Origin of the sequence: Gilliamella sp. Nev6-6 (assembly GCF_001690605.1) — a bacterium.
Lineage (GTDB): Bacteria > Pseudomonadota > Gammaproteobacteria > Enterobacterales > Orbaceae > Gilliamella > Gilliamella apicola_C.
Map to the genome: position 1 here is coordinate 1 of NZ_LZHP01000053.1, position 57,671 is coordinate 57,671.

Consider the following 57,671-nt stretch of genomic DNA (forward strand, 5'->3'; position numbering starts at 1 on the left):
AAGAATTTGATTTTGAAAAAGCATTAAAATTATTACAAAATGGTCAACCGCTAACGGGTAAAGATGGTATTTTAACGCCATTAATCAAGCAGCTAACAGAAGCGGCGTTATCGGCGGAATTAGATTCTCATTTAGCCAACGACATTACCCCTAATCGGCGTAATGGTAAGAGTTCAAAGACAATAAAAAGCTCATCAGGCAGTTTCGAACTTGATGCACCAAGAGATAGAAACGGTTCATTTGAACCTCAACTCATCAAAAAAAATCAGACAACATTAAACGATGAAATTGAACAAAAAATTCTCAGTATGTATGCGCTGGGGATGAGTTATAAAGATATCAGCCAGCATATTGAAGAGATTTATGCTTTTCGTCTTTCTCCTGCAACTTTAACCGCCATTACAGATAAAATCATTCCTGAGCTCAGATTATGGCAACAACGACCGCTAGAATCGCTTTATCCGTTTGTTTGGATGGATGCAATTCATTATAAAGTAAAAGAAGATGGGGTTTATCACAGCAAGGCTGTTTATACTGTACTTGCACTTAATTTAGCCGGAAAAAAGGAAGTATTAGGCTTGTATTTATCTGAAAACGAAGGGGCTCATTTTTGGTTATCGGTGTTGACCGATTTACAAAACCGAGGATTAAATGACATTTTAATTGCTTGTGTCGATGGATTAGTTGGCTTTCCTGAAGCGATTAATACTATTTACCCACAAACAGAGGTTCAACTTTGTGTTATTCATCAAATCCGCCATTCAATTAAGTATGTTGCCTCTAAACATCACAAAGCATTTATGAGCGATTTGAAACTTGTTTACAAGGCGGTCTCTCGTGAAGCAGCAATTGATGCATTAGATGAACTTGAGAAAAAATGGGGCGATAAGTATCCAATCGTCATCCAATCATGGCGTCGTAAATGGGATAATTTATCAGCTTATTTCCGCTATCCTGAGCCTATTCGTAAGGTGATTTATACCACCAATGCTATTGAGTCAATTCATCGACAATTTCGTAAATTAACAAAGACAAAAAGCGGATTTCCTAATGAAAATAGCCTACTTAAGCTGCTGTATTTAGGGTTGCAAAATGCGGAGAAAAAATGGACAATGCCAATCCAAAATTGGAATTTAGCATTGTCACAATTGATGATATTTTTTCCTAATCGTCTTGATAAGGTAATCTCTTTGTGAATTAAGCTGACACAGAATTATGAACAGTCTCGCTGATAAACGTGCTTTATGTTTTGAAGCAGCGCGACGGCTTAAATATTTATTACTGTTTTTTTGCAAATGCTCTCATTTCTTTATCCTCAAGTGTTATTTTAATTATGTAATTCTAACATAATTAAACTTTGTTTATTTATATACATTCTTAAACAGTTAAATACATATTGATATAACAAAATAGAACTATATAATATTACACAACTGTGCAATATTAGTTTTAAGGAGGCGTAACATGGTAACATCATCATTTAGCAAAACGTTTGTTTTGGCTGATTCTAGCGGCATTAACACTCTTATTGAACTAGATAAAGCACCAAATAAAATTAAAACTCGCGATAGAGACGATAAAGCAGAATCCCAAAAAGCAGTAAAATTATTTTCTAAAGTTTTAACCCGAAAAAATGCTCACGGTTAATCTAGATGAACTTATTAATGAATATGATGAGGAGGAAATAAAAAGCCTCCTTTGTTGTTTCTCATGCGATAAAAATAAAGATTTAGAGAATTTTTTATGTAATTCAGCAATAGAATTTAGCAAAAGGAACGTATCAAAAACCTATCTTATTATCAACGAAGATAATCTTGATATTCTCGCCTATTTTTCTTTAGCATTTACATCAATACAATCAAGTAATTTTGAAATATCTAAAACATTAGTATCTAGTATGGATGGATTTAATAAGCACGCTACAGAAATAAAAGTTCATTTGATTGGGCAAATTGGCAAAAATTTCGCAGTTGAAAATAATCCTATAAATCTTGGGTTAATATTACAAGAAACTTTCACAATAATTAAACAAATCCGCGCTATGGCTGGCGGTAGATTTGCTATATTAGAATGTAATAATAATCCCTCATTGATAGCACTATATAAAAAATACGGATTTAAAATATTGCCCACCAAAGAAGATGGTGATCATCTTATCACTATGTGTATAAAAATTCCTGATTAGTAACCTCAATAATTTCATACCTAAAACAATTCCATGTATAAAAACACAGAACTATAATGTACCTAACTGTATATTACTGTACCTTATCTTTATTTTTTGAGATAATGTTAATTAATAATTATAGATAATTTTGTTTTTTAAGTTTATTAACTTATTAATTTAATTTTTAATTTAAAAAAATTTTTTAGATAACTAAACAATAACATTTGAGATAATTGGAGATTTAATGGGGTTGTTACCAAAATTTAATCATTTTAATTTAGAATGGCTAAATCCATCCTTTGATTCTGATTTAGTTGATGTTTTAACTGAATTAGAATTATTACGACATTCTAAATTTGAAACCGAAGTTAATCCTCTAATTTTCAAACAAATTAAAAATATATTTCATAAGTTAGAAAGTTTAGGTTCTGCAAGAATTGAAGGAAATCATACCACATTAGATGATTATGTAGATAGTAAGTTAACTGAAAACACTCAAACTGAACAATTAAAAGAAATTGACAATATTGAAAACGCACTTAAATTTATTGATGATCATTTCCATGCTGGTGAACATATAACAGAACACTTTATTAAAGAAATTCATCAATTAACAGTACATAATCTAAAGTTTGAAGGAGATAAAACACCAGGTGCTTACAGGCAGCAGCCTATTAGAATAAGTGGTTCAAGCCATCTACCTCCCGATCATATACATATACACGAGCTTATTACTTTTATCAATCAAGTCGATAAACCTAAATATGATTTGATGAAAATTGCTTTGGCACATCATCGTTTTGGTTGGATTCATCCTTTTTCAAATGGCAACGGAAGAACTGTAAGGCTTATAACCTATGCTCTACTTGTTAAATACGGTTTTAATGTAAAAGTAAGCGGACGAGTGTTAAATCCTACAGCCGTATTTTGTAATGATAGAGAATCTTACTATTCTATGCTGTCAGAAGCTGATAAAGGAACCTCTGAAGCACTAGAAAAATGGTGTTTTTATGTTCTTTCAGGAATCTTAACTGAATTAAATAAACTGGACAAATTAAGTAATCGAGACTATCTCAGAAAAGAAATACTCAAGCCTGCGTTAGATTATGTAAGCAAAATGGGGTTAATTGAATCAGATATCCAAATGAAAATATTATTACATGTTATAGATCAAGAAACGACCAAAACTGGGGATATAAAAACAATATTTCCTAACATGAAATCATCACAAATAACCTACCAGATTGGTAAATTAGTTGATAGTAAATTACTAAAACCAATAGAGGATGGAGCAAGAACCTACACTTTAAGGATAACTGATTCAGCATTATTCAAAGGTGTTATTTTATCATTACGAGATGCTGAATTAATTAAAGATTTTAACTAACAATATTATTTGCGTCTAGGCTGATCCCCGAACATTCGCAACCCTAGCGAACTGGCGCAAATATCTATTAGGGGCGTGAGGGGCGTATGAAACAAATAAAATTACCTTATAAAGAGTGGTATACAATTCAAGAGGTCGCTAATAAATTAAATTGTTCAATTGATGATTTAATTTACTGGAGCCAATATTGTATAGACTTATATTTGAATGCTGATTCATTATATGGGCAGCTTTCTATTTCTTGTGATAGAGATGCTCCTGCAATCAATAGCTATACTCGACATTACAAAAAATTAATAGGAAATTATCCAGGAATTGATAAATTTAGTTTTTCTGCTAAAGATTTAATAAACTTATTACCCTATGAGAATAATCGAAATATTCGCAAAATAATGCTTAGATGCTCAAGGCGTACATTTAATCCCTTTTTTATTGATTTGTCAACAGATGATAGATTTCGTGCTGAAATAGTTTATAAAGGAACTGGGCATTGGAGAGTAAAGAAACTTGATAAACCAGTCAGGCTATATTCCCAAAATGACGAAAGATTATATAAAATAGAAAGGTTATACCTAAATAAAGAATATTATTCTAGTTTTGAATCCAAAAAAGAATTTATTAATGGATTGGATGTTTCATTTTGTTTATATGATGAGATTTTTGTATCTCAGAGTGATTTTGTAATTAGATTTAATGATTATAACAAACTCATAAAAGGTGATGAATTAGAATATCAAGAACCCAAAAACAACTTTATTATAGGAAAGCCACCCCATTTTTATAAGAAGTTTGCCATTGATACGGCTTACTTAACCAGACAGAGAAATCCTCAAAGTAAAGTTGCTGATATAGCAAGGAAAATACACTTTACAATTATTAATAATTTTAACTCTGCAAATCCCCCCACAAAAGACACTATTTCTAACTGGCTTTATGAAATAAAATTAGGAAGACCTACAGAGAAAAATAGTAATGATTTTGAGTTAGTTATTCCTGATGAATGGTGTGATTATTCTGAATAAAATGGAAACTAATTTAGTAAAATGGGAATTATATCATTTTAATATATAGCGGTATTCAATGCCTAGTTATTGATAGTTAATCAGCTAATTTATTAGGTTTTTTCCCATTTTATTAAATGGTAAATTTTAATATTTAATGTAATGTATGTTTGTTTATACAGTTATATTCTTATAGCATCTTTTAGATATAGGAAAATATAACTAATGACAACTCAAATCCTTTCCAAACAAGAAGTAAAAACCTTACTACATTTCAAATCTGACACTAGCCTTTACACGCTAGAGAAGAAAGATAAAACTTTTCCGCAAAAAATTAGAATCGGTTTACGCCGTGTTGGCTATCGAGCTGATGAGATTTACTCTTGGCTTGAGTCTCGCAGAGTAGAGCGTCGCGAGGTAGCATAATGGTGATAAAGCAAAACCCTCTATATCGTGAAATCATCGAGGGCTTAGATTGGAATTTAGATGCTTCCAGTCATAGCCAATCTAATTATAAAAAGCTACCTAAAAAGCCGAGAGCTTACCTATTAATTGCGTGTACTGGTGACAATGGTATTACCGAAAATGAGATATTACGCACCTGTAGGCTTTCTAGCGGTAGGAATTATTGTTCAGAACTAGAAAGAAAGTTAGGCATCACATTAAAGCGCATGGATGAACCTAATACCGACGGAATAGGATCACATTATCGCTATTACCTAGCCAATAGGGAAGATGCTCAAAAGGTAGTTAATCTGATTCTTAGTTATGAAAATAGCTTATTAACTGATTCAGATATCAGCCAAATTTTAGCACTTTACCCAAGTAAAGCAGCTTAATTAATTGATTTTATAGCAAAGCTCATTTTTGAGCCGACGGTACCCCTTTGCCTAAATTTAGCTAAATGGGAAATAAATAGACAGATTAGGAATAAAACAATGACAGATTTTAATAATTTAGTGCCAGTAACAGAAACGCAATTCAACGGCAAATTACAGCAAACAGTTAGCGCAAAACAATTACATCGTTTTCTTGGTATAGGGCGTGATTTTTCTACATGGATAAAAGGGCGTATAGAACAATATGGCTTTATTGAAAATGATGATTATGTGGTTTTTGATTCCCCCGAATTGGTGATTCAAAGTATAAAAAACAAACAGCTTAATAAAAGGGAAACGGTAAGAGGAGGAGACCGTAGAAGTGTTGATTATTATCTAACTTTAAACATGGCTAAAGAATTGGCCATGATTGAAAACAACGAGAAAGGACGAGCAATAAGAAAGTACTTTATACGTTGTGAAGAACACCTTAAAGAAATCGCACCAGCAATCCAGAAGAAAGCGCTTAATCGATTAAAAGCACGTTTAAAAGTCGCAGATTATAGCCGTCCTATGTGTGACGCTTTAACAGAGCAACGTAAAGCACTGGGGAAAAGCGCAAATAACACCGTATTTACTAATGAATTCGATATGATTAACCGCATCGTATTAGGTACTACATCAAGCAAATACAAGAAAGCCAATAATCTTACTGGTAATATTCGTGACCACCTAAACGAATTTGAATTAAACCATATCGCATACCTTGAGAACGCAAATATAACATTAATCCATATTGGTTACGACTATCATCAGAGAAAAGCCGAGCTAATAAAGTTATCTCATGCTTATTTGATCCGTCATATGGCACAGGTGGCTTAATTATGATGACTACATGCTCATTTAACACCCTAGCTACCCAATCTCTAAATAATCGCTTAAATTGCTATTTTGACGGGATTAACGCCACCAAAAAGATTAAATCATTTTTCTTGATTAGCAATAATTCTAGTTTCCAGTCAAAAAACTATTTTAATGGAAGCCAGTGCAAAAATGCGCACTCAGTGCGCAGCGAAAACCGTTTTTTAATGCGTACTAATCATTACATGGGGTTGAATTTTAAAAGTAGGTTTCTTGAGTCCATAAAAAGGAGAATGGGAAAACAAATACCACCAATCAGCGGCATTAAGTTAAAAGATTATTTCTTATCTAGTTTAGCTAGTTTTTCGCGACAAGTAGCAATAACCCAAGCGGAAAAGTTAGTATTCTCTTTCTTGGATTGCTCGTCTATTCGCTCTATTAATTCATGGGGGAAGCGGATTGCTTTTCTATCCGATTTATTATTTTTGTTACCTGTAGCCATTTTTATACCTAAAAGATGCTTATTAGTGTGCAGACACTATACACGATCACTAAATAATAAAAAAGGCTTGACGTGTGCCCACACTATAAAATATAGTGAGCACACACCTGATGAATTTATTAGGTTAAAAAAACAATCCCCTGATGTGCTCGCAACACTATCAAGGGATCTAACCACAAACATTAAACGGAGTAATGCTATGGCTAATAGTAATGATACCCTACGCCCTAAAAATGGGCAACCTGACCTATCTAATTTAATTTCTGTTTTAAATCTCTATCAAGCAGATATTCCAACACACCATTTACTACAAGCTGAGAATCATTTTGAAGAACTACAGCAATCTATTCTATATGGAATAGGTGCGATTGGTAACCTGATGTTTTGGGCTAGTGAGAATGAGAGTTATTCGGAGCAGAACCTTAAAAGTGATATGCGCGATATTGGCTATTTACTAGCACAATTAAGGGATGTCGCTTGTTTCGCTTCAAATCAAATTAACCTACTTGATGCTACGCAAAACCATAAGGGAGGTAAATAGTATGTTGAAAACGAATCATCAAGAAAAGGGTAATCGTGAAACCAAACTATTTAAATTCTATGACCTATCAATGGCTCAAGTAGTCCAAATAACGGCAACAACCGAACGCCAAGCACGCAAGAGCCTAGGCAAATCATCCCTTATCTTTATTGCCAGAATTCGCTTATATCCAGTTATTGAAGACACTAAAAGCTTTGGAGGTTATCACTATGGGCAATAATAACTTTCAGATATTAAATAACATCGAAACAAAACTTATTCAAGTTCGGAGCATGGCTAAAATTGCCTTAGATAACACTAACTATAAGTGCGCAGGATATGACGAGCCTTTTATCGAACAAGCCGACATGAGTAATTTACTATGGGTTATCGTTGATTTAGTAGAGCAAGCTTTTGATGAGTTACAAGAGTACGGGTTAACAGAGGATAATAATAATGGCTAATATCTCATTGGACGCAATTAATACTATCAATACAAGACTAGGACAAGCTAACGCTATCACCACGCTTTTAATGGCTGATTGTGATTCAAACGCGCCAATTAACGAAGAATTACGCTCCTATGCCCTTGATGCTGTATCAGACTTAATTAACGATTCTAAAAAGCTGTTTAGAAGCGAAACCGAGCGCAAGGAGGCAAAGAATGAAAGAGTTTGATTTTGTCCATAACGATGACGGCACTATTACCGCATTAAGGCTCAAAAATAACCGATATATAGAGCTGATTTCTTTTGGCAAAGCTGAAATTCCTAACTTACTTGCCGATGTCACTAAGCGGCTTCCACCCGAAGTTAGGCGATACATGACACAAATTAAGGGGGTAAATCATGAATAATCAGCAAGAAGTAACAGCAATTCACCATAGTATCGTTGATTCTACCATGGTGATAATAGCAGGTTTATTTTTAATTGAGCAGATTAATAAAAGTGGCGCCAAGGTATTTATTCATGACGGTATCAAAATTGATATTGATAAAGATTTAATTGTGTTAGGGCTAAAAATGAATCTTAAAGATAGCTTAATTGAAGACTTTGGCGAAAGTGACGGCTTAAATCGCACCTATGGGCTATTAAAAGAGATGTACAGCGAAAGCAATGATAAACCTATGGCACTAACACAATTAGGGCAAGAAATGCTTGCATCGTTATTTATTGATTTAGCCGAAGATATTAAAGCTGAATCTAGCTCGACAATTCATTAAGGGGATGTAATGAAAATCAATGAAATTACAACCCAAGCTATAGGTAAATGGGATTATATCTTCCAATCATTAGGTATTAAAGTAGGTAATGGCAAGCATTGCCCTTGCCCTGTCTGTGGCGGTAAAGATAGATTTAGATTTGATAACCAAAATGGTAGAGGTACATACATCTGTAACCAGTGCGGTAGTGGTGACGGCTTAGAGCTTATTAAAAACTATTGCCAATGTGATGCTAAAGAAGCATCAAGTAGAGTAGTGGAGTGTTTAAATCTGCCTAATCAGAATAACCAAATACGGGAAAATTTCGTATTTAGGAAAATAGATTCCGAACAACTGCATAACGATAACATACCAGATAATCCCGTATGTAAAAAGGTCGAGTATTTGCTATCTAAAGCAACATTAGGGCAATCTCAATACCTGACCAAGAAAGGATTAACCTTTGACTTACCCTTGTTAGATAACGGGCGTATTTTTGTGCCTATGCTAAATCTTCATAATGAATACACAGGTGGCCAATTTATTGAAGTAGATGGTCGTAAGCACTTAATGAAAGGTTCCAATAAAAAAGGGGCATTCACCTTGGTCAGCTCAAAAATGAGCACACCTGCCGAGGTGTACGCAAATTTGCTCACACATAATGAAATTATTATCTGCGAGGGATTAGCGACTGGAATATCAATAGCAGAATTCCGCCATCAATCTATGGTTATATCCGCCATTGACGCAGGCAATCTTATTCATGTGGCCAAGGCTATTCGTGAACTAAATCCAACCGCTAAAATCATTATTGCAGGTGATAACGATATTGGTCATGATAAAAATACAGGTAAAGAAAAAGCAATAGAAGCAGCTCAAGCTGTAAATGGCTATTACTCCGTTCCTGATACAGATTATAAATGTGATTGGGATGATTATAGGCAACAATTTGGGCTTGATAAAATGTCAGTTTCATTTAATCAAATGTTGGCTCATGCTGATGATAGCGTAACCAATTTACCTAAACCGACTAATCAAAAAGATTTATCAGGCATGAATCTATCACAAATGGCATCAAGCCAGCGTGCCGAGCTACTCAATCAATATTATGACAATAACCTTGCAATTAATCTTACTACAGATGAAATCTATTACTATCAAGATAACGCATGGCAACCCATCAGCGATAAAATGCTAATGCGAACCCTAGCCGATTTATTTACTCAATCAGGCGAACCATTTAATCCCATAAGAATTAGCTCAGCGGTTGAATCGCTCAGATTGTCCCTACCGATAATGGGAAAACCTCAAAAAGATTTAATCTGCTTTAAAAATGGTGTATACGAGCTAAAAAAACAAACCTTTAAACCGCACAATAAGCAAGATTGGCTATTAGTCAGTAATGATATTGATTACTACCCTGCCAAAGAAAATGAATCTTTTGATACTCACGCGCCAAACTTCGCTAAATGGCTAAAAAGAGCATCAGGCAATCAAGATAAGGCTAAAAATATCTTAGCTGCGCTATATATGATATTGGCTAATCGTCATGACTGGCAATTATTCTTAGAGGTTACAGGCGCAGGCGGTAGCGGTAAAAGTGTTTTTGCTGAAATAGCAACGATGTTAGCAGGTAAAAACAATACCGTAATAGGCACCATGGACGCATTAGAAAAAGCAAGGGACAGGGCTTTAATTGTAGGCTACTCATTAGTCATCTTACCCGACCAACCGCGTTATATGGGCAGTGGCGCAGGGTTAAAAGCGATTACTGGTGGTGATGAAGTCGCAATAGACCCAAAACACAAGCAACCTTACTCATGTAAAATCCCTGCGGTAGTCTTGGTTATCAATAACGAGGCCATGAGGTTTAACGAACGAAATGGTGGCATATCACGACGTAGAGTTATCTTCCACTTTGGCGAGGTGATACCAGAAAAAGAAAGAGACTTAGACTTGGTCAGCAAAATAGAGCAAGAGCTACCCTCAATTGTGAGGTTGCTATTAAATGAGTTTACCAGTCCAGCAGAAGCTAAAGAAAGACTACACCAGCAACAACAATCAGACGAAGCGACGGCGATTAAACGCGAATCCGATCATTTAGTGGATTTTTGTAGTTATCTTGATGCGCTTGATTACCCCAATGGTATGTTTATTGGCAATATGGGAATAATGCCCTTTAACCCCCGAAAATATTTATACCATGCTTATATTGAATACATTCGCAATACAGGTTTAAACAATCCGCTATCACTAACGCAATTTGGCACATCGCTTAATTATGCAATGAAAGAAAACGGTAAAGACTACATGCGCAAAAGAGCAAATAAAGGGATGAGAACCAACGTAGAGCTTAATATCAATACTAGTCAAGACTGGCTACCTAAAGCCGAAGAACCAAAACTTAAAGGAGTATAAAAAGAAAATGAAATCATTGAAAGCACTTGCTGACGCTATAGCGGAAACTTATGTTAATGAAATGATAGCTAAACAAGGTAATGCCGTATTTACCTTTGTTAACGATGGTGACACTTACACAGGAACTATCACAAAAGAACAATTATCATCGGGGTTAGTTGAACTAGCGCTATTTTGTACAGAAAACGGTAGAAAATCTGACCCATTCCATTTTATCGAAGATATGATTAATTTTTATAGTAAACCTTGGCATATAACTGACTGGGGGAATCGAGCGATAAAAATATATACCGAACAATCATTACTACAAACCCCAACGCGCGTTTATCATTAGGAGATTATTATATGGCGACATACTTTCCACGCGACGAGTATTTTACTATTACTTGCAACGTAGAGCTAAAAGAGTTACTAGAAGCAACCGAAAAAGCTAAAAAAGAACTCAAGGAATTAAGTGATAGTGGATCGAAAGCATCAAAAGGTATAGATAAACTAGAATCCTCAGCAAAAAGTGCGGGTGGGGCACTTGGTAAACTTACTACTATTGCCAAAGCCGTATCTGCTGCGTTAGTTTCTAGCCAAATTATTTCATACGCACAAAGTTGGAATGAGCTAGAAGATCGAATTCAAAACACGGGTGCTACAGCATCACAAACTAAAGACATTTTAGACCAGCTATTAGCTACATCTGACCGAAACGGTCGTACAATTGAAGAATCATCAGAGCTTTACATTCGCTTATCTAACTCAATGCAAGAACTGGGTTACAGCACTCAAGGCACGCTATCTTATATTGATACGCTATCTAATCTGATGACAATCAATAAAACTAACGCAATAGGTGCAGAATCAGCTATCAACGCTTTAACTAAAGCACAAATGAAAGGCAAGCTAGCTGGAATTGAGGCAATGGCGGTTTTTAACGCAATGCCGAGCATATTAAAAACGCTAGGTAAACAGCTAAATAAAACCGAAGCCGAAGTTCGGAAAATGGCGTCTGATGGTAAGTTATCTATGTCGGACTTTACCGATGCGATGATAGCAGCACAAGATGAAACTGCGGCACTTGCTGATAATATGCGTAATACTGTAACTGATGGTATCAATCGTGTTACGAATAACCTAAAAAAATACCTCGGTGAACTCAATAATTCAACTGGCGCAACCAAAGTTTTAGTTGATTCGCTGATTTTAATGTCTCAGAATGTCGATATCTTGATGACAGGGGTTGGTGCGCTTGCTGCTATCTATGCAGGTAAATATATTACATCGTTAGCTAGTGCGACAAAGCAAAGTGTTGAGCAGACCATTGCGAATATTCGACAAGCTCAAGCTGAAAAAGCAGCAGCACAAGCAGCACTACAGCAAGCGCAAGCAGAATTGGCAAACGCAAGAGCTGCTCAGCAATCATTAGCCGCACAATTAAAATTAGCGCAAACAGAGACAACTAGAAACGCTATTAGAAAGCAGCTAAAAGCTAGCACTGAAGCATTGACCGCTGCTACAGCTAAACAAACAGCAGCACAAGCAAGACTTGATGCGGCAATGAAAGCAACTTCTTTTACGGCTAATGGTTTAAGGTCTGCTATGGCTTTGTTAGGTGGTCCTGCTGGAGCAGCTATGATAGCGGCTATGTCTTTGTATTATTTCTATGAAAAAGCAAACCGAGCGAAAGAAGGAGCGATGGGTTTAGCAGGAAAAGTGAAGGAACTTTCTGAGCAGCTTAACCATTTTACAGATGAAAGATTGGTTGTTATCAAAGATGAGGCGGTTAAAGATATAAAAAACGCACAAGAACAGCTAAAGCTATTGCGCTTTGAAATGAAATCAACACAAGAAATTTTAGACGGGAAGGTTCCATTTATAACTGAACGTCGAACAAACGAAGCTATCGCAACTAGAAACAAGCAGCGTGCGCAAGAAAGAGATATTCTCGACGGAATACTTGCGGCTCAAAAACAAATAGCAGAAGTCGAAGATATACTAGCATCCCGTATAGGGCCAAAGCTTGTAAATAATGGTAAAGAGTTGGCAAAAGTCTGGGATGACGCATCAAAATCAGAGATTGATAAAAAAGTAGCAAGTTTATCCAAAGAGCTAGAAATTGCTAAGTTGAAAGCCAAAGAAAATAGCGAAGCGGCGTTTGTTTTAGATGGGCTTTACTCGACTTTGGGCGATAGAGCCGATGAGTATAAAGAAGATTTAGCTGCTTTAGCTTTGGGTCAAGCCAACTTTACTAAGCTAACAAATGACCAAGTCGCGGCTTTACAGCCGCTGGTAGCTCAGCTAAAGGCGCTATCGATTGAAAACAATAAAATTAAGACAAGTAATAAAAAAGGCACAACTAAAAGTTACGCAGAGGAAATTAAAGAACTTAGTGACAAGCTAGAGGTCGCTAAATTAGAAGCACAAGGTCTTACTGTTGAAGCTGAATTACTTGCAATTACTCAAAAAATGGGCGGTAAAGTTACAGCAGAACAAACGGAAAAGCTTCGGAAGTTAATCGAAACGTCGCAAGCTTATAAAGCGCTAGGTACTTTGCAAAGTCCAATTGATATTGAAAAAAACAATTATAACAATTCAAAAGCTGCGTTAGATGACTGGTTTTCTAAAAATCCACAGAAGTATGCAGAATATAACTCGAAGCTTGAACAACTTGAGCGAGAGCATCAAATTAAAATGGCTAAAATCAAGTCAGATGCTGCTGTATCTAATATTGACGACGCTATCGCTCAAGTTGACCCAGTCCAAGCTTTGGCTAATGAAAATGCTAGAAAACTCGCTTTAATTCAAGAGTTCGAGAATCAAAAATGGCTGACAGAAGAAAATGCGCTTGCACTACGAGAAGCTGCTAATCATCAGTATGAGCAAAATAGGATAAATGCGCAATGGGAAATCTGGCGAAATCAGAGCGATGCTAACGAGTTTTTGGCGTCATCACTTGAGGGATTAGCAAGCAGTGCGACAAGTACAATATCTGGACTGGCATCAGGCACAATGACAGCAACACAAGCAATGCAAAATTTTGCTAACGTTATACTGAATGAAGCGATTGGCTCGCTTGTGCAAATGGGTATGCAATACGTTAAAAACGCAATTGTAGCTAAAACGACATCAGCATCAACGACGGCGGCTCAAATTTTGGAGGCTGGCACTTTAGCTGCGGCATATCAACCTGCGGCGATGTATGCATCTATTGCTACGCAAGGCGCAGCGGCAACTACAGGCGCAACATCATATGCGACGGCTATTGGTTCGATGAAAGCGCTAGGTATAGCTGGTGCGCGTAAAAATGGTGGTCCAGTAGATGCTGGCTCAATGTATCGTGTTGGCGAGGGCGGTAAGCCTGAAATATTAGTTGCTGGCGGTAAACAGTACTTAATACCGGGCGAAAACGGGCGAGTACTGAGTAATCGTCAAATTACTAACGGTAAAGGCGGTTCAAGCGTAAATCTTACTATCAACATGCCAATAAATATTGGTGACAGCGGTGGCATGTCAGAGCAAGACGGGCAACAGCTAGCTAAAAACATCGAGCAAGCTATCCGTGCGCAAATCATGAAAGAACAAAGACCTGGGGGACTGCTAAATCGACGTTGATCTAATGGGCAAAATTTCATACTATTAATTCAAATTTTAAAAAGGTTAATAGTATGAAAAAACTTGTTATTATCTGTTTAGTTAGTCTTGCTTTATTCGGTTGCGGAGAAGATAAGATTACAAAAGAGTTCCTTGTAGGTGATTGGCGGTGCAAAGATAATCAGTATCAAAGACACAATGTCGGAGCTAATGAAGACTTGGGTGATCCTGTGTCATCAATTGAGGACACTACAACATTCAGAATAATTAATAATGAACTTTATCAAATAAGCAAAAAGACAGAAAATACCCTTATTGATTTAAGTAAAATTGACTCAACTGAAGATGAAGTATCTGATACCTATAAAACTCATATTGTGAATATCATAAAAGCAATTGATAAAGATACATTTAAAACAGTACTAATAACAGAAATAAAGGATATTAACAATGACACTAACATCATTAATTTTAGAACAAAACTAGAAACAGTTTGCACAAGAATAAAATAACCTACATTAACCACTGGTGAATAAGAATGGCAATAAAAGTAAAAGGTGTTAGAGGATGTATAAAAGGTTTAGATAACACCGTAAACAACATAATCAAAAATAAAGCGGTTAAAGCCATGCATGCGTCAATCATTATAGGAGCTAATCAAGCGGCGCTTTACACCTCAATTGACACATCTAACTTAGTTAATTCGCAGTATAGAGAAGTAGTCGTAAATGGTACCCGTATAACTGGGCAAGTTGGCTATACCGCCGCTTATGCCGCATATGTCGCTGATCCAAACCATCCTATGAAGTTTAAGCGCCCTACCGCTAAAAAGGACTTTTTAAATAAAGGCTTTGAAGATGTTGAAGACCAAATAGTAAACATCTTTAAAAAAGAGCTATTCAGTTAAATTGTAGTGTGTACTTGCACAAAGATTTACTACAAAGATCCTAACTAGTGGCTCAAATTGAGCTACTAAAATATAAAATAGAGACCGCCCTAATTGGCGGTTTTTTATTGAGTGAACACCAAAAGTGTACACTTGTGAATAGTAAATCATTAAGTGTACACCGTTCAAACCCTTTTAGAATAAGGCTTCAAGCTAGTAGTGAACACCGTGTACACTTTTTTATAAAATTTTATTTTTATAGGGGGGGGAGGTATAAAAATCTAAACCATAATTAATGGACACCGATCGCCTAGGTAAATTTTCACACCGTCAAAATTAATAATCCGATTTTTTTACCCTTACAATTTGGCACGGTAAAATTATCTAATGTAGGGGGTCATTTTTTATTTTGGGGGTACAAATGGGGGTACGATTAGGTTTATTAAAAACGCAGTTTCAGTAATAACAATGATTTTCACTATGTAATTCAGTTTCCGCCCACGCACCAAATCAATAAACATCAGCATTCTTTTAAACCCTACAAAGCACATCAAACCCAGTAATAACAAGCCTTAAAGTCTATTTTATTGCCCATTAAGTATCAGTAAGGTACATTTACAACCAAAATTTTTAGGTATATGCCTAGGTATAAGAAGATAATATACCTATATATCGTATACCTAAAATAATTATGGCTAGAAAAACACATCCATTAACAGCCCCCCTAAATAAAAGCCGCCAAGCCAAGAGAGAAAGATTATTCGTTATTTGATGATGGTGGTATGTATTTCTTGGTTAAATCGAATAATTCTAAAATATGGTGTTTTAAGTATACGCGTCCGTATGCCAAAAAAGGCGCATTAATTAGCTTTGGTAGTTATCCAGAAGTTTCATTATGACGCGCTAGAAAGCAAATAGATGAATTATGCACCAGTAACATATCAATGCAAATCAGTCAAAGCCAACAAAATCTTTATATATAAACTGATTTTAGATATTTATTATTGAAACTATGCAATAAACAAGTACTATAAGAAAGCAGAAAAGAATCTAAAATACAAAAATATAAATTTAATTATAATGAATAAATCGGTAGTTAATGCGGGTGTATCATTATAAAAAATAGTATAAATAATTTACATCTATTCTATTTTCGAACAAAGTCTTTAACTTATTAAATAAAATTTATTCTGAAAGAGATTTATTCACACTATTTCAAACCAATGAACAGTGTTAGGTTTAAAACACCATCATTTATCTCTTCTGCTATCTACAGACCTTATTTACTGAATAAATAAAATAAGTTATTGTTTTAACATAAGTTGAAAGTAACAAGAATGTGTGATAACGTGCCTATTAATTAGCAAGGTTTACGATAACGGGCTTGATGCGAACCATATTTACTGAATAGGTAACACTTCTAATATCAATAAGCCAGCTGTAATATATGCTCAATTCTCTATATTTATTCAAACCCGTTTCATATTGGCTTGCTTTTATCATATCTTTACAATGAAATATAAAGAAATATTAATTATCTAAATTATAGAAATTTAATTACAACAAAGAGGCAATAATATGTTTTTCTTATTTTTTATTTTGGTCATTGCTGTTTTAGTTTGGCTATTTCTTGCATACAATAAGCTTAGGAGCTTAGCTGAAAATGTAAAACAAAAACAATCAAATATTTATGTAACGATAAAGAAAAGGCACGATATAGCGCAAAGGTTGTCTGATATCGCGTCTAGTTATGGCGATCATGAAAAGTTAACTCACTTTACCGTGACTGAGAGTAATAATATTGCTACCGCAAATAATGTTGCATCTGAAGCATCTCGAGTTATCGGTAATGTTCAAATGCTAGCAAATCGTTTTCCTGATTTAAAAGCAAACTCGACTTATCAGCAATTAATGGTGCAACTTGATGAGATTGAAAACACGATTTTAAAAAGAAGAGAAGATTATAATGCGGCAGTTCAGATCTATAATTCAACTCGTGGTAGTATTCCTCATCTATTCTATGCAAGTAAGTTGGGGTTTGTTGAAGCAACCTATTTTGAAGTCGATGAAAATGGTATAGAACAGCTTGCTTCATTTAAAACCGATGATGGAAAAATTCTTAGAGATACCATGGGAAGAATGGCCTCGGTAGCAACTGAAAATGTCAAAAAAATAAAAGCGAAAAGAGATAATAATACTGAAGAAGTCGAGCCGTAAAATTAACAAAGATCTAGTGATAACATTAGCGCTTCTTTGGTTTGGTTGAAAGAAAGTATATTTTTATCACTTATCATTAAAAATTCGCCGACAATGTCGGCGAAAAAATAAGTAAATATAATTAAAAATTATTACGCAAAACCTTTCAACCCAACCACATGGACATGTTCTTGGTTATTGATAACTTTACGCACAAGTTTATACGTTGTACCTTTTTCAGGACTGATATTTTCTGGGGCAGCTATAATTAATTGCATCTCCAAACGTTCACATAACTCAAATAATGTTGCAATGGATTTTGCATCTAATCGAGCCGCTTCATCTAAGAATAACAAACGACATGGTAAGATATCTTTATTACGTAGCCGCTTGGATTCTTCTTCCCAACTTTGAATCACCATGAGTAAAATTGACATACCAGTACCGATGGCCTCGCCCGTTGATAATGCGCCACTTTCAGCACGTAACCAACCATCAGCTCCCCGATTGACTTCAACATCCATTTCAAGATAATTTCGATAATCAAGTAGCTCTTCACCAATATTTTGAGCGGTTCGTTGTCCCATATCAATATGTGGATTTAAGCGCTGATAAAGTTTAGCTAAAGCCTCTGAGAAAGTAATACGATTGTTACTAAACAGATCTTGATGTTCATTTTTTTCATCAGCAAGTGCGGCTAAAAGTGAGGAATGCGCCTCTCGAACATTAACATTTAAGCGTACCCCATTAACTTGACCAAATGCCACTGCTTGTAATCCTTGGTTAAGTAGTCGGATACGGTTTTGCTCACGTTGAATAGTTTTACGGATAATATTTGACACACTTTTGGAACTTATCGCTAACTGCTGTTCTCGAGATGTTAATTCTTCGGTCAAACGCGATAACTCAATTTCCATTTGTTCAATAGCTTCAATTGGATCATCAGTTTTTACAATATCTTGGCGAATTCGTTCGCGTAAATGCGCATAAACTGCAATATAAAATTGAATTTTACGTTCTGGACGTTTTGGATCTTCAGATAATCTTAAGACATCCCGTAGATGTTCATTATCGTTAACCGCTAAACGTAATGATCCTAATGCTTTATCTGACATTGAACGCAGCTCATCGGCACTTAAATAAGCAAGCTCGCGACGATGTAAACGGCGTTCAACGCTATTGTCTTTAACTAGTCTTAGTACTAAACACCAACCCACTTTCGCTTGCACTACTTGTTCTCGAAGCTGTTTATAATCACGCAACGTTTGAGTTAAGCGTTTTTGCATTTGCGTCATTTCGCTTTCACACATAATCAGTTGTTTTTCAAGCGATGTACAATGCTGGCGATTACTATTTAATTTGTGATGGATTTCATCACGGCGAGCTCGTGCCCGCTCTTCAGTAATCGCATCGGCTTTTACACCGATTTGCTCAATTTCTTTATGTAGTTCATTTAGCATATCGCGCTTAGTTTCAAAAGCACTTTTTAGCGATGCAACCGTTTGATTATATTGATTGTATTTATCTTGATACTGTTGCATTTGGCTGCGTGCTGCAACTTTTTGAGCTTCAACGATTTCTAAGCGAGAACGTAATTGTTCATTTAAATCGCTATTTTCATTTAACATGCCCGCTGAATCTTCATAACTAAAATGAGCACGGCGTTGTATCACTTCAGTTAATGCAAAGACTTGTTGCCGAATGGTTTGTTGCTGTGCTTTGACTATATTGTAATGTTCTCGCAATGCTTCATTTTGCTCTGGATCGCTTTGTAATACCGTCACAATCGGTTCAAGTTCAGAAACTGTGTTACGATTACGGCTAACATATTGCACTGACTCTTGCGCTTCGGCTAATTGTTCACGCAATTCATCAACACGATCAGCTAAATCATCATCAGCAAGTAGATGCATCTGGGCAACAAGTTTATTAATAGTTGCTAATTGCTCTTTATAATTAGCAACTTGTTGTTGGTTTTGTTGATCGATACTTTCTTGAGATGCGAGTTGGCGTTCAATTTCACTACGTCTCATTGTTAATTTTTGAACTTCAGCTTCTGGATCAATATCAAAAGCTACGGCAAGATATTGACCGATAAATTGTCCAACATTTTGCTCAATGCGTTGTAACTTTTGTAAATCAAATGAAATAGTTGCATAACGTTCATGCAATTCATCTCGTTCAGCAGATAATTTTTCGAGATGAATTTCACGTGCTGCACGACCAAATAATGGTACATTAGGAAAACTTGAGAATCGCCATTGGCGCTCACCGGTTTTAACTAACACCGCTTTATTCATCTCTTCACAATCAAAAACACTATCATCAAATGATGATGGATCTCCTTCGATAAAATAAATATCTTCTGGATAATCCTCATCACTTGCGGTCAGGCTTTCTAACTGCTGTTTAACTAGCGATAAATCTGGTACAACAATCGCTTGCCTTGCTGGGCCGTAAAGCGCTGAAAAGTAAGGGGCATCATCGATGGTTACATCTTCATAAATTTCAGAGAGTAAGACACCATTAAATCGCTCTGAAAGCACAGATAGTCGACCATCATCAACGCCACTAGGTTGATTCAGTTGTTCAATTTGAACATCTAATTGATTACGTCTAAAACTAATTTGATCTCGTTCAGCAACAAGCACACGCTCTTTCTCAAGTAACTTTTGCATATGTTGTGTAACATCTTGGCTGTTACTAAAAGTTTCGCCTGTTTGTTCTTGCAAAGCAATTAGGGAATCTTGAGCTTTTAACCATAATGGTGCTTTTTGGCGATAATCAGCAATTTTCGATTGAATCTGTTCAAACTCTTGTCTAGATTCAATTCTTTTTTCACTCGATTTGTTAGCAAGCTCTGCGACTTCGTCTAATTGCATTTCAAGCTCTTGCTTTAAATCATCAAGCTCATCGTAATTAACTTGACGATTAACGCGTTTACAAAATTGTGTTAATAATGATTCCGCCTCTTTCTGCTCAAAAAAACGCTGTTCAAGTTCATCTAGTTGTAACTGTAAATGTTCGGCTTGTTCTGCTTGGTAACATTGTGATGGCCATTTTCTTAACGATTCTTTTGCCGCAGCAAACGCATCACTACGAGTCACATCACCAACTAATTTAACCACCAATTGATAAGCACGATCAAACTGATTAATTGCCGCATCAGATACACTTAATTTTTGTTCTAGCTCAAGCACTTGTTCGGTAATTTCTTTTTGCTTTTCATCAAATACAGCAAAATGATCTTCAATATTACTAATGCTTAGTTTTGGTAGTTGGCATAATGATTGCGCATTTTTTAGTGCTTGCAAGGCTTGTTGATATTGAATTGCACGTGTTTGTTGAACATCAAGTGCTTGCTGATAATCTGCTAGCTGGGTTTTGATTTCATCAACTTCTTGTTCAGTTTGTTGAACTTGATCACGATAAGTTTGATATTGTTCATTTGCTTCAAGCACCACTTCGTTTTGCTCTTCAAGCTTTAAATTTAAATCATCTAAATCAGCTTGATAACGATCGATCTTCTCTTGTTGACGCAATGCGGCTTGCGCTAAATTCAGGTGATCATTAGCAGCTTGTAAATCCGTTTCTAAATCGCTTTGCGCTACTTGATGTTCTTTAAGCTCTTTCGCCATTTCAACTTGACGATATTGATTGCTAATAAGCAAATCTTGTGTTTTAAACATATCACGGCGCAAACCAAGTACTGATTCAATATGCACTCGGCGTTCGTTAGAATGGCGCATATAATCAGCGGCGACATAATTAGTCGATTCACTAATAAGATGTTTAAATAAATCACGATCCGATTGCGTAACTCGAATAGCCTCTAAAGTCATTCGGTTTTCACGTAATGCCGCTTCCATATCTTGAAAGGCTTTACGTACACCGCTATTTTCAGGTAATAAATAGTCACGCAGTGAGCGGGTAATAGCACTTGAGATACCACCATAAAGTGAGGCTTCGATCAATCGGTAATATTTACTTCTATCTGATGGTGAACGTAATCGTTTTGGTAAAATACCAAAATCAAACATGACCGAATGATAATCAGTAATAGAGTTAAATTGTTTAAAGATAATGCCTTCCATCAATTCAACTTTTTCTTTTAACTCTGGCAACGACAAAATACGTGCCTGTTTGTCATTTAATCTTTCTGTTACTAATTCAGTTGGGCTTATATTTACCGATAAGCCTTGCAATAAAAATGGTTTGATATCAACTTTTTTGTCACGCCCTGCTACTTGCTGTAATCGTACACCACAAATAATTCGTTGGTTACGAGAGTTAATTACATCAAGCATAGAATAGCAAACGCCTGGTTTTAATTTACCATGCAATCCTTTATCTCGCGATCCTGATGTTGCCCCTGCTTCGGTTGTGTTTCTAAAATGTAATAAGGTTAAATCGGGAATTAATGCTGTAACAAATGCTGCCATCGTGGTGGATTTACCCGCGCCATTACCACCCGATAGCGTTGTGACTAATTGATCAAGCTCAAAAGTTCGCGCAAAAAAACCATTCCAGTTAATTAGCGTTAATGAGTGAAATTTACCGTGGCCAATCATGTTTATTCTGTCTCCTCATTAACGTCTTCATATTGCTCTTCATTATTATCATTATCTAAGGTAAGTGATGATTCAATTTTAATTGCTTCTCCATCCCTAATTAAGCGTAATTGGGCTTCTTGTACATCATCACCACTACGTACATCTGCCCCAAAGCGGAAAATAGCTTCGTTGATACGAAAACGATTACTATCGTTACCAACAATAAAAAAGATCATACCCAACCGGCGTAAACGATTTAACGCTGTTTTCACTTTATCAAAGAGTTTTTGGCGGTCCAAATCAGATCCTGTTGAACGTTGGTTCACTAATTTAAGTAATTTACTTTCATCAGCTAACGAAACTAACTCATCAAACAATTCTTGTAGGGTAAAAATGCCTTCATGAGCCAATCGTTCTGGGCTTAAGTATAAATAGCAAAGTACCTTGCCAACAAGCATATCAAGTTCAGAAAGAACTGAGCGAGGAATTAATGTTGTAGAACGAGGGCGTAGGTAAAAAAAGCCTTCTGGCGCTCGAATTAATTCTACATTATAACGTTGATAAAATTGTTCAAGCTCAAGTTGGAAATCCATTAGGAATGCATGATGATCAAGTTCATCAATACCAATATGGCGCCCAGATCGCAGTAAACTATCAAGCTCAGGAAAGATAGGATTAGCAATTGCTTGCGCCAATTTAACTGACATATATTTATCAATAGATGCTTGAGAACTTGTGGCTATACGCTCCTTAACTTCATCAAGATGATGTGCGGTTCGTTGTGTTTCAAAATCGTTAATATCTGTTGATGACATGTGCTTGCACCTTAGCTCCATAATCGTTAATAGGCTTCCACTCAGCAGGAATTCCAAGCAAATCATCTTCGGCAATACCTAGACGAATAGCTTGTTCAATAAATAATCTTGCAATATCAAAGTGTTGTTCGCGTGGGAACTGTTCCAAATAGCTATAAATGGCAAGACCTATATCAAGTGGTTTATGTTCTTGCTTAAAGACCAATAAATTTTGCTCAATATGAGCAATTATATGTTCTTGAATCTCTTCAATCATTTCAAATTCAAGTTCTGACGGTAATTCTCCTGTTACTTCTGCTTCATGTAAAGCTAGTTCTTCATCACGCATATCAAGTAAGCGATCAGCATTAGCAAAAGTCAGCGACCAAGGCAACTCAAAATATCCTTGTATCGATTTACGTAAACGCTGTGAAAACACACGATTTTTATCTAAGTCAATAGCAGTACGAATAAATTTATGGACATGGCGATCATAACCGATCCAAAGGTCTATCGCTTTTTGCCCCCAACCAATAATTCGATCTAGTTTACCTTGTAAATCCATAACAACATTGTTAATTTTATCAAGATCAGGATTATCAAGCGTCGCATCTTGTATTAAAAGCAAACTGGCTTGCAATTTATCCCCAGCCGCTGCTAAAGTGTCTTGTAATTCGCGCAATGTTTGCGATGTTTCGGTAAGTAAACCTTCACAACTACTAATTGCAGCTTGCCAATCTTGGCTTAATAAGGCTGAAATGTTTTGCTTCACATCTGCCTGCTGCTCATCCATAACACGTTGCGTGATATCAATACTGTCAAAAATCTCAGCAACGGAATATTTTAACGGCGCAAAAACATTGCGATGCCAATGCAGATCATCACCGCCTTCAAGCGCAGCATCGGCAGCACGTTTTAACTCTTGTGCAACAATAGAAAGTTGGAGAGATAAACGTAAGGTGGAAAACTCTCGCTGACGAATATAATAATCAGTAATACCTATTCCCAATGGCGTCAAACGATAGATAGAAAACCCATCAGTCATTTCACTGGTAAATCGAGTAATAAACCGCTGTCGGACTAAATCATTAATTGCATTATTGGCACGCACAGTAATGGTATCTTCACTTTGCTCAAAAATTTGTGAAACATGCCTAAAAGCGTCAATTAATTCCGATTCTGTCATCTCTCCATCAAAACGCTCTCTGTTTAATACAGCAATAGCTAATAAAAAAGCTAACCTTTCAACAGGCAAGACGATCGAAAAATCATTCTTTTTTGCCCAAGAGACCAGTTCTGGCACTGATTGGGAAAAATCAATCATAAAAAATCCTTAATTTAAGGAGATAAAATCGAATCATACCTCAAAGTTTTATATCTCAAGGTAGAAACAAAAATAACGCCAATTATATAACAATATAGAGTAAATTTGTAATGGAATTCGATGAAAGCTCGAAAACTATAATTATTTAACTTACATTGCCTTTTAACGGTATAATAATAAAAAATAAGATAATCTGAAAAGACCAATACTTTTATATTGGTCATAATAACATGAAGTTAATTAAGAGTTGTTGAGCTTTTGTGTTCGTATATTAATCAACAATGCATTGGCAGCCACAAAAGTATAAGTGCTAGCGATATCATGATGTTATCCTTGCGAAAGCTCGAAACAAATCGGTAAACTACCACTATCAACAGCGAGATGGATTTTAGTTGAATTGCCCCGCAGCTTTTTCTTATCTGCTGTGAATACTGAGTTGTTACAACTGAGTTATATCGATGCGCTCGCACAATAAAACCATCGAGGAAAACCCATTCAAAACAGCTATACTTAATAGTTGTTTGAAAATATACATTAATATGACTTTTCTAGGGCATAAATTAAAACATCTATAGAATGTATTTCATTAACCAAATGTAATTGGTAAATCTTGCCAAGGAATACCCGTTCTTATTCGGAACAGTATTCCTTCAAATGTCACCCTATTATTCTGGTTTATTATAAGCTTGCCCGTACTTTTCATTATTTTCATCATCGTTTCTTACTGCTTATCTGTTAACATTGTTCTTGGTATAGTGAACTAAGTTATGGTTGTTTTTTGGCAAAATTATTATAAAGTTCACTATGCTATTAAAAAAACTACCATCAGAGATAAACACACGCTAATAATATAAAAATTAATCGCCTCTGCACACCGCAATAGTACTAGGATAATTCGCACGATCTAGAGAAACGTTACCTCTAAGCCCCATTACTCGATATACTTTTCCCCCAAAAAAACCACCGTTTATTTTTTCTAACTCACTGGTCCATCTTTCACCATCTTTACTCCAAATTCCACCATATCTTTGGGTTATACCCCATTCTCCCATAAATGTCCCTACAGCCCGAATAAAATGATCCCAATTATTAGTTAGCTCATTGATATCATACAAGTATTGACGTCGAAAATTATAGTTCATTGCTTCCTCTTTTGTTGTTCTTCCTTGTCTTGAACCTCGACAAAAATCTAATGCTGGGAAACGAGTTGCAGAATTTACCATTCGATTGTTTGCAAAGACTATTTCCGAACTACCAGCTCTTGCCCATTTATTTGGGACCGGAATAGTAAAATTATCTAACCATATCCATGATTGACCATTAAAATATTCCATTGTTATCGTCGGTGTTCCATTTTGGATAAACTCCCCTTTTGTTGCCGACTCATATATTACAGAACAGTTTTGTGCAATTCCTCCTGCAGTCCATAAAGAAATCTTTCCTGCTCCATTATGAGAATAGCAACGATATCGAGTTTGATCGGCTCCTGAACCAATTAAACTAAAACCAGCTTTTTTAAATCCAGTTGTAGGAAAACCTGACCAACGACTAAAACCGTTTATTTCATTAAACACACTACTATCGTGCCCACCATAATTAGTCATCTCATTTGGTTTAAGATAACAAATACCTTGTCCATATGGCATAAAAGTATATACAACAGGAGGAGCACTACCATAAAACCGACTATTAGGAATACCATATCTGGTAGTTACACTTACATCATTTACCTCAACTTTTAAGGTATATGGACCACCACAGTTCCATAATTCCCAATTTAAACGATCGTTAGGTATCGGTATATTATTGTCATACCATGTAGCTTTCATAGTACCCGAAATTGTTCCCTCCTTTTCGTCACCATCATCATCACCGATTAATACACCAGCAACATTATGAAAATTTCCATCAGCAGGAACTAATGTCCATACATCCGAAAAATGCATGTGTTCTGGTGCACGAATAGCGACAGAGGAATCCCACGCATTTAACCATTCTATGCCACCATGGCCATCTCGTCTCGGCATATTAAAGCCTTGAAGTTGGTTTAAATTTGATAGTTTTGTAACTCGATCTGTTAATAATAAATAAGGTGCGTTACCAATAATTGCTTTTTGAGAGATCGCTGAATAGGATTTAGCAGCATGAACAGAAAAAGTTGAAAGAAATAAAAAAGAAATAACATATATAAAAATAAAACTTCTGTAGTTATTTTTTTTCATCATAATATCCTTATGTTTTTTTTAATTTATTTTTACTCTAATTAAGATCCCTTACCTATAGCGCATTAAAAAGTTTATAAATAAATTAAAATCATAAATTCATAATTTTACTTTTACCTATAAAAATTAATAAATAACATATTAATTATAATTGTTTTTTATTTTATTTTAAACAGTATAAAAATAAATTTGAATTTATTTATTCCGTACTCGCACAAACGCTTATTTATGCTAAAATCAGTATACATTCTATAAACTAACATAAGGACGTAACGAAATGCATATCGGTATACCTAAAGAACGGTTAGCCAATGAAGCTAGAGTTGCAGCAACGCCTCAAACTGTTGGACAACTGTTAAAACTTGGCTTTACAGTCTCTGTAGAACAGGGCGCTGGACATGCTGCTCATTTTGAAGACCAAGCTTTTATTGATGCTGGAGCAACCATTCAAAACACGCAAGAAATTTGGCAAAATGATCTGATTTTAAAATTTCATGCACCAACAGATGATGAAATTGCTTTAATGAAAGAGGGATTAACCCTTATCAGTTATATTTATCCAGCTCAACATAAAGAACTATTAGAAAAACTTGCCACTAAAAATGTTACTGTTATGGCAATGGACTGTGTGCCACGTATTTCACGCGCACAATCTTTGGACGCATTGAGTTCAATGTCTAATATTGCCGGTTACCGTTCAGTTATCGAAGCAGCAAATCAATTTGGTCGATTTTTTACCGGTCAAGTTACCGCTGCCGGTAAAGTGCCTCCAGCTAAAATATTAGTTATTGGAGCAGGTGTTGCAGGCCTTGCAGCAATTGGTGCCGCAGTGAGTTTGGGGGCAATTGTTCGTGCTTTTGATACCCGACCTGAAGTTGCCGAACAAATTAACAGCATGGGCGCTGACTTTTTAGAGTTAGATTTTGAAGAAGAAGCAGGTTCTGGTGACGGTTATGCTAAACAGATGTCAGCCGCCTTTATTGAAGCTGAAATGGCCCTATTTGCTGAGCAAGCGAAAGATGTTGATATTATTATCACAACAGCATTAATTCCAGGCAAACCTGCACCAAAACTCATTTCGAAAGAAATGGTTGAATCAATGAAACCTGGCAGTGTTATTGTTGATTTAGCAGCATTAACTGGCGGAAACTGTGAATTGACTAAACCAGGTGAAATTTTCGAAACGGATAACAACGTAAAGATTGTTGGTTATACTGATTTAGCTAATCGTATGCCAGCGCAAGCATCACAACTTTATGGTACGAACATTGTTAACCTATTAAAACTACTTGCTAAAGAAAAAGACGGGAATATTGATATCAATTTTGAAGATGTCGTAATCCGTGGTGTAACGGTGGTTAAAGACAAAGAAATTACTTGGCCAGCACCGCCAATTCAGGTATCAGCTCAACCTCAGAAAAAAGCAGCTGAACCAATTGCTAAACCTGAACCTAAACCAATGGATGTTCGTAAAAAATACGGTATTTTAGCTTTGGCTATTATTGCTTTCTTCTGGCTTGCTCATTCCGTTCCTGAAAGCTTTTTAGGTCACTTTACTGTGTTTGCATTATCTTGTGTTGTTGGCTACTACGTAGTATGGAATGTCACACACTCTTTACATACACCTCTGATGTCGGTAACAAATGCAATTTCCGGTATTATATTAGTCGGTGCAATATTACAAGTCAGCGATGATAATGGCTTAACAACGGCAATTGCCTTTGTAGCTATTTTGATTGCTAGTATCAATATTTTTGGTGGATTCTTTGTTACCCAAAGAATGCTGAAAATGTTCCAACGTGATAAGTAAAGGAGAGCATAAATTATGAGTAATGGAATAATTCAAGCAGCCTATGTTATTGCTGCATTACTTTTTATTTTTAGCTTACGAGGTCTTTCTAACCAAGAGTCGGCCAAATCAGGAAATATCTACGGTATGATTGGCATGGCAATCGCCCTTATCGCAGCGGTTGCTAGTATCACTGGTGGACTACACTGGATAGTTATCGCTATGGTTATTGGTGCGGCAATTGGTTTATATTTAGCTCAAAAAGTTGAAATGACACAAATGCCAGAACTGGTTGCCTTACTTCACAGCTTTGTTGGCATGGCCGCCGTGCTTGTTGGTTTCAACAGTTTCTTAGATCCTCACATCCAAGATTTTAGCGGTGGTGAACTTAGTGTTCACTTAGTTGAAATATTTGTTGGTGTCTTTATCGGTGCTGTTACTTTCTCTGGCTCTGTTGTCGCCTTTGGCAAATTAAATGGTCGCATTAGTTCTAAACCGCTATCCATTCCAAACAAACATTATTGGAACTTAGCAGCAATTGTTGTTTCTATCATTTTAATGTTTAGCTTTGTTGAACTGAAAAGTGGTGCAGGTGCAACAATTAGCTTATTAGTTATGGCAATTATCGCTTTTGCTTTTGGCTTCCATCTTGTTGCCTCAATTGGTGGTGCTGACATGCCTGTTGTTATTTCAATGCTAAACTCTTATTCGGGTTGGGCTGCCGCTGCTGCAGGCTTTATGCTAGGTAATGATCTTCTTATTGTAACTGGTGCATTAGTTGGTTCATCCGGCGCAATTCTTTCATATATTATGTGTAAAGCAATGAACCGTTCATTTATTAGCGTTATCGCAGGTGGATTTGGTAGTGATGGTAATATAGCAAATTCATCTGATGAAGAACAAGGTGAGTACCGTGAAATGCAACCCGCTGAAGTTGCACAAACATTAAAAGAAGCTCGCTCTGTTATTATTGTTCCTGGCTATGGTATGGCTGTTGCACAAGCACAAGGTGCTGTAAGTAATATTACAGAAAAACTACGAGCAATGGATATTGAAGTGAGATTTGGTATTCACCCTGTTGCAGGACGCTTGCCTGGACATATGAATGTGTTACTTGCGGAAGCCAAAGTCCCTTATGATATCGTCCTTGAAATGGATGAAATCAATGATGACTTCCCTGACACCGATGTCGTTTGGGTTATTGGTGCAAATGATACTGTTAACCCAGCAGCAGAAGAAGATCCAAATAGTCCAATTGCTGGCATGCCAGTTCTTGAGGTTTGGAAAGCAAAAACGGTAATTATTTCTAAACGATCAATGAATACCGGTTATGCAGGTGTGCAAAACCCACTCTTCTTTAAAGAAAATAGTTATATGCTATTTGGCGATGCGAAAGATAGCGTTGAGAAAGTACTACAAAACCTTTAATTAATCGCGGCAAATATTACTGTGGCGCTTGCCACAGTAATAACCGAAAAATAAGCTTTTGCCGCCTATCTACAAACTTAAATGCTAGAAATTCATACCATTAATATTAATTAAATTAAATAGTAACTAAATTAGCAAAATAATATTAACCTTTTCTGTTAGTGCCAACTAAACAAATGATTTATTTAGTTAAAATAATTTTAGAAAAATACAGGTTTCATGTATGAAATAGCCTTTCTGCTAACAGTTATCTTTTTTAATTTGTTCTTTATGATAAAGATAATACGCTCCACGGGACACCATTCGAAGCTGGAAAATAAGATCTTCAATTAGTTTTTGACGCTGAACTATGTCAAAATCAATGGCTTCAGCACCAGCATTAAATGCAATAGTGACCATCGCTTCGGCTTGCGCTTCGTTATAATGGTGAGGCATTTGGTTGGCATTATCAAGATAGTCAACAAGCTCAACAATAAAGTGCTGAATTTCGCGCGCAATAGCAGAGCGAAAAGCAGACGATGTCCCTGCCTTTTCACGAAGAAGCAATAAAAATACTTTCGGATTTCTATCAATAAATTCAATAAAAGTGGTTACTGATGTCTGTAATACACTACCACCTTTTTCGATACGCTTACGTGCTTGACGCAACAATTGACGAAGCGTTAAGCCACTTTCATCAACCATGGCTAAACCAAGCTCATCCATATCACGGAAATGCCGATAAAATGAAGTAGCGGCTATTCCTGCTTCACGCGCTACTTCTCGTAAACTTAAACTAGCAAAACCTTGCTCTGCATTAAGTTGATTAAATGCGGCTTCGATTAAAGTACGGCGAGTTCTTTCTTTCTGTTGAGCTCGAACACCACCAGTCTTGATATTTTTCATCTAATAGCTCAATTCTGATATTCCTACATCCTCAAACATTAATTTGCTGATTTTAATAATTGCTCTTTTTCAGCAAGTACTTTTGGCATATGCTCACGGATAGTCTTAGCTATTGTTTCATAGCGAGAGCGTAATGGTGAACCAGGGCGATAAATCAAAGTAATACTACGTGATGGCACTGGGTCTGTACAAGGAATATAACAGATATTATCACGAATTCGCTCATTAGGAGCAGCAAGTTCTGGAAATAAAGTGATACCACGACCGGCAGAAATCATACTCCTTAGCGTTTCAAGACTAGTCGCTTTGAACTGTTTATCTTCATCAATGCCAACTTGAAAACAATACCCCATTGCGTGATCACGCAAGCAGTGACCATCTTCTAACATTAAAAATTTATGTCCTTTTAAGCCAGATAATTTAATGGTCTTTTTATTTGCTAGCTCGTTATCAGATCGAACAGCTAAAAACATCGGTTCCTCAAATAAAGGCAATTCAATAAATTGAGATGTCTCTTTAACTTGCGCAACAATAGCGCAATCAAGCTTACCACTTTCTAACTGGGCAACAATACTAGCCGTTTGTGCTTCATGTAAGTAAAGTTCTAATTTTGGAAAAGATTCATGTAAAACGGTAATAACATGAGGTAAAAGATAAGGCGCTATAGTAGGAATTAATCCGATATGCATCGGTCCTGACATTTCTTCACCTTGACGGCTTGCCATTTCTTTTAGAATTTGAATATTACGCAAAATCTCTTTAGCCTGTTCAACTAGCATCATACCTGTTTGTGTAAATAATACTTTGCGGCTCGTACGTTCTAATAACATTACGCCTAATTCATCTTCTAATTTTCTAATTTGGCCACTAAGAGTTGGTTGACTCACATTGCAAGCATCTGCTGCTTTACGAAAATGGCGAAATTCAGCTAACGAAACAAAATATTCCAAATCACGAATATTCATAATATCCCCAATAAGTTATTAGTTAATGGTATATACTCAAATAGCTTCCATATGTAAGATTAATAGCATTAAAAATGCGCTTTATAATTTCTTAAATTATAATGCTTTATAAATAATATCCTACGAAACAAATAAACAAGAAGAAGTTCTGAGTATAGTTTTATTTCATCTTAATCAGTTAGTAAAAAAACACTAACCAATGCAAAACGAAATTTGTCGTTTTTAATTAGGTATTACTAATATTACTATATTAAGTACTATTGTTGATAATTATGTTCAAAAAATCAAATATAATATTTAAATCATTTTGGAAAAATCATTTTATTGAGAGAAAAACATCAATTTTAAGAAACATGGAAACTTATTAGCAATTACGATATAATCACACACAATAACTATTTTTAAGCCAAGATACTTTTTTGAGGTGTGCTATTTTTAAACAAGTTTCACGTTTTTATCAAAAGTTTTTCCGTCATGAAGATAAACAGAAAATGGGCTATGTGTCCATTCCACGTAATGAACATAATATATCCCGCAAAGAAATTAGTGAAAATGCATTAAAAGTCCTTCATCGATTAAATAAACAAGGGTATGAAGCTTATTTAGTAGGTGGATGTATTAGAGATCTCATTTTAGGCAAAACACCAAAAGATTTTGATATCACGACTAATGCAACGCCCGAGCAAATTCAGAAGCTTTTCCGTAACTGTCGTCTAGTGGGAAGACGATTTCGCCTCGCTCACATTATGTTTGGCAAAGAAATCATTGAAGTTGCGACTTTTCGTGGAGATCATGCGTCTCAAGAAGGACAAACTAATATATCTAAACGTTCACAATCAGGTATGCTGTTACGAGATAATGTGTACGGAACTATTGAACAAGATGCAATTCGCCGCGATTTTACCATGAATGCCCTTTATTATAGTATTAATGATTTCACTTTACGTGATTATTGCGGAGGATTGAAAGATTTACAAAAAGGTATTATTCGATTAATCGGCGATCCACAGACTCGTTATCGAGAAGATCCTGTTAGAATGTTAAGAACTGTTCGTTTTGCTGCTAAATTAAATATGGCAATTGAACCAGCTACTGCTGAACCAATTAAACACCTTGCACCTTTATTAAAAAATATTCCGTCTGCTCGGCTTTTTGATGAGTCTCTTAAACTATTACAAGCAGGCAATGGCTACAAAACTTATGAGCTACTGAGAGAATATTGTCTTTTTGAGCAATTATTTCCGATTATTGGGCGGTTTTTTACCAATAATCAAAATGGTTACCTAGAAAAAATCATTGCGCAGGCTCTAAAAAATACCGATTATCGTATTGCCAACAATAAACGGGTCAACCCTGCATTTTTATTCGCTGCATTTTTCTGGTACCCAATTATTGAGCAAACACAAGCAACCTGCGTTGAAAGTGGCTTACCATTCCATGATTCATTTTCGATGACAATTAACGAAGTGCTAAGTGAGCAATGCAAAAATATTGCCATACCTCGACGTTTTACCTCTACAATGGGAGATATTTGGCGCTTGCAGCTACGTATGAAAAAACGAGAAGGTAAACGAGCATTTGTTATATTAGAACATCCTAAATTTCGAGCAGCTTATGATCTGTTAGAAATGCGAGCCTCAATCGAAAAAGGAGAACTCTTAGAACTGGCTAAATGGTGGGATGAATTCCAATACTCTTCGGTAGAAAAAAGAATATTGATGGTAAAACAACTTAATAAAATCAATAAACGCAAAGTGAAACGTTAATTTTTAATTCGCACTTTTATAAATAATCGTTATAATGTTGAAATTAAAATAATCATAATAATTTTATAATCATTGATGAAAAAATTAACGCCTTCTCTTATTGCACTAACCATCACTATTTCTTTGTATAACAACGCTAGTTATGCTATAGATTTACCGAAAGCTGTTAGCAATAATCCTCAATGCCTTGTAGACGTACCTAGGTTTGATCGCCCTTTAGTCAATGGAAATATAAATACCTTACCAGTCAATGCTGAAGCTAATCAATTCGAAGCGATTTATCCAAATATTGCCATATATCAAGGTGAAGTATTTATTGAGCAAGGTAACCGCACTGTTCAAGCAGACAAAGTAACCATTGACACCAATGATGATAATAATCGAACTGTAACATTAGAAGGAAATATTAATTATCAAGATAATTTGATAAAAATGAAAGGCGAGAATGCATCAATGAATCTCAATAACAATGATGCCAATATGAGCCCAAGCCAATATCACCTTGTTAATCGACTTGGTCGCGGTAATGCTGATCAGATGAATTTTGAAAAGAACCGCTATGTTATTTTAAAAAATGGTAGTTTTACATCTTGTCCTGTTAATGATAGTACATGGAATATTAAGGGAACAACGGTTATTCATGACAATGAAGAACAGCTACTAGAAGTTTGGAATGCGGTATTTAGTGTTGGTAAAGTCCCTGTTCTATATTCACCTTATTTACAATTACCAACTGGCGATAAACGTCGCTCTGGATTATTGATGCCTAATTTTGGCTATGACAGTACTGATGGCATTGATTTTTCAATACCAATCTATTGGAATATTGCACCAAATTATGATGCAACTTTTACGCCGAGAATTTTACAAAAACGAGGTGTACAATTACAAACAGAATTTCGTTATTTAAATGAAATAGGTTTAGGCACACTTGCATTTTCTTGGTTGCAACATGATAGACAATATGACGCAGATAGAAAAAATCATTTTAATGGCAACAATTATGATGATAATAAACATCGTTGGTTATTCCATTGGAAAAATGAAGAATTAATTAACTATAATTGGCGTTTTTATACTGATACAACGCGTGTTAGCGACAATCAGTATCTTACCAATCTAAACTCTAAATATGCATCCCAAACTGCTGGCTACTTAACACAGTTCTATAAAATTGCTTATAATGACGAGAATTGGGATCTTACGCTAGGCTATAAGCATTTTCAGCCATTTCACTCTGAATTAAAAAATTCACTTTACCAAACCGAGCCACAATTAGATATTAGTTATTATAATAATGATTTGGGACCTTTCAAGTTTAGAGCATTTTCTCAACTATCCCGCTTCTTGACATCGGGTCAAAAGAAACCTAAAGCATGGCGAGCACATCTGGAACCAACGCTTAATTATACCTTAACCAATTCTTGGTCATCATTAGCCACTGAAGCGGGTTTTATGGCTACTCACTATAAACAAGATAATATTAAAAATTATATTGATCAATATAAATACTTAGACAAAAACGTAAATCGTTTTTTACCTAAATTTAGTATTGACGGTAAAGTCATCTTTGAACGGGATATGCCTTATCTCCATAACTATACTCAAACCTTAGAACCACGAGTAAAATACATCTATATTCCATATCGAAAACAATCAAATATTTGGGCATATGATTCCACTATATTGCAATCAGATTATATTGGCTTATTCAGAGATCAGCCTTATAGTGGCCTAGATAGAATTGCTTCAACTAATAAAATATCAACGGGTGTAACAACACGAATTTATAATCAGAACAAAGTTGAAAAATTCAACTTATCAATTGGGCAAATTACTTATTTTACCAAATCAAAAACAAGTGAACACAATAATGGTTTAGACGAAAACTCTGACACTGGCAGTATTACTTGGGCATCAGATAATTTTTGGCGCATAAATGATGACATGATCTTTAGAAGTGGGGTCCAGTATGATACTCGAATTGATACAATTTCATTAGCTAATGCGACATTTGAATATCGACCTTCTGCAGATAAGTTAGCACAATTATCTTATCGCTACGCAAATCGTAACTATATTGATACTGTTGATAAAAATTCTGCTTATAGAGGTTACAAACAAGACATCTCCCAAGCAGGAGTGATGACAGCGTGGCCATTATCACAAACAGTCAGCGCTGTTGGATCGTATTATTATGATGTAAAATTAGGGCAATCCGCAGATGGTTTTGTCGGATTACATTATAGTGATTGTTGTTGGGGAACAACAATACAGTATGGTAGAAAATTAACAGATTGGAACAATACTTCTCGTAGAAGCAAATATGAAAATAAATTGTCTATTAATTTCGAATTGCAAGGATTAGGCAACAATCGAGACACCAAAGCCAAAATGCTAAATTTCGGAAAACTACCATATACAACAACATTTGAATAAGATATTTCTGTAAAAATGATAGATAACCAATAAATTTATTGCAAGCAGTGAATGCTGCAACAACAAAATGAGTTGAGTGAAGATGAAATTATTAAAACTATTTATCGCTTTAAACCTAAGCGTAAGTTTAGGTGTTTTAACACCATTATCTGCCAATGCTGCACCTAAAGTTGTAGAGCAAGTTGCTGCAATTGTAAATAACAACGTTATTTTAGAAAGTGACGTTAATGACATGTTAAAAACAATTAAAGCTAGTACCGATTCTAGAAACTTACCCAATGATAAGGTGCTCAGACAACAAATCATTGATCGTCTAATTATTGAAAACCTAATTTTACAAAAAGCAGCTAAAGCTAAAATCACTGTTAGCGATGACGAGGTAACTAGTGCTATTAACAGAATCGCTGCCCAAAATGGCATGACTATCGATCAGCTTCGAAGCAAGTTGTCAACAATGGGGATCAGCTATGGAGCGTATCGTGAAAGAATCCATAATGACATGTTGATTGAAGAAACACGAATGCATGAAGTAAGACCAAGAATCAAAGTTTCAGAAAAAGAAGTTGATAACTTAGCTAAAAACATTGCTCGTCAACCAACTAATAATATTGATGTAAAAATTAGCCATATTTTGATTTCTATTCCAGAAAGAGCATCAAAACAACAAATAGATAATGCAACAAATAAAGCACGGGATATTATTAATCGAGCTCAAAAAGGGGAAAATTTTGCTAAATTAGCCACTTCATATTCAAACGATGATCTTGCTTTAAAGGGTGGTAGTATGGGTTGGCGTAAACTTAATGAGTTACCGACTATTTTTGAAGAACGCTTAATACGTGCAGCAAAAGGCAGTATTATTGGCCCTATCCGCTCTGGCGTGGGTCTGCATATTTTAAAAGTTGATGATACACGTTCAGAAGCACCAAAAACAATTACAGTCCAAGAAGTAAATGCTCGTCATATTTTGATTAAAACAAATGTGTTAGTCACAGACCAAAATGCAAAACAAAAACTTGCTGATATTCGTAAATCAATTACTAGTGGTGCAACAACTTTTGAAGCAGCTGCTAAAGCTAATTCTGAGGATACAGGTACAGCGAGTAAAGGGGGAAACTTAGGTTGGAACCGTCCTGAGATTTATGATAGCGGTTTTAGAAATGCACTAGCTCAATTAAAAAAAGGGGAAATAAGTCAACCAATAAAATCATCTTATGGTTGGCATTTAATCGAATTAATCGATACAAGGCGGATTGATGGGAAGAATGCCATGGAAAAGGCACAAGCTTATCAACTTATTTTTAATCGTAAATTTGTTGAAGAGGCCCAAGTGTGGATTCAAGAAATAAAAGGTGATGCCTATATTAAAATTACAGGTGAAGATAAACATGAATAGCCGTGTTCATCAAGGGCATTTTGCCCGCAAGCGATTTGGGCAAAACTTTTTACATGATAATTATATTATCGAAAATATAGTTGCAGCTATACAGCCCAAAAAAGAGCAGGCTCTAGTCGAAATAGGCCCTGGCCTTGCAGCATTAACTGTACCGATAAGTCAATGTGTTGATCATTTGACCGTTATAGAGATCGACAGAGATTTAGCCAACAGATTAGTGGAAAACCCACTATTGAAAAATAAACTAACTGTCATTGAACAAGATGCACTGACCTTTGACTTTAATCAACTAGCTGAGCAATTAGACAAACCATTAAGAGTATTTGGAAACTTACCTTATAATATTTCAACACCTTTAATGTTTCATTTATTCGAATATGCAAATATCATTACTGATATGCATTTTATGCTACAAAAAGAAGTAGTAACTCGCTTAGTTGCTGCTCCTAATAGTAAAGATTATGGTAGATTGAGCGTCATGGCTCAATATTATTGTCAGATCATACCTGTTCTCGAAGTTCCACCAACATCATTTAAGCCAGCACCAAAGGTTGATTCAGCTGTTGTTAAATTAATTCCTTATAAAGAAAAGCCTTATATTGTTAATGATATAAAAATACTTTCTCGTATTACGATGGAAGCATTTAATCAACGACGTAAAACTATTCGTAACAGTTTAAGCAACATGTTTACTGCTGAACAGCTAGAGGATTTAAATATTGATCCAAGTTTACGTGCAGAAAACTTAACAGTACAGCAATACTGCCAACTTGCAAACTCATGGTGTTAACTATATGGCAAACTTACTTATTGGCGATATTCATGGGTGTTATGATGAATTTATGCGAGTACTTGAAAAAGCAAAATTTTCATCATCAGACACGCTATGGCTAACCGGTGATCTCGTTGCCAGAGGGCCAAAATCATTAGATGTCCTAAGGTTTGTTAAACATAATGCCAATCAAATTCGATTAGTATTAGGTAATCATGACTTACATTTATTATCAATTTATGCAGGTGTTACTGTTTCTAAAAAGAAAGATAATCTTGAATGCGTAATCAATGCGCCTGATTTTGATGAATTAATGAATTGGCTACGTAAACAACCATTGGTTCAAATTGACGAGTCACTAAAACTAATTATGACCCATGCTGGTATTTCACCACAATGGGATCTTGAAACACTAAAAAAATGTGCCAATGACTTGAACATTATGTTATCTAGTGACTCTTATGCCTTATTCCTTGATAAAATGTATGGTAACTTTCCTGATGAATGGTCGCCTGAACTAAAAGGTTTAGATAGACTGCGCTATATTGCTAACGCATTAACTCGCATGCGTTTTTGCTATGAGGATGGTCGCTTAGATTTTTATTGTAAAAAGTCGCCCGAGCAAGCACCGTCAAAACTTAAACCTTGGTTCTTATTATCAAGTAAAATTCCAAAAGAATATAGTATTGTTTTTGGTCATTGGGCAGCGTTAAACGGAAAAGGCACACCTGAAACCATTTACGCACTTGATACAGGGTGTTGTTGGGGTGGAAAGTTAACATGCTTACGATTTGAAGATAAAAAATATTTCAAGAAACGTAATATTGAAACAAAAAGCTAAAGTTACTATTAAAAAGGACCAATTATTATGTCTACTTTATCTGTCATTAAATCAATATGGAAAATAATTAACTTTATTAGAGAAATATTTCTTAATCTAATATTTCTAATAATTATTATTTTAATTTTTAGTGTTATCACATTAATCAAAGAAACACAAAAACAAGAAATTGTTCCACAATATGGAACTTTGGTTTTGGATATTGAAGGGATTATTGTTGATAACACACTCTATAGTGATGAAATTTACGCCTTACAAAATAAAATTTACGGCAAAAAAATAAATACCTCCCGTGAAAATAGTTTATTCGAATTGACGCAAAAAATAGCTCAAGCGGCCAATGACCCAAAGATTACTAGTATGGTCCTAAAATTAGATAATTTTGTTGGCGCAGACATGAGCGCTCTTCAATATATGGGTAAATATTTGGCTAAATTTAGCGAAGCTAATAAACCAATTTACGCTTTTGGTTCGAGCTTTAATCAAAGCCAATATTATTTAGCAAGCTATGCAGATAAAATCTATTTGACACCTATTGGCGCTGTTAATGTATATGGATTAGCAGCCAACAACCTATACTATAAAACCCTACTTGATAATTTAAAAATCAACACACACGTTTTTAGAGTGGGTACTTATAAGTCTGCTATCGAGCCATTCATTCGTAATGATATGTCTGAAGAAGCAAAAAGCAATACGACTCGTTGGCTAACACTTATGTGGAATAACTATCTTGACGATATATCAACGCAACGAAAAAAAGCTAACACACAATTGGTTCCAGCACCAGATACTATGTTAGCTAATTTAAAAGTAGCGAATGGAAACATGGCTCAATATGCTATATCTAATGGATTAGTTGATGTCATTGCATCTAACTACCAGTTTGAGTCCGAATTGACTCAGAAACATCAATTAAGCATTTATGATTATCAACTTAAATCAAAAGATAAAGAGTTAGATAATGATAACAAGCCACTTATTGCAGTTGTTTTTGTCAACGGTACTATTAGCGATGGAGAAAACAGTAGTAATATTGCTGGTAGTCAAGACATTGTAGAACAATTAAGAAATATTCGTAAAAACTTAACTAAACATAACATACAAGCAGTAGTATTGCGAGTAAATAGCCCTGGAGGCAGCGTAGATGCATCAGAAGCAATCCGTAGTGAATTGGATGCATTACGTAGCTATAAAATTCCTGTTGTCGTCTCTATGGGCGGAATGGCTGCATCAGGTGGATATTGGATATCAACCGCATCTGATTACATTATTGCAAGCCCAAATACCATTACAGGCTCTATTGGTATCTTCGGTATTATTCCAACATTTGAAAAGTCATTATCTCATATTGGTGTTTACAGTGATGGAGTAGCTACCTCACCGTTAGCGGGAAATAGCTCAACGCAAGAACTACCTACCGAAATGAATCAACTAATTCAAATGAATATCGACAATGGCTATCAAACATTTATTTCTTTAGTAGCAAAAGCAAGGAATATGACGACTGAGCAAGTTGATAAAATAGGACAAGGCCAAGTTTGGTTAGGCTCAGAGGCAAACAAAATTGGGCTTGTTGATAAATTAGGTGACTTCGATGACGCCATTGAAACGGCTGCAACATTGGCTCATATAACCGATTACGAAATTGACTGGCAAAAACCAAATGGAAATTGGTTTAATGCATTTTATTCAAATATGATAGCAATGTTGCCTCAATCAACTGCTGAAATAGTTTTTGAACAACTACCTGAAGCAAAACAACTTAAACAGCAGGTTTCTTTATGGAGTAAGTTTCACGACTCTCAAAATCGATATATTTACTGCTTGAATTGCGCCGATGTGCGTTAGTAATAATTTATCCGCCTAATGGCGGATATTTCCTCTAATTTAATCTAATTTATTGCTTAAACTATTTTTCTCTGGTTGAAAAAAATAGCGCATATGATTCATAGCCTCATAAATGTATTGATAATTCGGTGTTTCATTAATTTCACGATTATGTAAATCCATATGATGACTAATACCTAATCGATTCACAAGATAGATATTACTAGATGTCTTTACCGCATAAGAACTATAATTTGACATTAAAAGCCAGTTACGATCGACGATGGAGCTAAATAAATCATAACCTGTCGAATAATCACTTATATCATTTTTCACATATAAATAGTGTTTCATTAAGGTTGGAACAACATCTTCATGACTAGTTAGTTTTCTGCTATTACCTTTGATTTTTTCTAACTCTTTTCCTCCAATGATAATAAAAGGGACTTTTGTTTGCGCATCCGTATAATTACCATTATGCCCCCAAAATCCTAATTTATTATCATTCATCTCTTGAGAATGATCGCCAGTAATGACTACTATTGTGTCTTCTAATGAGTTTGATTTAACTAGTTCATCGTAGACATTTTGCAATAAAGAATCGTCATAATAAACACTTTGCTTATAGCGATTAAAAATTGGCAAAGGATCGGTGTCATTATTCAATGTCATATAATTTAAATCACCAATAGGTTTAAATTTTACCAATGAATCGGCAGGGAAATCATAAGCATGAGGAGCATCATAAAATAAAAATGAAAATGTTGGTTTAGAAGCATCTCGTGTTTTATACCATGCCAACCAATCGTCTGTGATTTGCCTATCTCGACTTGATGCCGAACCATCTTTACTACTGATTCTTAAATTTTTGATAGTGACAAATACGGTTCGATCAAACTCAGGAGCAGAAACTTTAGCTGACGTAAAGATGCCAATATTATAATTTTCTTTCTGTAATGTAGTAATAAATAGTGAAGGGATACTATTTCGTAAAAACGCATCCCAATAGGTACCAGGAATACCATAAAACAATCCAAAAATACCAGTACGTGTTGCATTACCCGTTGAATAATGGTTATCAAAAACTACACCATTATTTTGCTTAACAAAACGAAATGTATTAGGAGAAATTTCTTCACTAAATGTATCATATCGCCAAGAATCTAAAACAATAAACATAATATTTTTAGGTTTATTATTATCTGGATTAATCACCAGTGGTTTTTTTGGATAATAAACACTGGCATTACTATTGTCCTTATTATACACAACTTTTCTTTGCCCTTTTTCATCAAAAAAACTCATAATTTTTTTTGATGTAAATGGGCGATAAAGTGGAATATATTCTTTTACTGCCATAATAGGCGAATAAGCATAATAAAATGCGATCATATGCACTACATGACTAATCAAAAATGAACTAAAAAAAAATATTGTTGATAGTAAGATAATTCTTGATTTTTTTTGCGATAAAACCAATTTATTATTAACAAAATAAAGAATGAAATACTCTGCACAAAATGAAATAACAATAAGCACAAGCATTAAAAGGTAAGTCAACATTGAAAAATCAACAATCTGACCAGAAAAAACCATCGATAAAACAGATTGATTTATATGAAACCGGTATTGTTCAAAAACAATCGTATCAATATATAATCCAATTTGGAAAAAACTAAATAAAATAGCAAGAATGATATTACGAATAAATTGCTTAAGTAAAAGCAGAGGAGTACAAATAATTAAAAGTAGCAAGTAGGCAGAGAAGAAATGCCCCAATACCGCAAATATTGAAAATACCATCCCTAGCCAATGAAATGAGCCCCCAGGAACAAGAAAGAATCGAATTGCTATTATTGATGAAATAAAGATATTAATTAGAACAAAGGGATATAATTTTTTCATAGTATTTGTTATCAAGAAGTTCACTTTATATTATATGAATATTACAGCATTTTATACTTAAAAGTGGTTCTTTCTTGAAACTTTTTAACAAACTAGCACTGCTAAATAAATTTCTCATAAAATATTAACAAAAAGGGCTCACTTTAGGAGCCCTTTTCACTTAATTGGAGTAAAAAAATTATCGACGATCGGCAAAGATTCTCAGTAACATAATAAATAAGTTAATGAAATCGAGATAAAGCGTTAATGCTCCTAAAATAACAAATCGTCTAAACATATTGGGGTCATCTTGTGATAATTGATCGCCTAACTCTTTAAGTTTTTGTGTATCATAAGCCGTTAACCCAGCAAAAACAAATACACCTATATAAGTAATTGCCCACATTAATGGCTGACTATGCATAAAGATATTTACTATTGAAGCAATGACAATACCAATTAACCCCATAAACAAGAAACGTCCAAATCCTGATAGATCTCGTTTAGTGGTATAACCGTAAAAAGCCAAAGCAGCAAACATACCAGCTGTAATAAAAAATACGCTTGCTATCGAAGATGATGTATAAACAATAAAGTAAATTGAGAACGTACAACCATTTAAAACTGAATAAAGCATAAATAACGTTGTCGCAACAGCCCCAGAAAGTCGATTAATTAAGCCAGAAATGACAAAAACTAATCCAATCTCAGCAATCAACAATACCCACATGCCTTGGTATAATAAGTTCAAAAGCTCAACATTACTAGATGCATACCAAGCCACCAAAGCTGTTAATAACAATCCAACTGTCATCCAGCCATAAACATGGCTCATGTATGTTTGAATACGACTACCTGTTTGTTCAATGATTGAACCATTAGGCGAATAATTTTTCATTAATAACCTCTCATTAAAAAGAATGATATAACTTTGTATCATTATAACCTAAATTATATCTAAAGCCATTTTTTCAATGCCTCTTTATCTGTTTTTTTAGCATCTACCCACTTTTGCCCGTTAGGTGTTTTTTCTTTCTTCCAAAAAGGCGCTTCGCTCTTTAATATATCTATAATAAACTCTGTGGCAGCAAATGCATCTGAGCGATGTGCACTACTCGCGCCCACAAAAACAATTTGCTCATTGGCATTAATTTCACCTACCCGATGAATTATTGCTATTCGGCTTAATTGCCAACGTTCTCTTGCTTGAGCTGCGATATTAGCTAGCACCCTTTCTGTCATACCTGCATAATGTTCTAAAAATAGGCTTATCGTTTGCTTTTCAAGACTACGAACTTTGCCCATAAAAGTGACAATAGCTCCATCTTGCGGTAATTGAGAAAGCCAATCATTAAGCTGATTAACATCAATAGGGTCGTTATTAACTTTGATAAGATCCATAATGCTATCCTCCTGTTACAGGTGGAAAGAATGCAATTTCATCGTTTTCTTGAATAATATAATCAAGATCAACCAAAGTTTGATTTACTGCACATAAAACAGCACTTTCCGTAAAAGCCAATAGCCACCGTTCACCGCGTTGACTTAACTGCTCAATAAGATGAGAAACTGAAAGTTCATTAGCATCTAACATAACACACGTAGTTCCCACTAATTCTCTAATTTGTGCAAAAAAAATAACTTTATTCATCTTATCTCTACTAACTTTTTAGGCTATAAAATCACCCGACTTACCACCACTTTTGGTCAGCAAGCGCACCTGAGAAATCACTATATCTTTTTGTACAGCTTTACACATGTCATAAATAGTTAAAGCAGCGACAGAGGCGGCAACCATTGCTTCCATTTCGACACCGGTTTGCCCATTTAATCGACAAAAAGATTGAATCTTAACACAATTGTTTATTCGATCTGGTTCGATTTTAATTTCAATTTTACTCAAAAAAAGCGGGTGGCAAAGCGGGATAAGCTCCCATGTTTTTTTAGCCGCTTGAATACCAGCAATTCTTGCCGTTGCAAAAACATCTCCTTTATGATGTTTACCATCAATAATCATATTCAGTGTTTCAGTTTTCATTAAAACCAATGACTCAGCACTTGCTTCTCGCATTGTTATCTGCTTATCTGAAACATCAACCATATGAGCATCACCATGTTGATTAATATGCGAAAATGATTTGAGCATTATTTTATCCTTTACAATTTATTCTCATTAACTATAGCCAAGATAGCAAATTTTACGAATAGTTACCACTATTGCATATTAGTTTACCAACTAATATATCTCGGTGAACAAACAAATTTTTCTGTAATAATAAATTGCCTTTGATAGCTTTTGCGGGTTAAGTAAAAACTGCGTACAATATAGCTTTATATTAATCGTAACATTTGTGATTTTTGATGCTTATTGCTCATATAGCCTTGCCTGTACCACTTTATCAACTGTTTGATTACCAATTGGCGAAACCTGCTCAGATTGGAATGCGGGTGAAAGTGCCTTTTGGCAAACGTAACATAATAGGAATTATTGTTAGTATTGATGAAAAAACTGAGTTTGATATAAAAAACTTAAAATCAATTACGACAGTTATTGATACAGAGCCTGTTTTTCCCCCTTCTATCTGGCAATTATTAGAGTGGGCGGCTAGTTATTACCATTATCCTATTGGTGAAGTTTTATTCCATGCTATGCCTATTTTACTCAGGCAAGGGCACCAAGCAGTCAAAGATGAGACAAAACGATGGCAATTAACAGCATTAGGAAAACATATAGATCTGCAATTGCTATCTCGTGCTCCAAAACAAAAGTTATTATTATCTTCATTTAGAAATAATACTATACCTGACACGAATGTAAGTAGTGCCACGTATAACGAATTACAAAAGAAACAACTTATAGAACAAGTCACCTATCTGCCTAGTAATATTCAATGGCAAAAAAATTTTTCAACTAATGTTAGTTCTATTCAGCTAAATAAAGAACAGATCCATGCTATAAATGCAGTGAATGAGGAAATTAACCAATTTAAGGTATTTTTGCTAGAAGGAGTTACTGGTTCGGGTAAGACAGAAGTATATCTAAATGTGCTATCGACTATCTTAGCAGCAGGGAAACAAGCGTTAGTATTAGTTCCTGAAATTGGCTTAACACCACAAACAATAAAACGTTTTAAACAACGCTTTAATGCACCTATTGATATTTTACACTCAGGATTAACAGATAAGCAAAGGCTTAACGTTTGGTTAAGAAGTAAACGTGGAGAAAATGCTATTGTTGTTGGTACTCGTTCATCACTTTTTACCCCATTTAAAAACCTAGGAATGATCATTATTGATGAAGAACATGATAATTCCTATAAACAGCAAGAAGGTTGGCGTTATCATGCACGAGATTTAGCAATCATTCGAGCTAAATTTGATAATATTCCAATTATTTTAGGTTCAGCAACCCCATCTCTTGAAACACTTAATAATGCGCAAAACAAAAAATACCATTTATTGCAATTAACAGAAAGAGCAGGTAATGCAACATTAGCTAAACAATCAATTTTGGATATACGTGGGTTAATGCTTACTTCTGGCTTATCTCAACCTTTAATTGAACAAATAAAAAAACATTTGTCTAACAACAATCAGGTAATGTTATTTTTAAATCGTCGAGGATTTTCACCACTATTGATATGCCATGATTGCGGTTGGATTGCCGAATGCCCTCGTTGTGATAGGCCTTACACATTTCATCAAAAACAAAAAAAACTGATTTGCCACTATTGCGATACGCCAAGAACATTGCCCAAACAGTGTCCAAAATGTGGCTCTACACATTTAATGCCAATTGGATTTGGAACGGAACAACTTGAACAACAACTTGAAGTGCTTTTTCCTTACATCAAGATTAGCCGTATTGATCGCGATACAGTTAGTAAAAAAGGTTCATTAGATACCTATCTACAAACGATCCAACAAGGTGGTGCACATATTTTAGTTGGTACACAAATTTTGGCTAAAGGGCATCATTTTCCTGATGTTACTTTAGTTGGAATTATTGATGTCGACGGTGCTTTATTTTCAAGCGATTTTCGTGCAACTGAACGATTTGCTCAAATTTATACTCAAGTATCAGGAAGAGCTGGTCGCGAAGCAAAAGCGGGGGAAGTTATTTTACAAACTCATCATCCAGATCACCCCTTGTTGAACATTTTACTAACGAAAGGCTATCAACAATTTGCTAAACTAACACTGCAAGAGCGACAACAAACGCAATTACCGCCATTTAGTTACCAAGCATTAATTCGTGCTGCAGATCGGAATAACCATTATACTCCTGCATTTTTACAGCATATTCATGATTGGTTAAAAGTACATTATGGGCCTGCTTTATGGCAACTTGGACCAATGCCAGCTAGCCAACCTAAGAAAGCAGGTTACCATCGTTGGCAATTACTCCTTCAGCATACAAATAGACAACAATTACAACAAATATTAGATCAATTATTAATAACAATCGCTAAATGGAGTGAAACATCAAAATTGAGATGGAGTATTGATGTAGATCCTATCGATAATTAGCGTAATATTATTTCCACCAATACCAATTGGTGGAAATAATAAATTATAATGTTATTTTACCAGCATTTTTGTCCAGTGTTGCCTGTCCGATACCTGAAACTTCTTTTAACTGCTCAACTGAAACAAAAGGCCCAAATTTTTCTCGATATTCTATAATCTTCTGAGCTTTATTCGGGCCAATTCCACTCAACATTTTTGATAGCTCTTCTGCTGTTGCAGTATTTATATTTACTTGAACAATTTGTTTTTGTTCCTGTTTTATTGGCTCTGGTGTTGTAGAAGCCGAATCGGCAAAACTTGTGTTTGAAAAAATAAAGCTTGATAACATAATACATAATAATGGAAATACTTTCATTTGATTAACCTCTTAAAATAGTTACGCAAATAAATTTGCTTTACAACTATCTCACTTAATCAAATGAAAAAATTTCATGAATAATAAAAATGAGAAAAGCCACCTAGGTGACTTTCCATTTTTGCTATTATTTCTACTATTTTGGAGGTTAAATCACAAATTTGCATCAGGCATAATTTCTATCTTAGCCTTAGAACGTATATCTGTGGCAAGATAATAATGCATATCATTAAGTAATATAGGTAATAGTTCTGAAGAAATATCTTTGTATTCTTTTGGTGTATCTACCTTAGTTAGCGCAACAATATACGCTGTTTTATCATCCAAAAGTTCCGCACCATAAACAGGTTTTCCGGATGCTAAAGGGTGTAAATTAAAAACCATATTAACAACGTTTTGATCAATTTCGGTTGAATTTCGATTCAACGTATATTTTTTTGCAAACTGTACGTTTTTAGCACTTCCTTTTTCATTTAGTTGAACCAATGCATTATCAATATTTGATTTAAATTGTTTTTTAGCCATTTCTGCAAAAAGCTTTTTATGGATTTCATCTTTAACTTCATCAAAAGGGGCAATGCCTTCAGGGCGATAATCAACTGTTTGTACAACAAAATCATACTTTCCATAATTTCTATCTGCTGTTATTAAATCAGAAATTTTATTAGTTGCTTTCTCATCAACAATCATTTCGTCACTAAAAATGACATCTCTCACTTCAGGATGAGAAGCAATCGAAAACTTATCATTGAAAGTGATCCAATCCGAAGTTCTTACTTCAAGACCAACTTTTTCAGCAAGTTCTTCAATGTTCTTAGGAGATTTTTTCAAAGCAGCATTAATCATTTTTTCTTGCTTTTCTAAAGCTTGTTGTATTTTTTGCTTAGTTAACTTTGAATCAATTTGATATTTTGCATAATCATAATCCATAAATTTTTTAGGTTGCATACCATCCAATTTTACTATCACATACCCATCATCCACAGCGATTGGCAAGGAAGTTTTACCTACTTTATTCAACTTAGCATCTTTAAGAAATTTAGGTAAAGAATCATCATCAGCAAACCAGCCCAAAAAACTGTTCTCACCATATGGAGAGGTATGATTATCTTGTTGGTTCGTTTTAACCATCTTTTCGAAATCAGCTCCAGAAGAAAGTTCTTTAGCAATTTTATTAGCTTGTTCTTTATCGGTTACAAAAATTATACTGTAAGCTTTCTTTGCTGGATATGAATAATTTTTAATGTTTTTATCATATTCATTTCTTAAATCACTTTCAGTAACAACAATTGTTTTTCTTATTAAGTCTTCAGAAGCCACGATATATTTAACTTTTACTCGTTCACTTTTAAAAAACTCTTTGGGATGTTCATCATAATATTTTTGTTCATCATCTAACGTAACATTTAATTCATCAATACCACCTATAGAAGTATCAACTAAAGTAGCGTATACATTTCTAGTTTGATTTTTGAGTGAGCCTATTTCGGAGTCATTTGGCAAAACAAAGCCACTATTTACTATAGCATTAACAGTTTGTTGTTGTTGTAATACGGTTCTTATAATTTCGGCATAACTATCTGGAGTGAAATGATTTTCAGCAAGAAGATTTAAATAAGTTTGATTATCAAATTTACCATTTTTGAAAAAGTCTCTTTGTTTCTTAATAAACTTTTTAATCTGATCATTACTAATAGCTACACCAATACTTTGCGAAAACTTATAAGCTAAATAATTATCAATTTGATGAGATAATACATTACGGCGTATCTGCTTAATAAAAGAACTATCACCGCCAGCCTTTGCTGTTACAGCTCTTGCTTGGGCTTCAAATTCAGCTCTGCTAATACCCTCACCATCAACTTTTGCTATGTACAGCTGCTGATCTCGTGGGCTATTACCACCGCTAAAGCCCAAAAATCCGACGCCTGTGAAAATAAAACATACAATAATTATTGCAAAAATAATCTTAACAAAAATATTATTTGCTGCTGTTCGGATTGTTTCCATCATTTCTTGCGATTCTCCATATACCTAATGTTGAATTTTGAAAGTATAGCACATTTAACTAAATTGGCTATTGCCAGAATGTTAAGCCTCAAAAAAAAGATCAACATAAAGTTGATCTTTTTTTAAATTATAAGATAGATTAATTTAATCTAACAGAATTCCCAACATTATTTTTTACTTTCTTTATAGCTTTTTTCGCTGGTTGCTTCAATGTGACTTTTTTATCTATTGGCTCTATACCTAATGGATTATTTTTTAGCGCAATTGTGAGCACTTCATCAATCCATTTTACTGGGCGTATATCAATTTCAGATTTCACATTATCAGGGATTTCTTCCAAATCTTTAACATTATCCATTGGAATCAATACCGTTTTAATCCCGCCTCGGTGAGCAGCTAATAACTTCTCTTTTAGTCCCCCAATAGGTAATACCTCTCCACGTAATGTTATTTCGCCCGTCATCGCAACATCAGAACGAACAGGATTACCGGTTAATGTGGAAATAAGTGAAGTACACATTGCAATACCTGCACTTGGTCCGTCTTTTGGCGTTGCGCCATCAGGCACATGCACATGGATATCGCGTTTTTCATAAAAATCATTATTAATACCCAATTTTTCTGCACGAGATCGAACAACTGTCAATGCCGTTTGAATTGACTCTTGCATTACATCGCCTAATGAACCTGTATAAGTTAATTTCCCTTTACCAATTACACTTACTGATTCAATAGTAAGTAAGTCCCCACCTACTTCTGTCCATGCAAGACCAATAACTTGACCGATACGGTTTTCATTATCCGTTTTACCATAATCAAAACGCTGTATCCCCAAGAAATCTTTTAAGTTATCCTGTGTCACAGTTACTTTCTTCAATTTGCTGTCTAACGCCAATTTTTTAACAACTTTACGGCAAATTTTTGCAATCTCTCTTTCTAAGCCTCGAACGCCTGCTTCGCGCGTATAGTAACGAATGATTCCAATAATGGCTGAGTCATCAATACTAATTTCTCTTGATTTTAAACCATTGTTTTCTATCTGCTTAGCGATCAAATGTTGCTTAGCAATATTCAGCTTCTCGTCCTCCGTATAACCAGAAAGGCGAATAACTTCCATTCTATCCAATAATGGCGCTGGAATATTCATAGAATTAGCAGTTGCAACAAACATTACATCGGATAAATCGTAATCAACTTCCAAATAATGGTCACTAAATGCATTATTTTGTTCTGGATCAAGCACTTCTAATAATGCTGATGCAGGATCACCACGCATATCAGTTGCCATCTTATCAATTTCATCTAGTAAAAATAATGGATTTTTAACCCCCACTTTTGCCATACGTTGAATCAATTTACCTGGCATCGAACCAATGTAAGTGCGTCTATGCCCTCGAATCTCAGCCTCATCGCGCACGCCACCTAATGCCATACGAATATACTGACGTCCTGTTGCTTTAGCTATCGATTGACCCAGTGATGTTTTACCTACTCCTGGGGGACCAACCAAACATAAAATAGGTCCTTTCACTTTATTAACGCGACTTTGAACTGCTAAATATTCTAAAATTCTATCTTTTACACGTTCAAGTCCATAATGATCTTTATCTAAAACTTTTTGTGCCCCTTCAATATCTTTTCTAACTTTACTACACTTATACCAAGGAACTTGAATCATCCAATCAATATAACCTCGAACAACCGTTGCTTCTGCGGACATTGCTGGCATCATTTTTAACTTATTAAGTTCAGCTAATGCTTTATCCTCAGCCTCTTTTGGCATTTTAGCTTTAGTGATTTTTTCTTTTAGCTCTTCGTATTCATCAGTCTTATTATCTATATCACCTAATTCTTTATGGATAGCTTTAATTTGCTCATTGAGATAATACTCTTTTTGAGCTTTTTCCATTTGCTGTTTAACACGTTGCCGTATATTTTTTTCAACTTGTAATAATTCAATTTCTGATTCCATCAATGAAATAAGCAATTCAAAACGTTTAGCAAGGTTAACTGTTACTAAAATCTCTTGTTTTTGATTAACTTTTAAAAATAGAGTAGCAGCAATAGAATCAGCTAAATGAGATGGCTCTTTAAGTAAACGAATAGAATCAACCACTTCCTGAGCTATTTTTTTATTAAACTTTGAGTACTCATCAAAATTAGATAAAGTTAAGCGAATCATAGCCTCACTTATATCTGAAGCCATTTTTGTTTCACTTAATGGTTTAACCTCAGCAATGAAAAATTCATTGTCGTCATGCTCAACTACATCAAGCATTTTTGCTCGTTCAACACCTTCAACAAGAACCTTCACTGTTCCATCAGGTAATTCTAGTAGCTGTAAAACATTAGCTACAGTTCCAACTTCATATAAATCATCTATAGCAGGATCATCTTGAGATGGATCTTTTTGGGTTACAAGAAAGACTTGTTTATCCATTTCCATTGCCCTTTCCAAGCAACGTATTGATTTACTTCGACCAACAAAGAGAGGGATTACCATATGAGGAAATACAACAACATCACGTAATGGTAAAATAGGCATAATTATATGTTTAGTTCGTTTTATATTCATTTTATTCTCTCTAGTAGTACAAACCCATTAGATAAATATTGGGATCGTTTTTAGATATTCAAGCCTATCTTTTTTGATTAAAATTACACTAGTTATGAAACATTATTAGCAGTATTGGCAACTTTAGTACTAATTCTTAGTTTACATGTTTTGCCATCATATTTATGATGGCAAATTTATATTTTAAGCAGAAAGTTCATCACCTTCACAATGTACTAATTTCGGAGCTTGAGATCTTTCAACAGTATCTTTGTCTACAATCACTTTTTTAATAGTATTCATTGATGGTAAGTCATACATTGTATCCAATAATATATTTTCCACAATTGAACGCAAACCTCGTGCTCCTGTTTTTCGTTGCATCGCCTTTATAGCAATAGCATCTAGAGCTTCTTTAGTAAACTCAAGCTCTACACCATCTAACTCAATTAACGTTTTAAATTGCTTAGTTAGGGCATTTTTAGGTTCAGTTAGTATATTAATTAAGGCATTTTTATCCAATTCAGATAATGTACCAATAACAGGTAATCTTCCAATAAACTCTGGAATTAAGCCAAACTTAACTAAGTCTTCAGCCTCGATTTGAGCTAATAGTTCCGATTCAGAAACTTTATTTTTAGTACTTTTAACCTCAGCACCAAAACCTATTCCTGTATTAGTTGATACACGATTTTCGATGACTTTATCCAATCCACTAAATGCACCACCACAAATAAATAGAATTTTTGAAGTATCAACTTGTAGAAACTCTTGCTGAGGATGCTTACGCCCACCTTTTGGAGGAACTGAAGCAATAGTACCTTCAATAATCTTCAATAAAGCCTGTTGAACGCCTTCGCCTGATACATCTCTGGTAATAGATGGATTATCTGATTTTCGTGAAATTTTATCAATTTCATCAACATAGATAATACCCCGCTGGGCTTTTTCAACATCATAATCACAATTCTGTAATAATTTTTGAATAATATTTTCTACATCTTCACCAACATAACCAGCTTCAGTTAATGTTGTCGCATCAGCCATGGCAAAAGGCACATCTAAAAAACGAGCTAGTGTTTCAGCTAATAACGTTTTGCCACTACCAGTAGGTCCTATGAGCAAGATATTACTTTTGCCTAATTCAACATCACCGCGACTCGCATGATTACGTAATCGTTTGTAATGATTATAGACAGCGACAGATAAAACTTTTTTGGCTTTCTCTTGACCAATTACATATTCATCAAGATGCTCTCTGATTTCATGTGGTGTTGGCAGTGTCTTATTAATAAATTCTTCATAGGAAAGAGAACTTTTCGTTTCTTCTTTTAATATCTCATTGCATAAGCCTATACATTCGTTACAAATATAAATAGATTCTGGCCCAGCAATAAGTTTACGGACTTCATGCTCACTTTTACTACAAAAAGTGCAATAAAGTAATTTTTCTGAACTTTTCTTATTCACTTTTACCACCTACCTAATATTAAGATCGTTTACTAAATATGGCATCAACTAGGCCATATTCAACTGCTTTATCGGCAGACATAAAATTATCACGATCGGTATCTTTTTCAATCACACTAATATCTTGGCCGGTGTGCATGGCTAAAATATTATTTAAGCGGTTTTTTACCTGTAAAATCTCTTGTGCATGTATTTGGATATCTGAAGCCTGCCCTTGGAAGCCACCTAATGGTTGGTGAATCATTACACGGGCATTAGGTAAGCAATAACGTTTACCTTTAGTGCCAGCTGTTAAAAGTAATGACCCCATTGAACATGCTTGTCCTAAACAAATTGTGCTGACATCGGGTTTTATAAATTGCATTGTGTCATAAATAGCCATGCCAGCAGTAACGACACCACCAGGTGAATTAATATATAAATAGATATCTTTATCAGGATTTTCAGCTTCTAAAAATAACATTTGAGCGATAATCAGATTTGCCATATTATCTTCAACTTGCCCAGTCAAAAATATAACTCGCTCTTTTAATAATCGTGAGTAAATATCATAAGCTCTCTCACCACGAGAACTTTGCTCAACAACCATTGGAACAACACCCATATATGATTCTAAAGGCATTTTTATCTCCTAATTAACAAAATAGCCCAAACAGACAATTCTTATTTGGGCTTTATAGTGATCTTTTTATATAAAATGAAAAGACTAGTAAGTTAAGCTGTTTGCTGATTCATTAATTCGGAAAACGAATAATTCTTTTCTGTTACTTTGGCACTAGCCAACAACAGATCGACAACTTGATCTTCTAGTGCTACCGCTCGAATATTATCCATCGCTTTTTTATCTTTACGATAATATTCTAAAACTTCTTTTGGATCTTCATATGCAGTTGCAATTTCATCAATTAATGCCTGAACACGCGATTCATCTGCTGTTAATTTATTGCTTTCAATAATTTCGCTAAACAACAAACCAGTAACAATGCGTTTTTTAGCCTCAGCTTCAAATAATTCTTTTGGTAATTCCATACCTGGTTTTACATTACCACCAAAACGGGATAAAGCTTGCTGACGTAATACATCAACCTCACGGTCAACTAATGCCTCAGGCACATCAATTTCATTATTTTTAACCAAACCATCAATAGCTTGAATTTTGACTTTATTGCGAATTGTCGCATTGAGCTCTCTTGTCATGTTCTTACGAACTTCAGATCGTAAGCTTTCAATAGTGCCATCAGCAATACCGAAGCGTTTAATGACATCTTCTGTAAGTTCTGGCAATTCTAGCTCTTCAACCTTTTTAAGTGTTGCCGCAAATACAGCTGGCTTACCTTTTAGATTTTCAGCATGATAATCGTCAGGGAAAGTCACATTAATTTCAAACTGATCACCCGCTTTATGCCCTATAATTGCATCTTCAAAACCAGGAATCATACGACCTTGCCCTAATACTAATGCAAAATCATTAGCCTTACCACCTTCAAATTCGGCATCATCAACTTTACCAACAAAATCCAAAGTAACACGATACTGCTCTTTAGCTTCTTTATCTGCTTCTTTCCAAACACCTTGCTGTTTGCGTAAGGTTTCAATCATAGTTTCAACATCCGCATCAGCTACTTCAGCAATAGGTTTTTCAACTTCAATTTTATCTAAATTTTCAACTTTGACTTCTGGATAAACTTCAAATTCAACAGTAAAGGTATAATCTTCGCCCTTTTTATATTCTTGTGGTGTATAAGTTGGAGCACCAGCCGGATTTAATTTTTCTTGAATAATTGCTTCAACAAAATTTCGTTGCATTAAGTCACTTAATGCATCTTGTAAAATAGAAGCACCATAACGTTGTTCAACAATTTTTAAAGGCACTTTTCCCTTACGGAAGCCATCAATACGTACTTTTTTTGCCGTATTAATAAGTTCTTTATCAACCGCTTTCGTAATATCTTCAGCTTTAATTATAATTGATAAACGTCGACCTAAACCTTGTGTTGTTTCTACCGAAACTTGCATCTTTATACCTCGAAATTATTGAATATTATCTGCCCATATTTATATAAAAACGATAACTGAGCTAAAAAATTTAAAAATAGGCGTGCATTATACCGACCGCAACCGCTTACGTCGAGACATTTCACTGTTTCTTCTCAAGTGCCTTCAAACGTTTATTCATTTCGTCAATATGTAAAACTAATGAAGCCGTTTTTCGCCAAACTTTATTTTCTTGCAATGGAATACCTGATGAATAAACCCCTGGTTCAGTAATTGGGCGCATAACCATACCCATACCAGTTATGGTAACTTGATCACATATTTCCATATGCCCATTAATAACACTTGCACCACCAATTAAGCAATGACGGCCAATAGTTAAGCTCCCTGCCATAATAACACCACCTGCAACCGCTGTATGATCCCCGATAATATCGTTATGAGCAATTTGGCATTGATTATCTATAATAACGCCATTACCGATAATAGTATCATCAAGCGCTCCCCGATCGATTGTCGTTGAAGCGCCAATTTCAACGTTATTACCAATAACAACTCGACCTAGTTGAGGAATTTTAATCCACTTACCTTTATCATTAGCGTAACCAAATCCATCTGCACCAATTACAGTTCCTGATTGAATTAAGCAATTGTCGCCAATAACACAATTATGATAAACAGAAACATTAGCCCATAATTTTGTTCCTGCACCTATTATGGTATTTTTACCTACAAAACTACCAGCACCTATAACGCAATTATCGCCTAACACTACACCGCTTTCAATAACTGCGTTAGCGCCTATTGATATATTACAACCTAATTTAGCTGTTGAATCAATCACTGCTGAACTAGCGATATCCTTAGCTGGAGCAGGCGTAGTATCAAGATATTGTGCCAATTTTGCATATGCAAGATATGGATCTTTAACAATCAGAGCTGCACCATGCCAGAATTTAAGGCTTTCTTCTGTCATTACAACAGCAGAAGCCTTGCACTCTAACAAATTATTTTGTAATTTTTTGTCAGATAAAAAAGTAATTTGACCTGACATTGCACTTTTCATTGATGCAATACCAGTGATAGTTAAATCAGCATCACCGTGTAATTTAGCATCAAGTTGCTTAGCTAGTTGCTCTAAACGAAAAGCAAACATTATTTTTTAACCTTTGCCAATACTTTATCTGAAATATCAACCGCATCTGAAGCTGATAATGTAGCTTCGGCTTTTAAGATAAGATCGTACTTTTCTGTCTCAACAATATCTTTAACAGCTTCTTGGATTTTAGTTAATAATTTACCTGCTTCTTCTGTTTCACGTTTACGATAATCAGCTGAAAAAGCTTTCGCTTTATTTTCAAAATCAGAAATCACCTTATTTAGTTTAGCTTTTTCAGAAGAAGACAAAGTTAAGCCATCTTTTTTTAGGCGAGCAGCGGCATCACCAGCTTTCTTTTCTTCGACTTGTAATGATTTGGCTCTTGCTTCAAATTCATTATCCAACGCCTTACCGACCGATTCACGTTGAGGCATACGTTGTAAAACTGACATAACATCAACCACACCAATTTTAATTTCTGCATTTGCAACGCCTGCAAAAAGAAATGCTAAACTAACACCAAGAATAGATATAATTTTCTTCACTTTAATCACCTATGTGTTTTTTATTTATAACATGGAATTACCATGTAGACCCTATATTAAATTGGAACTGTTGTGCTGAATCACCCTCATATTTCTTAAGTGGTTGAGCATAAGAAAAGACCAAAGGACCTAATGGTGACATCCATTGCACTGCAATACCAGCCGACATTCTAATATCCGATGGAGAACTATAATCTGGAATATTATTTCCTTTTAGTTTCCATTCGGTATCCCATACAGTCCCTGCATCAAAAAATAACGATGTCCTAATATTATCAGCATATTTTTCACCCGCAAATGGGGTTGGAACAATCAGCTCTGTACTAGCAAAAGCTATAGCATTACCGCCTACTGCATCTTTTGATTTTGTACACCCAGAGGTATTATCTAAACTATCACACACACCACTTTTATTAAGATATACTGCTTTAGGACCAACAGTATTGGATTTAAAACCACGTAATACTGATGCTCCTCCAGCATAAAAGTTTTCGTAAAATGGTAACTCTTTACCACCAAAACCACCTCCATAGCCAATTCTTGCTCGCGTTAAGAATATCCAATTATGGTCATTGTCAATCGGATAATAGTAAGAGGCATCTGAAACCAGTTTATAGAATCGGTTATCAAATAATGGCGCAGTGAATTTAGCGCTAGCTGTCATTTTTAAGCCATCAGTTGGGAAGAA

At 35.1% G+C, this 57,671-nt stretch carries 51 protein-coding genes and 1 pseudogene (1 of these 52 running past the window's edge); 30 read left to right on the forward strand and 22 right to left on the reverse strand.

Going from position 1 to position 57,671, the window contains the following annotated elements:
• The 8 genes from A9G42_RS06075 to A9G42_RS06110 form a co-directional block, all read left to right on the forward strand.
• On the forward strand, positions 1 to 1,196 hold a 1,196-nt coding region (locus A9G42_RS06075; protein WP_065652947.1), incomplete at its 5' end, for an IS256 family transposase.
• Positions 1,197 to 1,464: 268 nt separating this feature from the next.
• Positions 1,465 to 1,647: a hypothetical protein gene (locus tag A9G42_RS06080; protein WP_065652948.1), complete on the forward strand. Its 183-nt coding sequence runs from the start codon at positions 1,465 to 1,467 to the stop codon at positions 1,645 to 1,647.
• Positions 1,634 to 2,185, forward strand: a complete 552-nt coding sequence (locus tag A9G42_RS06085; protein ID WP_218837776.1) for a hypothetical protein — start codon at positions 1,634 to 1,636, stop codon at positions 2,183 to 2,185. Before A9G42_RS06080 ends, A9G42_RS06085 begins: the two co-directional genes overlap by 14 nt.
• 226 nt (positions 2,186 to 2,411) lie before the next feature.
• Entirely contained in the window at positions 2,412 to 3,554 is a 1,143-nt protein-coding gene (locus tag A9G42_RS06090; protein WP_065652949.1) for a Fic family protein, read from the forward strand.
• 86 nt (positions 3,555 to 3,640) lie between these two features.
• Positions 3,641 to 4,576, forward strand: coding sequence for a hypothetical protein (locus A9G42_RS06095; RefSeq protein WP_065652950.1), 936 nt, complete (start codon positions 3,641 to 3,643; stop codon positions 4,574 to 4,576).
• 204 nt (positions 4,577 to 4,780) lie between these two features.
• Positions 4,781 to 4,981 (forward strand): helix-turn-helix transcriptional regulator, encoded by a 201-nt coding sequence (locus A9G42_RS06100; protein WP_065652951.1) that lies wholly within the window; start codon positions 4,781 to 4,783, stop codon positions 4,979 to 4,981.
• Positions 4,981 to 5,394: a hypothetical protein gene (locus A9G42_RS06105; protein ID WP_065652952.1), complete on the forward strand. Its 414-nt coding sequence runs from the start codon at positions 4,981 to 4,983 to the stop codon at positions 5,392 to 5,394. The genes A9G42_RS06100 and A9G42_RS06105 overlap by 1 nt, the downstream gene beginning before the upstream one ends.
• Before the next feature lie 99 nt (positions 5,395 to 5,493).
• On the forward strand, positions 5,494 to 6,255 hold the full coding sequence (locus tag A9G42_RS06110) for an antA/AntB antirepressor family protein (protein ID WP_065652953.1): 762 nt from the start codon (positions 5,494 to 5,496) through the stop codon (positions 6,253 to 6,255).
• A gap of 316 nt (positions 6,256 to 6,571) precedes the next feature.
• Here the strand turns inward: A9G42_RS06110 and A9G42_RS13645 are convergent, their stop codons facing one another.
• The gene (locus A9G42_RS13645; RefSeq protein WP_141673729.1) at positions 6,572 to 6,736 is read right to left on the reverse strand and encodes a YlcI/YnfO family protein; all 165 of its coding nucleotides are present in this window, start codon (positions 6,734 to 6,736) and stop codon (positions 6,572 to 6,574) included.
• A 199-nt stretch (positions 6,737 to 6,935) separates the two neighbouring features.
• Between A9G42_RS13645 and A9G42_RS06115 the strand changes: the two genes are divergently transcribed.
• The 13 genes from A9G42_RS06115 (at position 6,936) to A9G42_RS06170 (ending at position 17,558) form a co-directional block, all read left to right on the forward strand.
• Complete coding sequence (locus A9G42_RS06115; protein ID WP_065652954.1) at positions 6,936 to 7,277, forward strand: hypothetical protein; 342 nt, start codon at positions 6,936 to 6,938, stop codon at positions 7,275 to 7,277.
• A 1-nt stretch (position 7,278) separates the two neighbouring features.
• Positions 7,279 to 7,497, forward strand: coding sequence for a host cell division inhibitor Icd-like protein (locus A9G42_RS06120; RefSeq protein ID WP_065583106.1), 219 nt, complete (start codon positions 7,279 to 7,281; stop codon positions 7,495 to 7,497).
• Positions 7,487 to 7,720, forward strand: a complete 234-nt coding sequence (locus tag A9G42_RS06125; protein ID WP_065582853.1) for a hypothetical protein — start codon at positions 7,487 to 7,489, stop codon at positions 7,718 to 7,720. The genes A9G42_RS06120 and A9G42_RS06125 overlap by 11 nt, the downstream gene beginning before the upstream one ends.
• Positions 7,713 to 7,934 (forward strand): hypothetical protein, encoded by a 222-nt coding sequence (locus A9G42_RS06130; protein WP_065652955.1) that lies wholly within the window; start codon positions 7,713 to 7,715, stop codon positions 7,932 to 7,934. Before A9G42_RS06125 ends, A9G42_RS06130 begins: the two co-directional genes overlap by 8 nt.
• Positions 7,921 to 8,112, forward strand: coding sequence for a hypothetical protein (locus A9G42_RS06135; RefSeq protein ID WP_065652956.1), 192 nt, complete (start codon positions 7,921 to 7,923; stop codon positions 8,110 to 8,112). Before A9G42_RS06130 ends, A9G42_RS06135 begins: the two co-directional genes overlap by 14 nt.
• Entirely contained in the window at positions 8,105 to 8,479 is a 375-nt protein-coding gene (locus A9G42_RS06140) for a hypothetical protein (RefSeq protein WP_065652957.1), read from the forward strand. Before A9G42_RS06135 ends, A9G42_RS06140 begins: the two co-directional genes overlap by 8 nt.
• 9 nt (positions 8,480 to 8,488) lie before the next feature.
• On the forward strand, positions 8,489 to 10,876 hold the full coding sequence (locus tag A9G42_RS06145) for a primase-helicase zinc-binding domain-containing protein (protein WP_065652958.1): 2,388 nt from the start codon (positions 8,489 to 8,491) through the stop codon (positions 10,874 to 10,876).
• A gap of 7 nt (positions 10,877 to 10,883) precedes the next feature.
• A complete protein-coding gene (locus tag A9G42_RS06150) occupies positions 10,884 to 11,210 on the forward strand; it encodes a hypothetical protein (protein WP_065566075.1) in 327 nt (108 codons plus the stop codon).
• A gap of 11 nt (positions 11,211 to 11,221) precedes the next feature.
• Positions 11,222 to 14,476, forward strand: coding sequence for a tape measure protein (locus tag A9G42_RS06155; protein ID WP_065652959.1), 3,255 nt, complete (start codon positions 11,222 to 11,224; stop codon positions 14,474 to 14,476).
• Between the two features lie 53 nt (positions 14,477 to 14,529).
• The gene (locus A9G42_RS06160) at positions 14,530 to 14,967 is read left to right on the forward strand and encodes a hypothetical protein (protein WP_065652960.1); all 438 of its coding nucleotides are present in this window, start codon (positions 14,530 to 14,532) and stop codon (positions 14,965 to 14,967) included.
• 26 nt (positions 14,968 to 14,993) lie between these two features.
• On the forward strand, positions 14,994 to 15,362 hold the full coding sequence (locus A9G42_RS06165) for a hypothetical protein (RefSeq protein WP_065652961.1): 369 nt from the start codon (positions 14,994 to 14,996) through the stop codon (positions 15,360 to 15,362).
• Between the two features lie 707 nt (positions 15,363 to 16,069).
• Complete coding sequence (locus A9G42_RS14745; RefSeq protein WP_442903194.1) at positions 16,070 to 16,240, forward strand: integrase arm-type DNA-binding domain-containing protein; 171 nt, start codon at positions 16,070 to 16,072, stop codon at positions 16,238 to 16,240.
• A 679-nt stretch (positions 16,241 to 16,919) separates the two neighbouring features.
• On the forward strand, positions 16,920 to 17,558 hold the full coding sequence (locus A9G42_RS06170) for a LemA family protein (protein ID WP_065580165.1): 639 nt from the start codon (positions 16,920 to 16,922) through the stop codon (positions 17,556 to 17,558).
• A 131-nt stretch (positions 17,559 to 17,689) separates the two neighbouring features.
• On the opposite strand, the gene mukB is transcribed toward A9G42_RS06170, so the two are convergent.
• From mukB to A9G42_RS06190, 5 genes and pseudogenes are all read right to left on the reverse strand, one after another.
• Positions 17,690 to 22,108: a chromosome partition protein MukB gene (gene mukB, locus A9G42_RS06175; protein WP_065652962.1), complete on the reverse strand. Its 4,419-nt coding sequence runs from the start codon at positions 22,106 to 22,108 to the stop codon at positions 17,690 to 17,692.
• A 2-nt stretch (positions 22,109 to 22,110) separates the two neighbouring features.
• Positions 22,111 to 22,797, reverse strand: a complete 687-nt coding sequence (gene mukE, locus A9G42_RS06180) for a chromosome partition protein MukE (RefSeq protein WP_065582551.1) — start codon at positions 22,795 to 22,797, stop codon at positions 22,111 to 22,113.
• A gap of 88 nt (positions 22,798 to 22,885) precedes the next feature.
• A complete protein-coding gene (mukF, locus tag A9G42_RS06185) occupies positions 22,886 to 24,208 on the reverse strand; it encodes a chromosome partition protein MukF (RefSeq protein WP_065652963.1) in 1,323 nt (440 codons plus the stop codon).
• Positions 24,209 to 24,538: 330 nt separating this feature from the next.
• Positions 24,539 to 24,923: pseudogene (locus tag A9G42_RS14750) on the reverse strand (transposase); the annotation flags it as partial.
• Between the two features lie 142 nt (positions 24,924 to 25,065).
• Positions 25,066 to 26,430, reverse strand: coding sequence for a hypothetical protein (locus tag A9G42_RS06190; RefSeq protein ID WP_065652964.1), 1,365 nt, complete (start codon positions 26,428 to 26,430; stop codon positions 25,066 to 25,068).
• Between the two features lie 277 nt (positions 26,431 to 26,707).
• Here A9G42_RS06190 and pntA point away from each other — a divergent pair, with 277 nt between their 5' ends.
• Positions 26,708 to 28,240, forward strand: coding sequence for a Re/Si-specific NAD(P)(+) transhydrogenase subunit alpha (pntA, locus tag A9G42_RS06195; protein WP_065652965.1), 1,533 nt, complete (start codon positions 26,708 to 26,710; stop codon positions 28,238 to 28,240).
• A gap of 15 nt (positions 28,241 to 28,255) precedes the next feature.
• The gene (gene pntB, locus A9G42_RS06200) at positions 28,256 to 29,647 is read left to right on the forward strand and encodes a Re/Si-specific NAD(P)(+) transhydrogenase subunit beta (RefSeq protein ID WP_065588715.1); all 1,392 of its coding nucleotides are present in this window, start codon (positions 28,256 to 28,258) and stop codon (positions 29,645 to 29,647) included.
• Positions 29,648 to 29,887: 240 nt separating this feature from the next.
• Here the strand turns inward: pntB and fabR are convergent, their stop codons facing one another.
• On the reverse strand, positions 29,888 to 30,532 hold the full coding sequence (fabR, locus tag A9G42_RS06205) for an HTH-type transcriptional repressor FabR (RefSeq protein ID WP_065566848.1): 645 nt from the start codon (positions 30,530 to 30,532) through the stop codon (positions 29,888 to 29,890).
• A 38-nt stretch (positions 30,533 to 30,570) separates the two neighbouring features.
• The gene (gene oxyR / locus A9G42_RS06210; RefSeq protein WP_065566849.1) at positions 30,571 to 31,497 is read right to left on the reverse strand and encodes a DNA-binding transcriptional regulator OxyR; all 927 of its coding nucleotides are present in this window, start codon (positions 31,495 to 31,497) and stop codon (positions 30,571 to 30,573) included.
• A 431-nt stretch (positions 31,498 to 31,928) separates the two neighbouring features.
• On the opposite strand from oxyR, the gene pcnB reads away from it, so the two are divergent.
• The 6 genes from pcnB to sppA all read left to right on the forward strand — a co-directional run bounded on the left by pcnB (position 31,929) and on the right by sppA (position 40,562).
• A complete protein-coding gene (pcnB, locus tag A9G42_RS06215; protein ID WP_081297937.1) occupies positions 31,929 to 33,263 on the forward strand; it encodes a polynucleotide adenylyltransferase PcnB in 1,335 nt (444 codons plus the stop codon).
• 75 nt (positions 33,264 to 33,338) lie between these two features.
• Positions 33,339 to 35,702, forward strand: coding sequence for an LPS assembly protein LptD (lptD, locus tag A9G42_RS06220; RefSeq protein ID WP_065566851.1), 2,364 nt, complete (start codon positions 33,339 to 33,341; stop codon positions 35,700 to 35,702).
• An 82-nt stretch (positions 35,703 to 35,784) separates the two neighbouring features.
• Complete coding sequence (surA, locus tag A9G42_RS06225) at positions 35,785 to 37,098, forward strand: peptidylprolyl isomerase SurA (protein WP_065580160.1); 1,314 nt, start codon at positions 35,785 to 35,787, stop codon at positions 37,096 to 37,098.
• Positions 37,091 to 37,888, forward strand: coding sequence for a 16S rRNA (adenine(1518)-N(6)/adenine(1519)-N(6))-dimethyltransferase RsmA (gene rsmA / locus A9G42_RS06230; protein WP_065566853.1), 798 nt, complete (start codon positions 37,091 to 37,093; stop codon positions 37,886 to 37,888). Before surA ends, rsmA begins: the two co-directional genes overlap by 8 nt.
• A gap of 4 nt (positions 37,889 to 37,892) precedes the next feature.
• Complete coding sequence (gene apaH, locus A9G42_RS06235) at positions 37,893 to 38,711, forward strand: bis(5'-nucleosyl)-tetraphosphatase (symmetrical) ApaH (protein WP_065566854.1); 819 nt, start codon at positions 37,893 to 37,895, stop codon at positions 38,709 to 38,711.
• A 27-nt stretch (positions 38,712 to 38,738) separates the two neighbouring features.
• The gene (gene sppA, locus A9G42_RS06240; RefSeq protein WP_065652966.1) at positions 38,739 to 40,562 is read left to right on the forward strand and encodes a signal peptide peptidase SppA; all 1,824 of its coding nucleotides are present in this window, start codon (positions 38,739 to 38,741) and stop codon (positions 40,560 to 40,562) included.
• 39 nt (positions 40,563 to 40,601) lie between these two features.
• Here sppA and A9G42_RS06245 read toward each other — a convergent pair whose 3' ends face one another.
• From A9G42_RS06245 to moaC, 5 genes are all read right to left on the reverse strand, one after another.
• A complete protein-coding gene (locus A9G42_RS06245; protein ID WP_065652967.1) occupies positions 40,602 to 42,446 on the reverse strand; it encodes a DUF3413 domain-containing protein in 1,845 nt (614 codons plus the stop codon).
• A gap of 178 nt (positions 42,447 to 42,624) precedes the next feature.
• Positions 42,625 to 43,323 (reverse strand): Bax inhibitor-1/YccA family protein, encoded by a 699-nt coding sequence (locus A9G42_RS06250; RefSeq protein ID WP_065566857.1) that lies wholly within the window; start codon positions 43,321 to 43,323, stop codon positions 42,625 to 42,627.
• Positions 43,324 to 43,382: 59 nt separating this feature from the next.
• On the reverse strand, positions 43,383 to 43,826 hold the full coding sequence (moaE, locus tag A9G42_RS06255) for a molybdopterin synthase catalytic subunit MoaE (RefSeq protein ID WP_065587927.1): 444 nt from the start codon (positions 43,824 to 43,826) through the stop codon (positions 43,383 to 43,385).
• A 4-nt stretch (positions 43,827 to 43,830) separates the two neighbouring features.
• Positions 43,831 to 44,076: a molybdopterin synthase sulfur carrier subunit gene (moaD, locus tag A9G42_RS06260; RefSeq protein WP_065587928.1), complete on the reverse strand. Its 246-nt coding sequence runs from the start codon at positions 44,074 to 44,076 to the stop codon at positions 43,831 to 43,833.
• Positions 44,077 to 44,094: 18 nt separating this feature from the next.
• Positions 44,095 to 44,571, reverse strand: coding sequence for a cyclic pyranopterin monophosphate synthase MoaC (moaC, locus tag A9G42_RS06265; protein WP_065566860.1), 477 nt, complete (start codon positions 44,569 to 44,571; stop codon positions 44,095 to 44,097).
• 215 nt (positions 44,572 to 44,786) lie between these two features.
• Here moaC and priA point away from each other — a divergent pair, with 215 nt between their 5' ends.
• Positions 44,787 to 46,955 (forward strand): primosomal protein N', encoded by a 2,169-nt coding sequence (gene priA / locus A9G42_RS06270; protein WP_065652968.1) that lies wholly within the window; start codon positions 44,787 to 44,789, stop codon positions 46,953 to 46,955.
• Between the two features lie 43 nt (positions 46,956 to 46,998).
• Here priA and A9G42_RS06275 read toward each other — a convergent pair whose 3' ends face one another.
• The 9 genes from A9G42_RS06275 to bamA all read right to left on the reverse strand — a co-directional run.
• Positions 46,999 to 47,310: a ComEA family DNA-binding protein gene (locus A9G42_RS06275; RefSeq protein ID WP_065566862.1), complete on the reverse strand. Its 312-nt coding sequence runs from the start codon at positions 47,308 to 47,310 to the stop codon at positions 46,999 to 47,001.
• Positions 47,311 to 47,463: 153 nt separating this feature from the next.
• Positions 47,464 to 49,323, reverse strand: coding sequence for a SurA N-terminal domain-containing protein (locus A9G42_RS06280; protein ID WP_065652969.1), 1,860 nt, complete (start codon positions 49,321 to 49,323; stop codon positions 47,464 to 47,466).
• Between the two features lie 136 nt (positions 49,324 to 49,459).
• Positions 49,460 to 51,895, reverse strand: coding sequence for an endopeptidase La (gene lon / locus A9G42_RS06285; RefSeq protein WP_082211972.1), 2,436 nt, complete (start codon positions 51,893 to 51,895; stop codon positions 49,460 to 49,462).
• A gap of 183 nt (positions 51,896 to 52,078) precedes the next feature.
• A complete protein-coding gene (gene clpX / locus A9G42_RS06290; RefSeq protein ID WP_218837777.1) occupies positions 52,079 to 53,344 on the reverse strand; it encodes an ATP-dependent protease ATP-binding subunit ClpX in 1,266 nt (421 codons plus the stop codon).
• 19 nt (positions 53,345 to 53,363) lie between these two features.
• On the reverse strand, positions 53,364 to 53,966 hold the full coding sequence (clpP, locus tag A9G42_RS06295) for an ATP-dependent Clp endopeptidase proteolytic subunit ClpP (RefSeq protein WP_065566865.1): 603 nt from the start codon (positions 53,964 to 53,966) through the stop codon (positions 53,364 to 53,366).
• 92 nt (positions 53,967 to 54,058) lie between these two features.
• On the reverse strand, positions 54,059 to 55,360 hold the full coding sequence (gene tig, locus A9G42_RS06300) for a trigger factor (RefSeq protein WP_065652971.1): 1,302 nt from the start codon (positions 55,358 to 55,360) through the stop codon (positions 54,059 to 54,061).
• A gap of 121 nt (positions 55,361 to 55,481) precedes the next feature.
• Positions 55,482 to 56,495, reverse strand: a complete 1,014-nt coding sequence (lpxD, locus tag A9G42_RS06305) for a UDP-3-O-(3-hydroxymyristoyl)glucosamine N-acyltransferase (protein WP_065587935.1) — start codon at positions 56,493 to 56,495, stop codon at positions 55,482 to 55,484.
• The gene (locus A9G42_RS06310) at positions 56,495 to 56,983 is read right to left on the reverse strand and encodes an OmpH family outer membrane protein (protein WP_065566868.1); all 489 of its coding nucleotides are present in this window, start codon (positions 56,981 to 56,983) and stop codon (positions 56,495 to 56,497) included. The genes lpxD and A9G42_RS06310 overlap by 1 nt, the downstream gene beginning before the upstream one ends.
• 37 nt (positions 56,984 to 57,020) lie before the next feature.
• Positions 57,021 to 57,671, reverse strand: partial view of an outer membrane protein assembly factor BamA gene (gene bamA, locus A9G42_RS06315; protein ID WP_065579674.1) — the 3' portion only. Its footprint extends 1,773 nt past the window's final position; the window shows 651 of its 2,424 coding nt (coding positions 1,774-2,424); the start codon falls outside the window, past its right edge; the stop codon is at positions 57,021 to 57,023.

What these genes read in the sequence shown, in the direction of transcription:
- moaD (WP_065587928.1), bottom strand. Translation starts at nt 44,076, where the DNA reads ATGAATAAAGTTATTTTTTTTGCACAAATTAGAGAATTAGTGGGAACT.
- A9G42_RS06190 (WP_065652964.1), bottom strand. Translation starts at nt 26,430, where the DNA reads ATGAAAAAAAATAACTACAGAAGTTTTATTTTTATATATGTTATTTCT.
- lon (WP_082211972.1), bottom strand. Translation starts at nt 51,895, where the DNA reads ATGAATATAAAACGAACTAAACATATAATTATGCCTATTTTACCATTA.
- pntB (WP_065588715.1), top strand. Translation starts at nt 28,256, where the DNA reads ATGAGTAATGGAATAATTCAAGCAGCCTATGTTATTGCTGCATTACTT.
- A9G42_RS06280 (WP_065652969.1), bottom strand. Translation starts at nt 49,323, where the DNA reads ATGATGGAAACAATCCGAACAGCAGCAAATAATATTTTTGTTAAGATT.
- A9G42_RS06110 (WP_065652953.1), top strand. Translation starts at nt 5,494, where the DNA reads ATGACAGATTTTAATAATTTAGTGCCAGTAACAGAAACGCAATTCAAC.
- A9G42_RS06250 (WP_065566857.1), bottom strand. Translation starts at nt 43,323, where the DNA reads ATGAAAAATTATTCGCCTAATGGTTCAATCATTGAACAAACAGGTAGT.
- A9G42_RS06140 (WP_065652957.1), top strand. Translation starts at nt 8,105, where the DNA reads ATGAATAATCAGCAAGAAGTAACAGCAATTCACCATAGTATCGTTGAT.
- A9G42_RS06080 (WP_065652948.1), top strand. Translation starts at nt 1,465, where the DNA reads ATGGTAACATCATCATTTAGCAAAACGTTTGTTTTGGCTGATTCTAGC.
- A9G42_RS06145 (WP_065652958.1), top strand. Translation starts at nt 8,489, where the DNA reads ATGAAAATCAATGAAATTACAACCCAAGCTATAGGTAAATGGGATTAT.
- A9G42_RS06155 (WP_065652959.1), top strand. Translation starts at nt 11,222, where the DNA reads ATGGCGACATACTTTCCACGCGACGAGTATTTTACTATTACTTGCAAC.
- A9G42_RS06085 (WP_218837776.1), top strand. Translation starts at nt 1,634, where the DNA reads ATGCTCACGGTTAATCTAGATGAACTTATTAATGAATATGATGAGGAG.
- A9G42_RS06150 (WP_065566075.1), top strand. Translation starts at nt 10,884, where the DNA reads ATGAAATCATTGAAAGCACTTGCTGACGCTATAGCGGAAACTTATGTT.
- A9G42_RS06130 (WP_065652955.1), top strand. Translation starts at nt 7,713, where the DNA reads ATGGCTAATATCTCATTGGACGCAATTAATACTATCAATACAAGACTA.
- mukE (WP_065582551.1), bottom strand. Translation starts at nt 22,797, where the DNA reads ATGTCAGTTAAATTGGCGCAAGCAATTGCTAATCCTATCTTTCCTGAG.
- A9G42_RS06100 (WP_065652951.1), top strand. Translation starts at nt 4,781, where the DNA reads ATGACAACTCAAATCCTTTCCAAACAAGAAGTAAAAACCTTACTACAT.
- A9G42_RS06245 (WP_065652967.1), bottom strand. Translation starts at nt 42,446, where the DNA reads ATGAAAAAATTATATCCCTTTGTTCTAATTAATATCTTTATTTCATCA.
- oxyR (WP_065566849.1), bottom strand. Translation starts at nt 31,497, where the DNA reads ATGAATATTCGTGATTTGGAATATTTTGTTTCGTTAGCTGAATTTCGC.
- clpP (WP_065566865.1), bottom strand. Translation starts at nt 53,966, where the DNA reads ATGCCTTTAGAATCATATATGGGTGTTGTTCCAATGGTTGTTGAGCAA.
- moaC (WP_065566860.1), bottom strand. Translation starts at nt 44,571, where the DNA reads ATGCTCAAATCATTTTCGCATATTAATCAACATGGTGATGCTCATATG.
- pntA (WP_065652965.1), top strand. Translation starts at nt 26,708, where the DNA reads ATGCATATCGGTATACCTAAAGAACGGTTAGCCAATGAAGCTAGAGTT.
- A9G42_RS06105 (WP_065652952.1), top strand. Translation starts at nt 4,981, where the DNA reads ATGGTGATAAAGCAAAACCCTCTATATCGTGAAATCATCGAGGGCTTA.
- rsmA (WP_065566853.1), top strand. Translation starts at nt 37,091, where the DNA reads ATGAATAGCCGTGTTCATCAAGGGCATTTTGCCCGCAAGCGATTTGGG.
- sppA (WP_065652966.1), top strand. Translation starts at nt 38,739, where the DNA reads ATGTCTACTTTATCTGTCATTAAATCAATATGGAAAATAATTAACTTT.
- A9G42_RS13645 (WP_141673729.1), bottom strand. Translation starts at nt 6,736, where the DNA reads ATGGCTACAGGTAACAAAAATAATAAATCGGATAGAAAAGCAATCCGC.
- surA (WP_065580160.1), top strand. Translation starts at nt 35,785, where the DNA reads ATGAAATTATTAAAACTATTTATCGCTTTAAACCTAAGCGTAAGTTTA.
- tig (WP_065652971.1), bottom strand. Translation starts at nt 55,360, where the DNA reads ATGCAAGTTTCGGTAGAAACAACACAAGGTTTAGGTCGACGTTTATCA.
- A9G42_RS06170 (WP_065580165.1), top strand. Translation starts at nt 16,920, where the DNA reads ATGTTTTTCTTATTTTTTATTTTGGTCATTGCTGTTTTAGTTTGGCTA.
- A9G42_RS06135 (WP_065652956.1), top strand. Translation starts at nt 7,921, where the DNA reads ATGAAAGAGTTTGATTTTGTCCATAACGATGACGGCACTATTACCGCA.
- moaE (WP_065587927.1), bottom strand. Translation starts at nt 43,826, where the DNA reads ATGGATCTTATCAAAGTTAATAACGACCCTATTGATGTTAATCAGCTT.
- A9G42_RS06160 (WP_065652960.1), top strand. Translation starts at nt 14,530, where the DNA reads ATGAAAAAACTTGTTATTATCTGTTTAGTTAGTCTTGCTTTATTCGGT.
- A9G42_RS06115 (WP_065652954.1), top strand. Translation starts at nt 6,936, where the DNA reads ATGGCTAATAGTAATGATACCCTACGCCCTAAAAATGGGCAACCTGAC.
- A9G42_RS06120 (WP_065583106.1), top strand. Translation starts at nt 7,279, where the DNA reads ATGTTGAAAACGAATCATCAAGAAAAGGGTAATCGTGAAACCAAACTA.
- A9G42_RS06095 (WP_065652950.1), top strand. Translation starts at nt 3,641, where the DNA reads ATGAAACAAATAAAATTACCTTATAAAGAGTGGTATACAATTCAAGAG.
- mukF (WP_065652963.1), bottom strand. Translation starts at nt 24,208, where the DNA reads ATGATTGATTTTTCCCAATCAGTGCCAGAACTGGTCTCTTGGGCAAAA.
- A9G42_RS06275 (WP_065566862.1), bottom strand. Translation starts at nt 47,310, where the DNA reads ATGAAAGTATTTCCATTATTATGTATTATGTTATCAAGCTTTATTTTT.
- fabR (WP_065566848.1), bottom strand. Translation starts at nt 30,532, where the DNA reads ATGAAAAATATCAAGACTGGTGGTGTTCGAGCTCAACAGAAAGAAAGA.
- priA (WP_065652968.1), top strand. Translation starts at nt 44,787, where the DNA reads ATGCTTATTGCTCATATAGCCTTGCCTGTACCACTTTATCAACTGTTT.
- A9G42_RS06165 (WP_065652961.1), top strand. Translation starts at nt 14,994, where the DNA reads ATGGCAATAAAAGTAAAAGGTGTTAGAGGATGTATAAAAGGTTTAGAT.
- A9G42_RS06090 (WP_065652949.1), top strand. Translation starts at nt 2,412, where the DNA reads ATGGGGTTGTTACCAAAATTTAATCATTTTAATTTAGAATGGCTAAAT.
- apaH (WP_065566854.1), top strand. Translation starts at nt 37,893, where the DNA reads ATGGCAAACTTACTTATTGGCGATATTCATGGGTGTTATGATGAATTT.
- lptD (WP_065566851.1), top strand. Translation starts at nt 33,339, where the DNA reads ATGAAAAAATTAACGCCTTCTCTTATTGCACTAACCATCACTATTTCT.
- lpxD (WP_065587935.1), bottom strand. Translation starts at nt 56,495, where the DNA reads ATGTTTGCTTTTCGTTTAGAGCAACTAGCTAAGCAACTTGATGCTAAA.
- mukB (WP_065652962.1), bottom strand. Translation starts at nt 22,108, where the DNA reads ATGATTGGCCACGGTAAATTTCACTCATTAACGCTAATTAACTGGAAT.
- A9G42_RS06125 (WP_065582853.1), top strand. Translation starts at nt 7,487, where the DNA reads ATGGGCAATAATAACTTTCAGATATTAAATAACATCGAAACAAAACTT.